Origin of the sequence: Morganella psychrotolerans (genome assembly GCF_965118875.1) — a bacterium.
Classification (GTDB): domain Bacteria; phylum Pseudomonadota; class Gammaproteobacteria; order Enterobacterales; family Enterobacteriaceae; genus Morganella; species Morganella psychrotolerans_C.
Genome location: NZ_CBCPJD010000006.1, coordinates 57672 through 115342, shown reverse-complemented (window position 1 = coordinate 115342; position 57671 = coordinate 57672). Strand labels below are relative to the sequence as shown.

Sequence of the window (57671 nt, the reverse complement as noted above, 5' to 3'; positions counted from 1 at the left end):
CCTGATATTTCAGTAACCGATTGATAGCGGAACACCATTATGCATTTGATTAAAAAGTTATTTTTTGTTTTTTCCCTGCCGGTCGCACTGAGTTTAAGCTTACTTCAGAGTGCGCAGGCAGCCACTTCTGCGACAACGGCCTTTACCGCCACCATTGTCGGCGGTGCCTGTGATATCAGCGCACCACCGACTGTGTCCGTTAACAGCGGTGCTGTCATTGCAGCAGAAGATATCGCCGCCGGTACCGGTCCTGAAGCCTCTTTCAATCTGACCCTGTCAGGCTGCAAAGGGTATGGTCTGGTGCCGTCAATCACACTGGAAGGTGATGTCAGTAATACATCAGGAAAACCATTATTTCTCAGTAATACCAGTACAACCAAAGGGTACGGTATTTTGCTGGCCACAAAGGGTAATACCAATTTCAAGATGAGTGACAACCTTGCTGCTGATATGAAAATCACCGCAGGAAATAAAACATGGGCCACCACAATGGCGTCATCACTGAACGGAACGATCCCGGTTACAGCCTCAGTCAGCTGCGGCGACTGTGCAGCTGATGCCGATATTCAGGGCGGCGAACTAAAAGCCTCTGTTGCCTTTAAATTTGAATATAACTGACCGCGGGCTACATACCCATGATGATGACACCTGAATTACGTATTTCCGCCCTGGCAACAATGCTGTTTTTATCCCTGTCCGCAGCCCGGGCGGGCAGCAGCTCGCAGGTGATTAACTTCAATGCCACGTTTTACGGCGGCAGTTGTGAAGTTACCGCTCCGGCAGAACTCCCGTTTGCTGACGGCGCACCGGTTGCCGATGATTCCATCCCGGGTGATAAACGTTTCCGGCAATTCAGTGTCACCCTTTCCGGCTGTCAGGGGTATTTTATGGCGCCAAAATTATCCGTCTCCGGAAAAACCATAACCGGCAGCGGTGGCACACCATTATTTGCGGATACCGCCAGTACCACAAAAGGGTATGGCATCCGGCTGGCTACCGACGGAAATACCATTTTTGCGGCAAACAGTAATACTGCCGACAACGGACTGATTAAGGCAAAAAACTGGCCGGCGGCCGGCAATAATGCTGTCACGGCACTTAACGGTCCGCTGGAATTCAAAGGCTATTTATCCTGCGGAACCTGTACGCCTGCCTCCGGTTTACAGGGCGGTGAGCTTAAAGCAACTGTCACTTTTGCCTTTTTATACGACTGATACCGGGGATGTTATGAAGACAATCCATTTTTTCCGCCACTTACCCGCAATACTGACATTAGCCCTGGTGTCGCTGACAACCGCTGCACACGCCGCAGAAGGCGGACTTCGTCTGGGTCAGACACGCGTGATATTTAACGGACAAAACAACAGCGCCAAAGCGGTCATTAAAAATAATGGTCAGCAGGTGTATCTGATTAAAGCAGAAGTGATGAACACGCCGGATGGCAATAATCCGCAGTTAATAACACCGCCTTTTATTGTCACCCCGCCGATGTTCCGGCTGGAAAAAGAGAGTATCAGTACCGGGTTGATTGTCCGCAACGGCACTGCACAGTTACCGGCAGATCGGGAATCTGTTTTTTATCTCAGCCTGCTGGCGATCCCCGCAGTCAGTAAAACCGGTACGCCCGGGGAAAATATGACCAGCGCACAGGTCTCTGTCGGGATCCGCAATGTGATTAAATTATTTTACCGCCCGGCAGGATTGAAACCCGGTTTTCAGGAAGCTGCGGGAAAACTGACCTTCCGCCAACACGGCGGGCAGATTCAGGTGAATAACCCGACGCCGTACTATCTGACTCTGGCGGAACTTTCAGTTAATCAGCAGCCGGTCAATGTGCGGGATGCCAATCCGATGATAGCGCCCTTCTCCGCTAATACTTACGCGATCAGTGGTACGTCATCACAGGCACAGTGGTCTGTTATCACTGATTTCGGTGATGCCGGTCAGACCTTTACAGCAGTGGTAACGGCGGGAGAGTTCACACATGCGTCTCCGTAATATTTACAGCATTGTCAGTCTGTTGTCTGTTCTGAGTGTCAGTGCGGCACCTTTTCCTGCCACCGCCGGAAACATCGCCTCCTCACAGGACGGGATCACGCTCAGTACAACGCGGGTCATTTATCCGGGTGACGCCCGCAACGGCATTACGTATACGCTGACGAATAATACTCTGCACCCGTTTTTATTGCAGTCACGGGTAATTTTACGCGATACGGAAAAACAGCAAAACAGTAATGATGCGGAACAAACACCCTTTATTGTGCTGCCGCCATTAACGCGTTTTGAACCGGATACCGCCCTGACCCTGCGGATCCGCCTGACAAAAAATACATTGCATCATGATCGCGAGTCTGTTTTCACACTGGCACTCAATGCGATTCCGGCACAACAAAATAGCGATGAGACACAAACCAGTCTGGTGATGAGCACACAAAATAATTTAAAACTGTTTTACCGCCCGTCCGGTTTGCCACCAGCGGATATTGAACAGATTGCAAAACAAATTGAATTCCGGCGCAGTAATAACGAGCTGACGGTTAAAAACCCGACGCCGTTTTACATCACGTTTAATACGCTTTTTATCGGAAACACAGAAATTGAATTAGGTAATAACCGGATGATGGCTCCTTTTTCTGAACAGAAATGGTCACTGCAACCGGGTGTTTCCGGCGACATCCGCTGGCAATTAATAACTGATGATGGCAGCGCGGGTAAGACAACCAGCCGCCCGCTGAATTCCGCCCGATAACACATAATAAGCATAAAAAATCAACCCGTTTCCGGTGCAACGGCGGGTTTCCTGTATCCGCAGGAGAGAGAGGAAGAGAATGAATGTATCCCGTAATATGATTAATACACCGCCCCGGCGCCCTTTTTTCCGTTACCGCCCGCTGGCATGGCTGTTATTTACCGCCGCCTCACCGGTAATGGCTGATGATTATTTCGACCCGGGCTTTTTAGGTGTTGCGGGTGAAAACAGTGATGTTGATTTGTCCGCATTCTCACAGGCGGGCGGCGTGGCTGAAGGGGAATATACTGTATCCGTTTTTATCAATCAGCAGGATGCAGGTCAGTACACGCTCAGTTTTGTCAAAAACACAAAAGGTCAGATAGCACCGGAACTGACACCGGCGCAGCTGGAAAAATTCGGTGTTAATGTTCCGCAGATCCCGGATTTAAAAAATCTTCCGTCCGATTTGCCGGTAACCGATTTAGGCACACTTATCCCGCAGGCAGACACCCGGCTGGATCTGGCACGTCTGCGTCTTGATATCAGTGTTCCGCAGGTTGCCATGCAATCTGTCATTAACCGTAACAGCGATCCTGCTTTATGGGATGACGGTATTCCGGCACTGATGGCAAACTATAACCTGAGCGCCGGGCGCACAACCAACAGTTATGACGGCGGGATGAAAACCCATAATAATAACCTGTTCGCCTCCGTCCGTGCAGGAGCCAATGCAGGTCCGTGGCGTCTGCGCAGCAACATTACCCATACCCGTTTTGAATACAGCGGTGGACGGGATCAATCCGCAGCCAGCGAAAACCGGACCTATTTTTCCAATACCTATGTAGCCCGGGATATCCGTCAGCTGCGCTCATCATTGCAAATTGGTGAAACCAGTACCGGCAACGATGTTTTCGACGGTGTTTCATTTAAAGGCATAAAACTGACTTCCAATGAGCAGATGCTGCCGGGTCAGTTACGCGGCTATGCCCCGGCGATAAGCGGAGTGGCAAACAGTAATGCCCGTATCACCGTGCGCCAGAACGGCAACATTGTTTATGAAACCTATGTCGCACCCGGCGCATTCTACATTAATGATATTCAGCAGGCCGGATTATCCGGAGACTATGATGTCACGGTGACCGAAGCAGACGGCACTGAGCGTCAGTTTGTGGTGCCCTATTCGTCACTGCCGGTGATGCTGCGCCCGGGTGGTTGGAAATATGAAATGGCTGCCGGTCGCTATGACGGTAACATCACCACCAGCTCACGCCGCTCCGATTTTATGATGGGAACCGTTATCTATGGTTTGCATAATGATGTGACATTATTCGGCGGCGCATTGCTGGCAAAAGATTATCAGGCGCTCAATGCGGGCAGCGGGATCTCGCTGGGGGATTTCGGTGCAATTTCTGCCGATGTGACACATTCAACTGTCCGCTTCGGCGGAGACAATAACCAGGATGATGCGCGTAAAACCGGTCAGTCATACCGGATCCGCTACTCAAAAAGTATGATGTCGACCGGAACTTCTGTCGATTTAACCGCTCTGCGTTACTCAACTGAGCATTTCTATAACTTCAGTGAATTTAACAGTCACGGCTATCGTCTTGAGGACGGAGTAAGCCCGTGGACATTACAGCGCCGCCGCAGCAGCTTTCAGACACAGCTGAGCCAGCAGTTGGGGGAATACGGTTCACTGCATTTTCGTGCCAACCGCGATGATTACTGGGGTAGTGACCGCAAACTGACCGGGATGTCCCTCGGGTACAGTACCAGTATCAAAGGCATCAGCTACGGCGTGAACTACAACATTGACCGCGTAAAAGACAGTAACAATAACTGGCCGGAAAACCGCCAGTTATCCCTGAATGTCAGTGTGCCATTCAGTTTGTTCGGCTACGGGCAGAATCTGCAATCCATATATGCCACCTATTCTGTGACTCATGACAATAACGGCAGAACACAAAATAATACCGGACTGAGCGGTAGCCTGATGGACGGCAAGCTCTCCTATGGGGCAACGCAGGGATGGGGTAATCAGGGACAGATTGCAAACACAAATCTGAATACCGGTTATCAGGGAAATAAAGGCAATATCAGTGCCGGTTACAGCTACAGTGACAATACTCAGGCAATCAATATGAGTGCATCAGGCGGTATGCTTATCCATTCAGAAGGTGTCACACTCGCCCGTTCAATGGGGGATTCAGTGGCATTAGTCAGCGCACCGGGCGCTGCAGGCGCCAGTGTTAACGGAGGAAGTGCTGTCACTGACAGCGGGGGTTATGCCGTCGCACCTTATCTTGCTGATTACAATAAAAACAGCATCGGGCTTGATCCATCCACACTGCCGGATGATGTCGATTTAACACAGTCAAATATTAATGTTTATCCGACAAAAGGGGCGGTTGTAAAAGCAAACTTTGCCACACGAATTGGGTATCAGGTGCTGATGACCCTCAGGTACGGCGCAAAAAGCGTCCCGTTCGGCGCAATTACCACGCTTATTGATGATAATGCAGGGGAAAGTATCAGCAGTATCGTCGGTGATGCGGGACAGGTCTATCTGACCGGTCTGCCGGAAACCGGGAAATTACAGGTGAAATGGGGAGAATCAGATGAACAACAATGTCAGGTCAGTTTCGATTTACGCCATCTGACCACAACTGACGATATGCCTGTCCGCCAGGTCACATATAAGTGCGCGGGCGGTGAGGCACAAGCGGAGGTGATAACAGAAACACAGGTATCGCCTGAAATTAAGCCGGTAGCGCTACGATTAACTGATATACCGGTTAAATCACGCTGGTTACAGATAAAATAATCCTGTGAAAATAAAGATTATTCGTAGCTCAACTTACGGTAACAATTATATGAAAACAAAAAAAATATTTCACTTTACTTCTCCTGTTAATAATAAAAACTTATCTGCTCTTGCCGGTATTTCATTATTACTAATATCAACTACCTGTTTTAGTGCTTATACCATCAGACCCGGAAGCCAGGTCCAAATACCGGTAAACGTCACACAACAAAATAGAAATTATCAGGGCGGTCTGGGAACCAGTGATGCCCCAATTTGGGGGGCTATAATACCAGCGGGTGAATCGATGAGATGTGAAAAACTGAATGGGTATTCATTTGGCTGGTCAAGTGATAATAAAATCTATGGTCTTGTTTTAGCTGATGATGTCATACTTGGCTTTACCGGAACCGGATATAATAGTCCATATGCATATCGAGGTAATGGCAGTACTGTATATGGAGCATGGTCTGTTAATGCATCTACCGGAAAAACGACATACAGTGATGCGGCAAAAGCATGCAACCAGAATGGCTGGGGAGGATATGCAGTCGATATAATGAATATTGATGGTTCAGGAACAGCCAGGGTCAATGGCAACCTTATTGCATACGCAGGACCTAAAGCCGGACCCGGAAGTTATCCTGTATCATTAATTTTGGTGACCGGTGATTTTCAGAATAAGAATACCCAAGTTTTTAATAATACTATTACCGTAGATAAACCTTTGCGTAATTGCACTGTCAGTACAGATAACACCATTACGTTCCCGCCGGTGGATGTAAGTGATGCACAAAATAGCCAGGCGCTGGCAAATAAAACTGGTAATTTAACTGTTAATTGTGATGATGCATCAAATACGCCGGTCACTGTTGAAATACAGGGACCCAAAGGTCGCTATACAGATGCTATGGCACTCACCATGAAAGACGGCAGTGATGCACCGGCTGAAATCCGTGGTTTTATCGGCAAAGATATTCCGCTGACCGGTCAATGTAACGGGCGGTTGGATGGCTATCCCGGTATTGTCTATTTTATTCCTAACGGCGGGCTGGAAAAAATGAAACTTACACCGGGAGCCAATAAATACAATTGGGTATTGTGCTCCAAAGGGCAAAATAAAACCGGTCAGGCAACCGGCTCTGCAAAGCTTATCCTGAACTGGGACTGAAATAATAACAAAAGATAAGTGTCTGTATACGCACTTATCTTTTCGCCATGTTATAACACTTAAAAAAACCAGACTATTATGAAAAAAATCTGTGCGGTCTTTTTTAATACACGCTTTATCCGTATAACAGCAACCCTGCTGTCTCTTTCTGTAATACCCTGTTCATTCAGTATTACCATTAATAAAAAACAAGATACCGTTGCGTTCGTTCATGATCTCGGTGTGCAATATATCAATGGTGATGGTGTTAGCGTATCCCCTGAAAAGGGGCGTTATTATATCCATCAGTCTGCCCTGCGGGGTTATCCGCCGGGGCAATTTCATCTTGGAATATTATTTTATACAGGTGTTGGTGGTGACAAGGATATTTCCTGTGCGCGCTGGTGGCTGGGAAAATCCGCGCTTTCCGGTGGCGAAACCGCTAACCGTGCTCAGTATATATTGCAGGAGATTAAAGACGATATTCTTGCGGACCCGGCACAGAAAGAAATCCTGATCAAACCAACCGATACCCGCCGGTGTATGCAATTACCGGAAAGCCCGTATTCTGCTGCCGCCATTCAGGGTATGAAATATATATTATCTGTTGCAGAATCCGCTCCGGTAACTCCGCCTTTTCTGGCACAAATTAATCGCGGAAAAAAACAGGCTGAACAGATAAAAATATATCTTAACAAGCCGCTTTCATTATTACAGAAAGAACTGATGACCCGCCGGACAGCGCCGGTCACTCCGGAAATACCGGAGGAAATAACTATTACCATTGTCCTTCCGCCACCGGTGACCATTTATCCGTCAGAAACCGTTTATCCGCCGGCGTTACCCGTACAGGTAAGCAGCACACCAGAAAATATACAAGAGAGTATAAAATCCCAATCTGCGCCGAAAACAAAATCGGTTTCTACCGGTAATTCAGGTAACAATCTGCGCACAGCCCCGGGCAGCTATTACACATTGCAGCTCAGCAGTGCCGCAACGCCGGAAGGGCTATATGATACCGCCCGTCACTATAAATTATCCAATTACGTAGTCTATGAAACTGTCCGTCACGGGCGTCAGTGGTATGTTCTGGTTTATGGCGATTATCCCGATTTAACATCAGCCCGGCGAGCACTCAAAACGCTACCGGCAGCTATCACAGCAAACAAACCCTGGGTGCGCAGCCTGAAACATGTTCAGGCTGAATTAATGAAATAATCCATATTTCGCTATGCATCAAAGTGTTTTTTATTCGTTTCCGTTATGCTCCTTCTCACCCCGTAAAAGGAGAATAAAATGTTTGCTGTTATTTTTGAAGTATCAATGCCGGAAGATAAACAACCCCGTTACCTGGAAATTGCGGCAACATTACGTCCGCTGCTCGAAAATGCAGAGGGCTTTATTTCGATTGAGCGTTTTCAGAGCCTGAGCACACCGGGCAAACTGCTGTCACTTTCTTTATGGGAAGATGAAGCCTCTTTACTGAAATGGAAACAAAATCAGCAACACCAACAGGCACAACAGGAAGGCAAAGCAGATATATTCTCATTTTATCGTATCCGCATTGCCGAAATCGGTCGTGAATACGCCTTTACACGTGAAGACCAATAACCGGGAAACCTATGATAAAGGAACCGCCTCCTGAATTAGAAAGTGCCCTTGCCACCGTCGCGGCGGCACTGGCTGATCCGTCACGCATAAAAATACTCTGTGCGCTGATGGACGGCAAATCCTGGACTGCCACTGAGCTGAGCATTGCCGCAGAAATCAGCGCGTCCACTGCCAGCGCTCACCTGACAAAACTGGTCGCCGGAAAACTTATCACCTGTCAGCCGCAGGGACGGCACCGCTATTACCATCTTGCGGGTCAGGACGTGGCTGAATTACTTGAAAAAATGATGGCACTAACCGGAATGCCGGTCACGGCTGTCACACGGAAATCATCCACTCCGGACAATCTGCGGCTGGCGCGGACATGTTATGACCATCTGGCAGGTGAAACCGCCGTTGCTGTCTATGCGGCTATGCAGGCAAAAAACTGGCTGACGCCGGAGGGTTACGGGCTGACCACCGAAGGTGAAACGGCGCTGACACAACTGGGATTATCACTTACCCCCGCCACAAAACGCGTTTTTTGCTGCGGCTGCCTGGACTGGAGTGAACGCCGTTTTCATCTGGGCGGTTATCTCGGTGCGGCATTTTTTACACACTGTGAGCAAAAAGGCTGGCTGACACGGACACCGGGCTACCGGGAAGTGACTATTACAGAAAAAGGGAAAATACAGTTCCGGCGTCTGTTTGGTATTTAATTATCACTAAAAATATCTAAGGCACTCATAAATGTTTTTTTATACTGTGTTTTTGCCTGTAACACACTGGTACAGGTTACCGGCTGTAATTGTCCATTTCTCACTATCTGACGTATATTTTCAGGTCGTAAATTGTCATTAAGCAAGCTGTTCAATGTGTGCTTATCGGCAATTACATAAATCGTATGGCGAACGAGCTGAGTTACACCCAGTCGGTCAAAATAATAATACTTATCTCCTTTTTTCCAGACTTCACCATAACAGTGATTAGTGACATCGCCTGTTTTTTCCCACACGTCTGGTGAACTTTCCTCAAAAAGGCAAATATGGGTACTGCGGGAAATAAGACCGGGCGATTTATTTGTTCCCCAACTCGCTGAACCCTGTAAATAATAGGTTTGATTATTACAATTGAAAACTATTGGCGCTATTTCCTGACAGCTATTATCCGGAAAAGGATTATCGCCCGCCCTGCTTATTTTTTCTTTTTTCCTGTCGTAGAAATAAACACCCTGCTCCGACAGAAACAAAGCATGATTAACATGCCCGCCATAGCGGCTGATAACCTTATACGGTGAAAATTCAGGAGGGAATACGATATTATTCATCGCAACCAGACCTGACTGCGGATCAAAAAGATACGTTTCCTGAAATAAATTACCAATGTAAAACCCATATAATGTCGCACTGCTTTTTAGCGGTAATTTCTCATGCTGATAATAGACATTGCGGTTATCACGGTATAAAACATGGCTCTTGCGTACAGACAGGTCGCTCTGCTGTACATCAATCGCCGTGAGTGTATTCGGGTCAGCATCCGGCATCTGTTTTCCGTTAAAGAACGCAGAGGTTCCGTTACCGGCAAGCCCGGTTTCAGGCAATAATTGGTAAGGTGTCACAGATGCAGGCAATACTTCTGTCGGGTAATAAAAAGCCTGTGGTTTTCCGACAAGATCCCAACCATAAAGCCAGGTTTCACGTAACTTTTTCCAGCCTGTAATTGCCTCATTTTGTTTAGTAAACGGAGCGCAATAAATAGTATTCCGGTTATCCGTAAAATAACCATTTCCGATTAATTTTGCAGCCCCGGGATTAAAGTCCGGAATAATCAGATTGCCACAATAGGCATGGTGTTTATCAACCGCAAACTGGCGTGCTTTATAATCATCAGATAATACCTTAAAGCTCCCGGGATCTGCCGCCGCAATAACATATTGACCATCAGACGGAACGCCGGCATACATTTTGCCGTCATAGAGGGTAAAAATACTGTGACCTACCTGCTGACCATCATCAATATCACTACCCGATATTTTGTTCATCGACAGGATAAAGCCTGACAATAATATCAGCAGACTCAGCAGGACACTGCCGCCGGCAATAAGACCTGCAACGTTATTCTTTTTCATATAACGATGATATTATCTAAAACTCACAACTCATGCTATCCGAAAACATTTGTGCACGGCGCATCCGCTTTTTTGCATTTAATCGGGATTCCGTGAGATTCAGATGCCTGCAATGCAAGTTACACCATGATTATATGGACAATTAATGAAAATAAATGCCAGTGTTATTGTCTTTTTGGGTGCGGTAAGCTACGGGATCCCTGCCTCTTTATTTAAGATGGCGTCAAACAATGGTGCATTACCGGCTAATTTATTACTTTCTCAGGTTTTTTGTGCAGCTCTCATCCTGATATGTCTTAATTTTGCCCGTAAAAACTCACGGCTATTTAAATTAAATAATATTCAGCGGGGAAAGCTACTGCTATCCGGGTTGGCGATGGCAAGTACAAATACATTATACTTTGCATCATTACAGTTTATATCAGTGACGGTTTCCGCTGTTCTCTTAATGCAATCAGTCTGGATAACAATGATTTTAGGGTTTATTTTCAAACGACATATTCCGTCTAAAAATCAAATAATTGCTGTTATTTTTATTATGATTGGTACTGTCCTGGCAACACAAATTTTTACGGCTGATATGACGTTATCCGTGATCGGGGTGATGTTAGCCTTTGGCTCCGCATGTGCTTACGCCTGTATGATGATGATAACAAATTCTGTTGTTAAAGATGCCGACCCTATACAGAGAGCAATGTATGTCTCTGTTGGTGCCGTCTTTTTTCTTATCCTGTTTCTGGGAAGCCAGATTGAATTTAATGATCAGCTGATTGTATTCAGATGGGCACCCGTTATCGCCATATTTTCAGTTGTTTTTCCTTTAATTTGTTTCAGCAAAGGCATGCCGCAGTTAAGCCCCGGATTAGGCGGAATACTCTCCTCGGTTGAATTACCTTCCGCTATTATCTTTGCTTATATTTTACTGAATGAAGAAATAACATCGGTACAAATTTCAGGCATTTTAATTATTCTGCTGTCAGTTATTTATCCAAACCTGGCCTATATAATACGAAAAAAACGGTAGTTTGATAAATAAAAAGGGGTCACTTAATATAAGTGACCCCTTTAGTTACTCTTTATACCCTTATTCATTCAAACTGCAGGTTCATTGGCGGTAAGCTTTGACCGCCTTCCTGCATCCTGAATGACGTTGGGTATATATCTTACCTGCTTTAATTAAATCTGCCGCTCTGCAGATTCAACCAAACCGATTAACCGGGTCCGCATTCCTGCATACTTTTCTTTTACAAGATCTTCGGCTGCTCTCTGGTCATCAATTTTAACTATTCTCGCAGCACAGTATTTTGTTTCCGGTGTTTTAGATACAGGGTCAAGATTATCCTGTGTTAATTCATTACAGGCACCAATCCACCACTGATATGTCATGTAAATAGCAGGTTTATTAATCGTATCGTTAATACTGCAACGGGACATCACTTTTCCCCTGCGTGACTCCACCCAGACAATATCCTGATCTTTTATGCCTAAATTTCCGGCCGCTTCCGGGTTAATCTGAACATAACCCGGTTCATCCGCCAGGGACGCTAATGCTTTACAGTTTCCGGTCATCGAGCGGCAGGAATAGTGTCCGACTTCACGCACGGTTGAGAGGATAAGCGGATATTCGTCATCAGGCAATTCAGCGGGCTTGCGCCATTCTGCGGCAAATAACTGCCCCTTGCCGGTCGGGGTATCAAACGCATTATTCTGATACAGGTAAGGTGTTCCCGGATGCTCTATTGTCGGACACGGCCATTGAATATGAGCAAGTCCCGCCAGTTTTTCATACGTTACACCATAAAACAGCGGGCAAAGTTTCCGGACTTCATCCCAGATAGCATTATTGTCCGCATAGGACATCGGGTAGCCCATTTCTGTTGCCAGCAAGCAGATAATTTCCCAGTCCCGTTTTACATTTCCCTGTGGCTCAATCGCTTTTTCAAACCGCTGAAATCCACGGTCAGCACATGTGAAGATACCGCCATGCTCACCCCAGCTTGTGGACGGCAAAATAACATCTGCCTGCTCTGCCGTTTTAGTCATAAAAATATCTTGTACAACAACAAACTCAAGGGCATCAAAGCCTTTACGGACGAGCTGTAAATCCGCCTCTGTCTGTAACGGATCTTCTCCCATGATGTAATACGCTTTTACCTTACCCTCTATCGCCAGATGAGGAACTTCCGTAATGCGATAGCCGACATCAGGATCCATATTTTCAAACGGGATACCCCATTCGCGGGCAAATTTCTGCCGGGCATCGGCATCAGTCACTTTTTGGTAGCCCGGGAAGGTATCAGGCAACACGCCCATATCACACGCGCCCTGGACATTATTTTGTCCCCGGACCGGAGCCACACCGACACCCGGTTTACCCAGATTTCCTGTCAGCAGAGCCAGACCGGACAGTCCTTTAACCGCATCCACCGCCTGCCCGAACTGCGTAACACCCATCCCCCACATAATGGTTGCTGTTTTTGCTTTTGCATAGGTTCTCATCGCCTGACGGATTTGTAATGCAGACAGACCGACAATCTCCTCAACCGCTTCCGGGCTGTAACCCTGAACCGCTTTTTTATACTCTTCAAATCCTTCAGTATGCTGATTTACATAATTTTTATCGTAAAGATTCTCGTCTATCAGAGTGTAAGCAAAGGCGTTGACCAGTGCCATATTCGACCCGTTTCGCAGGGGCAGATACTGTGTGGCTATTTTGGCTGTTTCTATTTTTCGCGGATCACAAACAATAATCTCCGCCCCTTTCTCTTTGGCTTTGATAACCCGGCGGGCAACAATCGGATGAGAATCCGCACAGTTATAACCAAATACCAATAAGCAATCTGAGTTTTCGATATCCGCAATGGAATTACTCATCGCACCATTACCTAATGTGACCTGCAACCCGGCAACGGAGGGCCCATGACAAACGCGGGCACAGCAATCCACATTATTATTACCCAATACGGCCCGGACGAATTTCTGCATCACAAAGTTGGTTTCATTACCGGTTCCGCGGGAAGACCCGGTACACATAATTGATTTTGCGCCATACTTTTCTTTTATTTCTTTCAGCTTATGCGCGGTATAATTAATCGCCTCTCTCCAGCTGACCACTTCAAACGGTCCGCCTTTTGTCCGGCGGATCATCGGTTGGTTTAATCTGGCTGTCAGTAATTTATTATCGTACAGAAAATCCCAGCCATATAACCCTTTCAGGCACAGTTGCCCCTGGTTAGTAACACCATCAGCACCTTCAGCTTTAATTATTTTGCCGTTTTCGACACAGAGATTTAATTTACAACCAGCACCGCAATATGGGCATACAGATATGACTTTGTTCATTTGACGTCCTTTCCCCTGACCAGGGAGTAAAAGAGTAAGAAAAGAAATGTCAGACATGCATATTATGTGCCAATGTGAAATTAGATGAAAATCAGTTGGATAAAATTTACAGCGGTTGTTTCATATGGGATTTCGACATTTTTGACGAACCGGAAATAACAAAATAATGTGCGGCTGATGAGCGGGGAATAACTGTTGGTTGTATTATGCGGATAAAGACAGGTGTGTGATTGAATCAATGTTTCAGCCCTGCTAAGGGTGACACAGTAGGTTACAGTCCACTACTGAAGGAAGGCTTTATGCCATGTCCCTAAAGGATTCAATAAGATGGGTGCTAAGGAGGAAATCTGGAGCGGGCGAAGGGAATCGAAGTATCGAAGTATCGAAGACAATCACTCACTAACCATTTGATTCAAAAGCACCAAAATATCCCTTTGGTTACATAGTAGGTTACATCCTATCTTTGGGACTGTCTACTTGTTCGATTCCCTACTTATGCCAATGCCTTTTCACAGTGCGTACAGAAAGCCCCAGATGATCAGCAGCCTGAGCCTGAGATAATCCCATAGCTTTACACTGTTGCACCCTCTCTGTGGTCTCTGTGGCTTCTGGTCGTCCTAATTTAACACCTTGAGCCTTTAGTCTATTCAATGATTCCTGAGTCCTCTCCCTGATTCTGTTCTTTTCAAATTCAGCAAAGACAGAGAACATCCCTAACATCATCTTTCCTTCTGGTTTACTCAGGTCAGGAACTGGTAAATCAAGACTGATTACTTTTACCCCCATACCCCCTAAAGACTCTACTGTAGACAAGACATCAATGGCATCACGTCCCAAGCGATCTATCTTGAGAACAATGAGTTCATCCCCTGCCTCCAGTTTATCGACTAGTTTACGGAACCCATCACGGCTGGCTGTAGGTATTCCCCCTGAGACGGTCTCACTGACTATACGATTAGCTGGTACGTTATAACCGCGTTGTCGGATAGCACTAAGTTGGTTCTCTATGGTCTGTTCGCTGGTGGACACACGGCAATATATAAATTGTCTGGTCATAGCTAATCCTGATAGTGACATTAAAGGTAGGGTCATAATAGACATGGTGACAATTAATATCAACATCTACTTTATGTCACCACTAAGTGACACGAAAAGATAGTGTCATCTAACGGATGTTTGTTGTCACCTAAAGGATAGCTACTACTGAGACTCAGAAATCATGAGGAATTTGTAAGGAAAGGTACGAGGGGGGGGGGGGCGATGGGGTATATTAGTTATTACAGTACAGGTAAAGACATTTCCGCCATTTTTTCATCATACATCTTCTTGTATTTGATAAATTCAGGAATAATGCGTTCATCCAAGTGTTGTTGAGGAATGCTCCCCCCATCTGCGACTTTCCGTGGTGTAGCTCTTGAATTGATAATAAATCTACCTTTATACCGTTCTGTTTCATAGTCTTTTCTGCCTGATTTTTTAAATTCACATACGCCTATAACACCCGATGATTTTATTAACCCAAACATCAAAAGGAATTTAGTAAATTCTTTAGATTTGAGTCTGACTTCTTTAGCAGCCTGAGAAAACGTTACTGACGTGACCATAATAGGTACCTCCTATGTAATGGAAAAACATTTCACATTTATCATAAAGATAAACAAGATAGTTACAATTAATAAACATGACTATTTGACAGGAAAGCCATAGAGTGTGGATACAATAAAATGAGTATAGGGAAAACCAACAGGGCTATAGCTGATGCCCAACATCGATACCCCCTACCTATTTACATACAAATACTATTAGCTAGCAGTTATATTAAAACCAATTAAGGACATAGAAATAATAGCTGATAAATTCAATATTAAATCACATAAAAGATATGAACGTTTGTATTTAGTAAGTTGATATAATCCAAATAAAAAAGCCAGAGTCATAACTACCAACAACACAGTAATAGCTCTGTTCATCATCAGGTGAGTCTGCCAACTCACTCGCTCACCATAGATATACCCTGCCGCATACCCAACTAAAACAAATAATATCAAGAATGCAAAAACGTTAAATATAGGCTTCATATTATCACCGTTTGGTTTTCAGTTTAATTTAATGTCAAGACTATTGGCGGAAATGAGGTGTGAGCATAGACCTATAACAGTTTTATCTTCACATATTTCATTAAAAGATTTTTTCAGACCTAAAAAATACTCTTCATTCATTACATAGAATGGGGAATCTGACTCAACTTCATTGCAAGTTATATACATACTAAGCGCATTAATGACATTATCCTCACCAAACACCACCGAAAATAAAAGTTGTTGCATTTCACTTGTATATACCATGTGATTAGCTTTAGTTTGAGAAATGGCATCAAGCATACCGACACAATAACCAACAATCCAAGGGGTAATATACTCAGCAGATAATAGAGGCGAACGTTTATTTCTTTCTTGTTGTTCCTTTTGAAAATGATAGAAATCAGTTTGCGTCTGTATCAAATTAGCAGTAAATGCAGTGACATCAAATTCTGCTTGTGTAACATCATAACGCCTAGGTTCCGACTTTTTCTTTTTGAATAACCCAAACATCCGTATTACCTCATGTAACTTAATATTCCTCACATCATACTTAGTTATTTGAAGGTAGTCTGATCGTTTGTTTCGATCGTTACCTGATTATTGATCGGTACTTGCTATCATCCGCTATGACAACTTCAAGTAATGGACAAGGCTTTTACTGGCAGAAATCAAGCAAGCTGTTACAGTCTGGGCGTATCTCACGGATACTTCACTTTCTCCAAATACTATCCGGCGACGACTTATAGACGTTCTAACAGTAGCTGCCGTGATCTCTGGAAGCGATTTTAAAAGCCTTAGCAGCACATAAGGGTTAATGGGTCTGGTATTTGCCTTGATGCTCTCAGATAAGCGCCCAGCACCTGTAAGGATATCATCAAGAAAAACCGGGAGTTGTTCCGAGCCTGTACCATCTAAATTATTATTCAACCAATTATAGAGTACTGTATTATCGTGAATACGTGGTGGACGTGCCATTGAGACCTCCTTTTGCAATGAGTGGGAATTAACGAGGTTATATATAAGAGACCAAAAGTTTAGATGCAGAGGATACAGGGAGACTACTTAGTTGATTGGTTGTATCTTGTTTGATATAACTTATGGTCATCATATCTTGTTCTATTCACTTATCGACTGACCATAGAGCACACAGGAAGCAGACATGAAGTATTCGCTTGGTGTCTATATAGTGGTCATCCCGCCCCTGAAAGGATGCGATAAGTTACGGTTAGAGTTAAGCCTGAAAGTAGGCAGTGAGTAATTCAATAAGTGGGTATGGTAAGAAAAACTTTTAGTCTCTCTCCCGTTAGTGAGTCGTATTGATTTTTGTTGACTTCAAAGTAGGTCTGTGAACTAAAACGGACAACTAAGGGCATAAGAACAGACTGTCTTTGGGTTTCTCAGAGGCCCTCTCTCATCAGTCAGTCCTATTACCTTAAGCGCTTTTTTTGTCCCGATTTTCGATGCCCTGCAGTGGTCCCTCAGGCATACTCTGGAACATCGCTTCGATTTCTTTTGGTCTCGTAATTCTGTCATCGACAATGATGTTTAACAGTTTAAAGAGACCATGAGTTAACTGTGGGTCATCCTCAAGGCTAATCTCTCCGGGGTGGACAGCCTGATTACCAACAATGCGGCAGATGTCTGCTGCTTGCTGGATGCGAGGAGGTAAACCTTTCTCAACGAGGGACTTAATGTCAGCGTTAATGTTGTTCCCCAGCTCACCCAAGTGGACCATCAGTTTCTGGAGACACAGACGAAGAAGCGCTGCGGCTCCTTTTGGTGACAGATTAATGATACTTCTGGCTTCCATGTAGTCAAGCAAACAGTCGTTAGGCATGTCTGGGTTAGGCATATCAACATTACCTGAAGCTGGGACCATCAAAGTCTGCTGATGCCAATATGCCAATTTATTACAATGTCGACATAGTGATGCTTCCATCACTGTTTCCTCAGTCTCACGCGAGTAATCATACAGCTTATAAATCAGAGGATAAAAATCCTGGTGAGCAAAAACACCACAATATGGACAATTAAACTCAGATTTTCCAAATGTTGCTGGATAATATTCAGCCATTTAATCCCGTCTCCTTATAGACATCCATAAGCACATTTTTTAACCTATCCGCCTCAACCTCTTTAGCGTAACGGTCGTAAGTTATAGACCCAGAGCTATGACCCATAATCGCCTGAGCATACGCTAATTCGACCCCATGTTGTTTTAACTGGGTCGCAACTGTATGCCTGAACGAATGGAAGGCCAGCCCGTCACGCACAGAAAGAACCTTAGGTAACAACGTACGGTTGAACCATTTGCTAACCTGTTCACCATAGCCGTTCTTCATGAGGCGAAGGCCATCAAACACCATAGCGGTATCACCATCAGCTCCTCTACGAGCCTCTACAAGTGCCATAAAATCAGCCAATGCAAAACCGTAGGCACTATCTATCAGAGGGACACCGCGATCACTATGGGCGTTCTTAATGCTCTTACCGGGTAGGCTACTGTCATCCTCATTGATATGGATATAACAGGTCCCAGCCTCGGTGGTCCTAACGTCTTTTACCTGAAGTTGAGCTACCTCATTGAGCCTTGCCCCCGTGATAGCAGCTAAAGCGGTAACGTAATAGTGGTAAGGTTTACCAGAGGTCTTCTGAGAGTATGACTTTGCGGCGACCAACAGTTGCCCTACCTGCTCCGTAGAGAAAGCATTACGGGCCGCTGAGGCTTTACGCTGGGGAACCTTAAGTTCCAGCCCCTCAGTCATATTTTTTTTTATCAGGTCATTACGGACAGCCCACTTGAAGACAGCCGCCATCTTAATGAGATATTTGTTATTGATAGTAACCACATCCAGACAATCAATCTTATCTTCACGGCTCAGCAGCTCAATCAACGGGACATCCTTGAAGCGCTGCTTACGGTTCTTCGGTAACTGCTGGAGCACTTCACGGACCCTGAGTATGTCTGCCCTATTTGCATCAGCATTGAGACCCAGATAGTCGAAGATTTCGATTAACGCAGTATGAGATGCTTTGTTTTCCCTTAAGGTAGTTGGCTTCCAGTGTTGGGAGTTCTCCGCTTCGTATTGCTCAAAAAGGCTCGCTACGGTGACACAGGGTTTAACTTCTGGAGCACTTACAGATAGGGACGCAGGAGCCTTACCATTCGACCGATCAATATCATCAAATCCATCAACGTAATCTATAAGATACTTACTGTCTCCCGCTTCGATGCGCTTCATACACGCTTTGATGACTCCCAGAGCCTCATTGATGAAGCGATGTTGGTCAATACTCAGCGGTTCACTCGCCAGCGCATCCGTAAGGTTCTCACCGAGTTCTCCGTACTGATCACGATAGATATCCTTCATGGCAGGCTCGAATAGGTCTGAACGCCCGGTAGACAATTCCCACTCAGCTATATCCTTCAGATGCGCTCTCATCTCTTCATAGATCAATTCAGGGTTGTCCGCATGGATAGCCTTCAGTGCAGCCTTGATATGTCTTGAGTGTGCCATTGCTGTTCTTCTGTCTCTGGTTCTGAGTGATAACGACGTGCTTCTCTCTGATAGCCATAGTCTATTACGAAACCGGAGTCTGAAATAGTAGATACCATTACGCTGATAGAGATAGGTGTGTGATTGAATCAATGTTTCAGCCCTGATAAGGGTGACACAGTAGGTTACATTCCGCTACTGAAGGAAGGCTTTATGCCATGTCCCTAAAGGATTCAATAAGATGGGTGCTGAAGAAGGAAATCTGGAGCGGGCGAAGGGAATCGAACCCTCGTATAGAGCTTGGGAAGCTCTCGTTCTACCATTGAACTACGCCCGCTTGGGATGGATGGGATTATACGCTTGTCATCTTGTATATCAAGAGGATAGTGAAAAAAAAGCCCCACAAATTTGTGAGGCTTGGTTTTATTTAAAATAAAATATTATTTACCCGGGCGCATTGCCGGGAACAGGATGACATCGCGAATAGTGTGACTGTTGGTAAACAGCATCACCATACGGTCGATCCCGATACCCAGACCCGCTGTCGGCGGCAGACCGTGCTCCAGCGCAACAACGTAGTCTTCGTCATAGAACATCGCTTCATCATCACCGGCGTCTTTCTGACGAACCTGTTCAGCAAAGCGCTCAGCCTGGTCTTCTGCATCATTAAGCTCAGAGAAACCATTACCGATTTCACGACCGCCGATAAAGAACTCAAAACGGTCAGTCACAAACGGATTATCGTCATTACGGCGCGCCAGCGGTGACACTTCTGCCGGATATTCAATAATGAAGGTCGGCTGGATCAGATGGCTTTCTGCCACTTCCTCAAAAATTTCACACTGTACGCGACCCAGACCCCATGATTTCTCTACTTTAATACGCAGAGACTCAGCAATCGCAACCGCTTTATCCATATCATCCAGGTCTGCCACATTCGTTTCCGGACGGTATTTGCAAATTGCTTCTTTCATGGTGAGCTTGGCGAACGGCTTACCGAAATCAAATTCCTGCTCGCCATATTTCACTACCGGGTTGCCGGTCACATCCAGTGCAATGATACGGAACAATTCTTCTGTCAGCACGATGAGGTCTTTATAATCGGCATACGCCATATAAAGTTCCATCATGGTGAATTCAGGATTATGACGCGGTGATACACCTTCATTACGGAAGTTACGGTTGATTTCAAACACGCGTTCAAAACCACCGACAACCAGACGTTTGAGATACAGTTCCGGCGCAACACGCAGGTACATATCGATATCCAGCGCATTGTGATGCGTGACAAACGGACGCGCCGTTGCCCCGCCCGGGATAACCTGCATCATGGGTGTTTCAACTTCCATGAAGCCTTTGTTCACCATAAACTTGCGGATTTCCGCCATAATGCGTGAACGAACAGCGAAAGTATGACGGGAGTCATCATTAGCGATGAGATCAAGATAACGCTGGCGATAGCGGGTTTCCTGGTCATTCAGACCGTGGAATTTATCCGGTAACGGGCGCAGTGCTTTGGTCAGCAGGCGCACTTCAGTACAGTGAACAGTCAGTTCACCGGTTTTGGTTTTAAACAGTTTACCGCGTGCGGCCAGGATATCGCCCAAATCCCATTTTTTAAAGGATTCGTTATAGATGCCTTCCGCCAGGTCATCACGGGAAACGTAGATCTGAATGCGACCCGCGGTGTCCTGTAATGTGGCAAAAGAGGCTTTACCCATGATGCGGCGGGTCATCATACGACCGGCAATCGCGACATCAATATTCAGTGCTTCCAGCTCTTCCGCTGTTTTCTCACCATATTTTTCATGCAGCTCACCAGAGACGGCATCACGGCGGAAATCGTTAGGAAACGCAACAGATTCTTTTTCACGCAACTGAGCTAATTTCTCACGGCGTGCTTTTAATTCGTTATTTAAATCAGGTGCCTGCTCGGCAGGTTGTTGGTCGTGTGACATTTTTAATCCTTATAAACCCGCTTTTAAGCTGGCCTCAATAAATTTATCCAGATCACCATCTAATACCGCCTGGGTATTACGGGTTTCAACGCCGGTGCGGAGATCTTTAATTCGTGCATCATCAAGAACGTAGGAGCGAATCTGACTGCCCCAGCCGATATCTGATTTATTATCTTCCATTTCTTGTTTATCAGCGTTTTTCTTCTGCATTTCATATTCATAAAGTTTTGCTTTCATTTGTTTGAAAGCCTGATCTTTATTTTTATGCTGCGAGCGGTCGTTCTGGCACTGAGTGACAAGTCCGGTCGGAATATGCGTGATGCGCACGGCGGATTCTGTTTTGTTTACGTGCTGACCACCGGCACCGGAGGCGCGGTAAACGTCGATACGGATATCAGCCGGATTGATTTCGATGTCGATTTCATCAGCCACATCAGGATAGATAAATGCAGAGCTGAATGAGGTATGACGACGGCCGCCTGAGTCAAACGGACTCTTGCGCACCAGACGGTGAACCCCGGTTTCAGTCCGCAGCCAGCCGTATGCGTATTCGCCGATAATCTTGACGGTTGCTGATTTCAGACCGGCGACATCACCGTCAGATTCTTCAATGATTTCGGTTTTGAAACCACGGCTTTCTGCCCAGCGCAGATACATACGCAGCAGCATGCTCGCCCAGTCCTGGGCTTCTGTGCCGCCGGAACCGGCCTGGAGGTCAAGGTAGCAGTCCGCACTGTCATATTCACCGGAAAACATCCGGCGGAATTCCAGCTTCGCCAGCTTCTCTTCCAGCCCGCGCAGCTCTTCAATAGTTTCGTTAAAGGTTTCTTCATCGTCAGCTTCAACAGCAAGTTCCAGCAATCCGCTGACATCTTCAAGCCCTTGATCTAACTCATCAATCGTCTCTACGATAGCTTCCAGTGAGGCGCGCTCTTTACCGAGTGCCTGCGCACGTTCCGGTTCGTTCCAGACATCGGGCTGTTCCAGCTCGGCGTTAACTTCTTCTAAGCGCTCTTTCTTGGTATCGTAGTCAAAGATACCCCCGAAGTACCGAGGTACGTTCAGTCAAATCCTGGATCTGATTTTTTACCGGGTTAATTTCAAACATGTCTTTTATCTTTTTGTTGATTATCGGGTAATAATGTGAGAGCTGGACATTGTAACGAATATCCGCCCATCATGACAGCACCGGGAGCCGCTTTCAGACTAAAATTAATCCGGCCAGATATGCTCAATTAATAACTGCGCGCTGCGCTGTCCGCGAAACTCATTTACATCCAGTTTATAAGCCAGTCTGACCCGTTGTACGCTGTTATCAGGCCAGTAATTCACATCAACGTTAAAGGCAATACCGTCCAGCAGCGGGCCACCACCTTCCGGCTCCACCATTACTTTCAGGTGTTTTTCACCGACTATGCGCTGTTGCAGCAGGCGAAAATGTCCGTCAAACAAAGGCTCAGGGAAGCCCTGGCCCCACGGACCACCTTCCCGCAGGAGACCGGCGGTTTCCAGTGTCATTTCCTGTGCATCCAGTGCGCCGTCACTCCAGATAACCCCCTGAAGCTGAGCCGGATCGACCATCTCGCTTACCAGTGCGGCAAATTTTTCCTGAAAATCAGGAAAACAGGTTTCCGGCAGTGATAAGCCGGCCGCCATCGCGTGTCCGCCGAACGCGGGGATCATTCCCGGATTCAGCGTGTCCAGCCGCTCCAGTGCATCACGCAGGTGCAAGCCTTGTACTGAGCGCCCGGAGCCTTTGAGCATCCCGTCACCGCAGGGCGCAAAAGCAATCACCGGGCGGTGATAACGCTCTTTGATGCGTGATGCCAGAATACCGACTACACCCTGGTGCCATTCCGGATGGTACAGCGCAATACCGGACGGCATCTGCGTTGTGCTGCGTTCGATTTTATCAAATAAAACAACCGCTTCCTGCTGCATTCCCTGCTCAATCTCACGCCGGGTCTGGTTCAGTGCATCGAGTTCATGCGCCACCATACGCGCCTGAGCCATATCGTCAGTCAGCAGTAATGCCACGCCGACAGACATATCATCCAGTCTTCCTGCTGCATTCAGGCGCGGTCCCAGCGCAAAGCCGAGATCACTTGCCACCAGCGCGGGGGCATTTCGTTTGGCTATCTCCAGCAGTGCGGTGATACCGGCGCAGCAGCGTCCGGCACGGATACGGTTCAGCCCCTGATGAACAAGGATGCGGTTGTTCTGATCCAATACCACCACATCCGCTACCGTACCCAGCGCCACAAGATCCAGCAACTCAGCCAGATTCGGCTCGGCAATTCCCTGCTCCGCAAACCAATTGTCGGTACGCAGTGACGCGCGCAGCGCAGACATCAGGTAAAACGCCACGCCGACACCCGCCAGCGATTTGGACGGAAACTCACAGTCAGCCAGGTTCGGGTTAATAATCGCTTCCGCCGGTGGCAGCATTTCGCCCGGCAGGTGATGATCAGTCACAATGACGCGAATTCCCGCAGCATGTGCGGCGCTGACACCATCATGGGAAGAAATGCCATTATCGACAGTCATAATGAGTTCCGCCCCTTTTTTACGGGCTTCCTCCACGACCTGCGGGCTCAGTCCGTAGCCGTCTTCAAACCGGTTCGGCACCAGAAAATCAATACGGCGAAATCCCATCAGGCGCAGGGCGCGGACAGAAAGCGCGGTGCTTGTCGCACCATCTGCATCAAAATCACCGACAATAACAATGTGCAGGTTCTGATGCAGCGCCTCTTTCAGCAGAGCGACGCCCTGTTCAATTCCGTTCAGTTGCCGGTAGTTCAGCAACCCGCGGGCGCCGCGATCTAACTGCTCAGGAGAGGATATTCCCCGCGCCGCATACAGGCGGCACAACAGCGGAGAACGTTCAGGCGCTGACAATGCAGAGCCGTCCGCCACATCGCGGCGGCGGAGTTCAGTTTTAATCATAACAACCTAATTATATTGATGATATTTTATTTACTTGCTACTACTTCAGCCAATTTATCCGCAGATAAATAGCCGGCAATAAGTGTACCATCTTCAAGCACAATGGCCGGCGTGCCGGTGATCCCAAACTTGAGACCCAGATTATAGTGTTTGCTGATATCAATATTACATTTTTCAATCGGCGCAATAGGCTCATTTTTAAAGGCACCGTTCAGCGCTTTGGTTTTAAAGCCGTTACACCAGACAGACTGCATCTCTTTTCCGACAGCCGAATCCGGCCCTTTGCGCGGGAACGCCAGATAGCGGACAGTAATGCCTTTATTATTTAGTTCATTGTTTTCATTATGCAATTTAAGGCAATACGGACAGGTCAGATCGGTAAATACTGTAATGACATGTTTTTCCCGGGGAGATTTATAAATGATCATCTCCTTTTCCAGGCTGTTCAGCTCACCCAGCAGCACCCGGTTTGTTATGTTTTCGGGTGTTTTTCCGCTCATATCAAACATCGGCCCCTGTAACAGATAGCGCCCGTCATCACTGATATAAAAAATGCCCTGTGACGTACTGACGACAGCAACACCGGCAACCGGCGAAGGTTGGATCTGCTGCACCGCTATGTTCATTTTGGCAAATGACGCTTTAATCTCACTTTCCCCGGCAAATGCGCTCTGATTTATCACCAGCAGAAAAGCCAGCGCAGATACTAATTTTTTCATCATAATACTGTTCCGTTATTCCTTATCAGCCCCGCGGGTGGTGCTGTTGATGCAGTGTGCGTAACCGTTCGGTTGCCACATGAGTATAAATTTGCGTGGTGGATAAATCACTGTGTCCCAGTAACATCTGTACCACGCGCAGATCCGCGCCATGATTAAGTAAATGCGTGGCAAATGCATGGCGCAGAACATGGGGGGATAATTTCTCAGTCGCGATCCCCGCGACAACCGCATAGCGTTTTATCCGGTGCCAGAATGTCTGGCGGGTCATCTGCCGCCCGAGTTTGCTCGGGAAAAGCACATCCTGTGTCTGTCCGTTTAATAACGCCGGACGCGCCTGTGCCAGATATACCTCGACCCAGTAAACCGCCTCTTCACCCATCGGCACCAGCCGCTCTTTATTACCTTTACCGATAACGCGGATAACGCCCTGACGCAGGCTGATATCCGGCAGCGAAAGCGATACCAGCTCCGTTACACGCAAACCGCATGCGTACAATACTTCCAGCATCGCTTTATCACGCAATTCAATCGGATCAGACAGATTCGGTGCGCTGAGCAGATCATCCACCTGGCTTTCACTTAAATCTTTCGGCAACCGCGCCGGTAATTTCGGGGCAGCAAGCTGAATCGTCGGGTCATCCGGGCGCTGTTTTTCCCGGTAGCAGTACTGGAAAAAGCGGCGCAGAGAACTCAGTAACCGGGCTGAACTGGTTGCTTTATAGCCGCCGTCCATCCGAACGGCGAGAAATGCCTGTAAATCCATCGTGGTCAGCGATAACCAGTCCAGGTTTTGTGGCACAAGCCAGTCCGCCAGTGCCTGAAGATCCAGGCGGTAAGCTGCCAGAGTATTTTCTGATAAATTCTGTTCGAGCCAGATAGTATCAAGAAACAACTCTGTCAGTGCATCACTTTCTCTGTGTTGTCCGGCGTCGTTCACGACCGCTCTCCCGTTTGAATTACTCATGTCAGAACTCACTTATCTTCTGTTACAATACCTTAATATTGCCGTGAAAGCAGCGCCGGTAACGGGCACGCTCTCATTCTCTGACCTGACATACAGCAGAATAAATAAATGAAAATTGGTCTTTTTTATGGCTCCAGTACTTGCTACACCGAAATGGCGGCAGAAAAAATCCGCGATATTTTAGGTGAAGATCTTGTTGAACTCCATGATGTGAAAGACGCCGTGCCCGGGTTGATGGAAACCTATCCGGTACTGATCTTAGGCATTCCGACATGGGATTTCGGGGAGATTCAGGAAGACTGGCTGGCTGTCTGGGAAAGCCTTCCACAGCTTAATCTTTCCGGTAAAATTGTTGCCTTGTACGGCATGGGTGATCAGGTGGATTATAGTGACTGGTTCCTGGATGCACTGGGTTATCTGCATCAGCAATTACTGGCAACGGGCGTTCAGTTTGTCGGTTACTGGCCGGTTGACGGCTATACCTTTACCAGCCCGAAGGCGCTCACGCCGGACGGAAAGCACTTTGTCGGTCTTGCGCTGGATGATGTCAATCAATATGACGAAAGCGAAGAGCGCATCACAACCTGGTGTATGCAGGTGCTGGAAGAAACAGAAGCCCTGTTGTAAACCATGACGGTTGTAAGCGGCATCAGTTTAAATGTCCGGGTATTGCGGGAGCAGTTGATTAAGGCTGTGCCATGCCTCTTTCGGCAGACTGTCAGAGGCAATCCAGAGGTATTTCTGCCGTTTTGATGTCAGTGAGCGCAGCAGCAGACGGATACCAAACCGGGTAATACAGGGAGGTTTAATTATCTCCCACTCATTTTTACGCCACAGGATCCGGTTTTGATTATACAGACTGACAGGTCCGGTCCGCTTACTGATTTTATGTTGTGTCCGTCCCCACCCGGCAATCATCAGCAGAATAACCGGCAGCCAGATAAAAGAGGTTTCAGCCGGCCACGGTGCAAATAAAAGCCCCATCGCAAGCGCACCATAAATCAGTGTAGAGTAAACCTGCGTATTAAATGAGACGCGTAATACTGATTTCCACAAAATCACCGGTCCGCCCCTTCCGTCATCATCAAAAAAACAGCAGCGCAGTACTCTGCACGGCTAATTATATACAGCGATATAATTACCTGGCCGCATGGGGTAAATATAAGCCATGCTGCGTATATACCCAACATCATTCAGGCAGGCAGCAAGGGAAGCCAGACGGGGAGCATAGATAAACTATGTGACCCGGCTGGCTGAGTACCGCCAACGAACCTACAGTTTGAATGAATAAGGGTATAAATACTAAATAATAACTGTGACCAGTTATTACCTTGCTGTTGCTATCCCGTGCAGCGACTGTGTACTGCTATCCGGATGCCCCCGGCTGTCAGTCGGGATAATACGCCGCTGTCTGTGCGGCCATCCGTGCCTTATTGCGTTCCTGAATCAGCCGGATCATGTCATAAAGCGCATCATCATCCGGGCGGCCTTTATTCATCAGCCAGTTGAACAGATCCGGATCCGGGCTGGTGAGTAGCTGTATAAAATTCTGTTTTTGTTCATCAGTCAGTGTGTCATATTCATGCTGAAAAAACGGCATAACCGCAATATCCAGTTCCCTCATGCCGCGACGGCAGGCCCAGTGGATGCGGGGTTTATTTTCAATATCGAGCACCGGCATATCCTTTTATTTTATGGAGAACGGTATATCCGTACAGACACAGCCTAGCAAGCCCTGAGTATAAAGAAAATCGTCTGCCGCACACACCGGCAAAAAATGCAGTATATCCGGAAAAATAATGTCATTTTCTCTGCCGGATTTCATATCCTCTCCGCACCGGTCGCAGCGCACAAAGGGGCAATATATTTCCTTGCAATGTCTGTTATCTCTTTTACCATATACTATTGTTCTCCGGACAGGTAACACACATGAATTCAGAAACGACTGTAATGCGCCCTCAGTTGAGTGATGCGCTTCCTCTGACACTGATGGCGCTGAATGACCTTGCACTGGTCACGATCACAGGCCCGGACAGTCAGAAATATCTTCAGGGTCAGGTCACGGCAGATATTGATGCCCTGACTGACAGTCAGCATGTGCTCTGCGCCCATTGTGATGCAAAAGGCAAAATGTGGAGTGACCTGCGTCTGTTTCATTACAAAGACGGGTATGCTTATCTTATCCGCCGGAGTGCGCTGGATACCCAGCTTGCCGAGCTGAAAAAATACGCGGTATTTTCCAAAGTGACGATTGCCGCTGATGAAACCGTTACTTTAACCGGGCTTGCCGGAGCCGGAGCGGCTGATGCGCTACGAGCGCATGTGGCGCAATTGCCGGATGCCGGTACGCAGGTGGTAAACAGCGCGGATTGCACCGTGCTTTATCTGCCACTGCCACAGGCGCGTTTTGTGCTGATCCACACACAAACACAGGCAGATGCACTCTCTGCTGCACTTTCCCTGCCACTGGTCACCGGTGAGCAGTGGGTGAGCCTGGATATTGAAGCCGGTTACGCGGTTATTGAACCTGCTAATATCAATCAGCTTATTCCGCAGGCAACTAATTTACAGTCCTTACCGGGCGGGATCTGCTTTAAAAAAGGGTGCTATACCGGACAGGAAATGGTTGCCCGCGCCAAATTCCGCGGAGCCAATAAACGCGCCATGTACACCCTGATTGGTGAAAGCCGCCATGTGCCGCAGGCAGGCGATGATGCTGAGTGGCAGTTAGGTGAAAACTGGCGGCGGACAGGAACAGTGCTGGCGGCTGTCCGTTTGCAGGATGCGCGCGTCCTGGTGCAGATTGTAATGAACAATGATATGGAAGCAGACAGTGTTTTCCGTATCAGGGAAGATGAAGAGAGCCGCCTGGCGCTTTTTCCGCTGCCCTACTCCTTTAACGAAGAAGCCTGATTTTTCGCTATCTGCGCATTAACGACGCCGTAAAACGCACTGTTAATGCGCCTATATTTTGTATGATTTACACCCAACGTCATTCAGGATGCAGCCAACGAGCCTGCGGTTTGAATGAATAAGGGTATATCTGAGGTTGTTATGTCATCAGCAGTTGCCGCACACGTCGCACAACAGGTTATTCCGTTCTCACAATTAATAACGTTTGTCATGGAGCTGGATAAGCTAAAAAGTATTTACCGCAAAACCAAGTTACTGAATAACGAGCGTCAGGAAAATTCTGCCGAACACAGCTGGCATTTCGCTATGATGGCGATGGCATTTGCTCCTTATGTGCAGGATGCTGATATGTTGCGGATACTGAAAATGGCGTTATTGCATGATGTGGTGGAAATTGATGCCGGTGATGTGCTGGTGTTTGATTTAGCAGCGCGCAAAGCAATTGCAGAGCAGGAAGTCGCGGCAGCGCATCGTATTTTCGGCTTACTGCCACAACCGCAGGCAGATGAATTTCTGGCGCTGTGGAATGAGTATGATGCCGGAGAAACCCGTGAATCACGCATTGCAAATATGCTGGATCGCGTGATGCCGGTACTGATGAATCTGCATAATGAAGGTCAGAGCTGGGTGGAACATAATATTTCTCTGCCGCAGGTGATTGACCGGACACAGTTTATCGCTGATGTGCATCCGCAATTCTGGAACTGGCTGCGCCCTGAGCTGAACGCGGCACAGGAGAAAGGCTGGCTGAAATAGTCCGGTGATACAGTACCCGGCGCTCAATCTGCCCGTCATACTTCAGAGTATAGCGCCGGATATTTATACAATGCAGGCAAAAACCTACCGCTTATTTCGTGCTGCGCGAGCTTTTGCCAGGTCAATTATATTGTCAGGAAGCGGCTTATCATGATGTTTATTATGGCTTTCTTCATAACTATCTTCATTGCTCAATGGCCGTCTGCGTAACGCATCAAAGCTACTGAGTATGACAGCTTCATCGCTGTTACCCCGCCCGCTGTAGCGCATAAACCACCGGGTAAACATGGTTTCATCAGGAAAAAAATAGTCTTTACTCCGTCTGACTGAACGAATTGTACTGTTTACCCATTCATCAAATGATGCTGCCTCCCCGTAATTATCCGGAAAGCACCCGACATCATTTACGGACTCTTCAAATTGCCATGCCACATCATTGATGTGATTTTGTACACTGCGATCTCCCCGCAGGCAAAAACAGACATCGCGGTGATATTCATTAAACCCGGCAAACATCTGCCTGAAATCAGCCTCATTGCATAATGCAAATTCCTCTGCGAAAAACAGCATATTATTAAACAGCCGCTCCGTGAACAGAGTGAGAAATCCGCTCTTATCCCCTTTTTTTAAATCGCAGAACACCATCGCATAACGGGTGTGAATATGCATCGCAATCAGGACATGTTTGCGCCTGACTTTAATCGCATGTACCAGCCACTGGCTGACCGGCTGAGTCTCAGTACCGCAGTCATCCAGCGTGTCTGTTTGCGGCGCCTGCAGCGGAGAATGCTTTTTTCCGTGCCGGGTTACCGTAAAAAATTCCGCAGCCGCTTTGGTGCAGTTGAAGACCAGCATGATAAATTCCTTTATTAACAGGCGGCTTTTAAACAAAAAATCCGGAAACAATGTTCATTTCCGGATTTTTTATTACAGCCTTGCAGCAATAACAGGAGAGTTTACACTATTTTGTGGCTCCCGCTGCCCTGCCTGTCACTCATAATCACTCATCGGTGCACAGGAGCACTGAAGATGGCGGTCACCGTATGTATCATCCAGGCGTTTAACTGTCGGCCAGTATTTATTTTCACGGGTTGCCTGAGTCGGGAACACGGCTGTTTCACGACTGTACGGATGCGCCCAAACCTCTGCCAGTTCTGTCTGAACATGCGGCGCATTGACCAGCGGGTTATCATCCGCTGTCCATTCACCACTGCCGACCCGCTCCATTTCACTGCGAATTCCCAGCATCGCATCAATAAAGCGATCCAGTTCAGACTGACTTTCTGATTCAGTCGGCTCTACCATCAGAGTGCCGGCAACGGGGAAGGACATGGTTGGTGCATGGAAACCATAGTCAATCAGTCGCTTGGCAATATCCATTTCCGTGATGCCGAACTTCGCTTTCAGCGGACGGATATCCAGGATGCATTCATGCGCCACATAACCATTACGCCCTGCATATAACACGTCATAAGCAGATTTCAGCCGTGCGGCGATATAGTTCGCATTGAGAATAGCGACCTGACTTGCCTGACGCAGACCCTGTGCGCCCATCATACGAATATACATCCAGCTTATCGGCAAAATTGAGGCGCTGCCGAATGGTGCAGCTGATACCGCACCTTGTGACGTCAGCAGTTCTGATGCCACAATCGTGTGTCCCGGCACAAACGGTGCAAGGTGTTTTTTCACCCCGATAGGTCCCATACCCGGACCACCACCGCCGTGCGGGATGCTGAAGGTTTTGTGCAGATTAAGGTGAGAAACATCCGCGCCGATAAAGCCCGGCGTGGTGATCCCGACCTGAGCATTCATGTTTGCGCCGTCAAGATAAACCTGTCCGCCGAATTCATGAATAATCTCGCACACCTCGCGCACACCCTCTTCGTACACGCCGTGAGTGGATGGATAAGTGATCATGACACAGGAGAGTTTTTCACTGTGCTGCTCTGCTTTTGCACGCAAGTCAGCCAGGTCAATGTTGCCGTCTTCATCGCAGCCCACAACAATCACGTCCATACCTGCCATATTGGCAGAGGCGGGGTTGGTGCCGTGCGCCGAGCTGGGTATCAGGCAGATAGTGCGGTGCCCTTCGCCTTTGCTCTCCTGGTAACGGCGGATAGTCACCAGACCCGCATATTCGCCCTGCGCGCCGGAGTTCGGCTGCATACACATGGCATCATATCCGGTCAGCAGCACCAGCCAGCGGGAGAGCTGTTCAATCATCACATAATAGCCCTGCGCCTGTTCCGGCGGGCAGAACGGGTGCATGTTACCGAATTCCGGCCAGGTGATCGGGATCATCTCCGCTGCCGCATTCAGTTTCATGGTACAGGAGCCGAGCGGGATCATCGCCTGATCCAGCGCCAGGTCTTTGCGCGCCAGACTGTGCAAATAGCGCATCATGTCTGTTTCGCTGTGATAGCGGTGGAAATTCGGATGAACCAGAATCTTACCTTCACGGCACATTGCCGCAGGAATAGAGTCAGTTGCGCCTGCAACCTGTGCATCCAGCACATCAATACCCAATACCGCTTCATGTCCGGTCAGTACCGCGTACAGGTTTTCCAGGCATTCGCGCTGTGTGGTTTCACTCAGCGTAACCCCCACCGCACCATGAAGATCGGTACGCAGGTTAATCCGTGCGGCTTTTGCCCGCGCCAGCACTGCCGGTTTATCTTTTACTTCAATGGTCAGGGTATCAAACCAGGTGGTATTGCGCAGATGCAGACCGGCGTCTGTCACGGCTTTCGCCAGAATGTCTGTCAGACGGTGGATGCGGGTGGCAATACGCTTCAGACCTTCCGGTCCGTGATACACCGCGTACATCCCGGCAATATTGGCGAGCAGAACCTGGGAAGTACAGATGTTGGAGTTGGCTTTTTCGCGGCGGATATGCTGCTCGCGGGTTTGCAACGCCAGACGCAGCGCCCGGTTTCCGGCGGCATCAATGGACACCCCGATAAGTCGTCCCGGCATTGCGCGTTTATATTCATCACGGCAGGCAAAGAAAGCCGCATGCGGACCACCGTAGCCCATTGGCACACCAAAGCGCTGGGCGGAGCCGAATACAATATCCGCACCCTGTTTACCCGGCGCTTCCAGCAACACCAGCGCCATAATATCGGCTGCCACACTGGTTATTACCTGACGCTGATGTAACTGCGCCAATAATTCACGGTAGTCATGGATTTGCCCAGTCGTGCCGGTCTGTTGCAGCAATACGCCAAAAACATCATCATAATCAAGCGCTTTTTTCGCACTGTCGATGATCAGTTCAAAACCAAAATAGGTGGCACGGGTGCGGATCACATCCAGTGTTTGCGGATGGACATCATCTGCAATAAAGAAGCGGTTGGCATTTTTCTTTTTGCTGATGCGTTTTGCCATTGCCATTGCTTCCGCAGCGGCAGTGGCTTCATCCAGCAACGAGGCGGAAGCCAGCGGCAGGCCGGCTAAGTCAATTGTTACCTGCTGAAAATTCAGCAGTGCTTCCAGGCGGCCCTGGGAAATTTCCGGCTGATACGGCGTGTATGCCGTGTACCAGCCCGGGTTTTCAAGCAGATTACGCTGAATAACAGCCGGCAAAATGGTCGGCGTATATCCCTGCCCGATATAAGAGGTAAACTGCTGATTCAGACCGGCAATGGTTTTCAGTTCAGTCAGCGCATCCTGCTCTGTCGAGCCTTCACCCACTGCGGGCGGGATATCCAGCTGAATATCGCGGGGCACAATTTTATGCATAAGGTCATCAAGTGACGCGGCACCGACAGTGGTCAGCATGTCATGTTGTTGTTCAGGGGATGCACCGATGTGACGGCGGATAAACTCCCCCTGGTTTTCAAGCTGGGCTAATGTTTGAGTCATTGTTCTCCGGTTCCTGAAGTTACTTAATCGATAAAATCCCGAAAAAAAACCCTGTTATGCAAGCAGAACAGGGTTTTGGTATTCGTTAGTCGTCTTCTTCTTCCAGCAGTTGTGCGTAACTTTCCGCATCCATCAGACCTTCAAACTCGTCCGGATCAGATGCTTTAACGCGGATTATCCACCCGCCTTCATAAGGCTCGCTGTTAACCTGCTCAGGTTGTTCTTCCAGCGTGTCATTGACCGCCAGAACGATACCGGAAATCGGTGCAAACAGGTCAGAAACCGCTTTTACTGACTCAACAGACCCGAATGCATCACCGAAGACTATCTCATCACCAACTGCCGGTAATTCAACATACACAACATCACCCAGTAATTCCTGAGCCTGGTCAGTGATCCCGACAACATATTCATCGCCACCCTCGTGACGAACCCACTCATGCTCTTCAGTATATTTCAGATTTTTAGGTACATTACTCATCACCAACCGCTCCTGTTATCTGGTTATACTCTTATTCATTCAAACTGCAGGTTCGTTGGCTACGCTACGCCTGCCTGCAACTTGAATGACGTTGAGTATATTCTTTATTAATCAATGAAATAAATTCAGCTTCAGACTAATTTTTTTCCGTTACGGACAAAACCCGGTTTCACAACCTCAACAGGCACTTCGCGATTACGCACCTGAACGACGGCAGTACTACCAATTCCCTGCGGGACACGCGCAAGGGCGATACTGAATCCTAATGTCGGCGAAAACGTTCCGCTGGTGATTATTCCGCTTTGCTGTTTACCAAGATCATCCGTAAAACGGACTTCCATCCCGCCACGCAATACGCCTTTTTCCCGCATCACCAGACCGACCAGTTTCTGCGTTCCGTCACGGCGGGCTTTTTCCAGCGCCTCACGACCAATAAACTTACGGTCTTCCGGCTGCCAGGCTATGGTCCAGCCCATATTTGCCGCCAGCGGATTAACCGTTTCGTCCATCTCCTGGCTGTAGAGGTTCATGCCGGCTTCCAGGCGTAATGTATCCCGCGCGCCTAATCCCGCCGGTTTCACGCCTGCTGCCAGCAGTTTTTGCCAGAGGCTGACAACCTGCTCTGCGGGCAGTGCAATTTCATACCCTTCTTCGCCGGTATAACCGGTGGTGGCAATAAAATAGTCGCCACTCTGCACGCCATAAAACGGTTTCATCCCGGCAACGGCGGCGTTTTGCTCTGCATTCAGTATGGTTGCCACTTTGGCTTTCGCCATGGGTCCCTGAACGGCAATCATCGCTAAATCATCGCGGACTGTCATCTCAAGAGCGAAATTTTTGCGATGCTCATCAATCCACGCCAGATCTTTTTCACGGGTGGCGGAGTTCACCACCAGCCGGTAAAAATCATCTGAAAAGTAATAAACGATAAGATCGTCAATAACCCCGCCGGAGGCATTGAGCATCCCGGTGTAGAGGGCTTTACCTTTTTCGGTGAGTTTTGCCACATCATTGGCGAGAAGATAACGGAGAAACGGCTGACATTCCGGACCATGAAAGTCAACGATTGTCATGTGGGAAACATCGAACATACCGGCGTCGCTGCGGACAATATGGTGTTCTTCTATCTGGGAGCCGTAGTGCAGCGGCATCATCCAGCCATGAAAATCCACCATTTTTGCCCCGCAGGCAACATGCTCACCGGACAGTGGAGTGTGTTGTGCCATTCTATCTCCTTTCAGTCAGACATAGTGCGCAGCCTGTACCGCGCAAACGATACCCTTTTCCTGACGTTATCACCGAATCACAAACGTAACCATAAGGAAAAATTGTGACCGTGTAATCGGGCGGAAAAATATGAGCGCTTAGTATGCAGTTTTTTCATCTGCCATTCTGAGGCTTAAAGCGCAAAACAGTATTAACGAAGGATAGTTTTGAATTACGCGATGGGATTGCACTAAAATACCGGACAGACCCACCGGTTAAATTTTAGTGCATTATGAATAAAACTAATGTGAAAAACAGCCTGAGATTAGATTTTTTCAACTGATACTGTGCCAGATTCGCGTAGCCAGTCAGGCATATCACTCAGACCCCGGGCGTGATGCAACAGCGCCGGTTTTACCCCGGGCAATGTGTCTGCCAGCACTAAACCGACATCGCGCACCAATTTTTTCAGCGGGTTATTACCCTCAAAAAGTTCACGAAAACCCTGCATGCCTGCCAGCATCAGCGCGGCACTCTGTTTGCGGCGGCGTTCAAAACGGCGCAGCCAGAAATAGTTGCCGATATCTTTGCCCTCTGCGGTCAGACGGCGGATTTCACCAATAAGTTCAGCGACATCCATAAAGCCGAGATTCACCCCCTGACCTGCCAGTGGATGAATAGTGTGTGCGGCATCGCCCAGCAGCGCCAGACGCGGTGCCGCAAACTGACGTGCATAACGCGCTGTCAGCGGGATAGCCTGCCGCTCACTGACAACCTCACATAACCCGAGCTGCACATCAAACGCCGCCGCCAGTTTGTGATTAAACTCAGCATCATTCAGATCCAGGCAGTGCTGCGCAGATAGCCCCGGTAATGACCAGACAATTGAACAATGATGTGCATCCGGCAGCGGCAAAAAGGCCAGAATGCCGTCGCCGTGAAACATCTGCCGCGCAATATTTTCATGCGGTAATTCTGTGCGGATAGTCGCGACCAGCGCGTGATGCTCATAATCCCAAAAAGAGATCGGAATATCCGCATGCTGACGCAACCACGAATTGGCACCATCGGCACCCACCACCAGCCGCGTACTGAGCATTTCATCATTTTCCAGCGTGATAAAGGCATCATTTTCGCCCCACGCCACCTGACGGATCTGCGTGCCGGTCAGCAAGGTCACATCCGGCAGTTTCTGTGCATGCTCCCAGAGCGTATTGCGGATAATATCATTTTCAATGATATGACCAAGATGCCCGCAGTGAGCCTCCTGCGCACTGAATGCAATACGCCCGAAGCTGTTATTGTCCCGTACTTCCATACCCTGATAAGGTGCGGTGCGTTTCGCCAGAATATCCTGCCAGACACCAAGCCGCGCCAGTAAGCGCTCACTGGCACTATTAATGGCCGAAACCCGGACAGAAAATGGAGACTGCGGGTCAAACCGGGTATCCGGTACCTGTTTTTCAATAACGGCTATCCGCAGCCCGCTGCCCTGCAATCCGCAGGCCAGTGCCAGACCAACCATGCCGCCACCGGCAATAACCACATCATACGACTGCATTGTTTATCCTTATTTTGTGGTGGGGTGAACGGAATATTGTGTCCGGCCGAGAGTCTGTTGTGCCAGCCGGTTGCGCAGAAACGGCAGCATTTCCATTGCCATCAGTCCGAGGTTTCGTCCGGCTGCCAGCGGAAAGCAACTGTTGGAAAACAGGCGGACAAGACCGTCGGTTAAGGTCATGGTCGTCTGACGATCGGCTTCACGCGCTGCCTGATATTGCATCAGCACGCGGTACTGACCAATATCTTCCTGTGATAAAAATGCCTGACTGATAACTTCAGCCAATGTCATCACATCACGCATGCCAAGGTTAAAACCCTGTCCGGCAATCGGGTGCAGTGTCTGGGAGGCATTTCCAACCAGCGCAAGCCGGTGTGAAATCTGTGATTGCGCCGCACTCAGTGTCAGCGGATAGCTGTGCCGGGTGCCGACAATCAGAATTTTACCAAGCTGCCAGCCGAATGCTTTCTGCAATTCACGGCGGAATGTTTCATCATCCCATCCGCGCACCGTATCCGCCATGTCTGCATGATGACACCAGACCAGCGAGCTGCGCCCTTGTGTCATCGGCAGCATCGCCAGTGGTCCCTGCGGGGTAAAGCGCTCAAATGCACGCCCGGCAGGATCCCGCTCTGTCATCACATTGGCGATCACCGCCACCTGCTCATACGGCGTATCTGTCCACTGTATGCCGCACTGCTGCGCCATCGCAGAGTGACTGCCGTCGGCAGCAATCAGAATTTGGCCTGTCAGTTCCCGGTCGTCATTCAACCGGACAGTAACCGCATCCGTTGTCCGCGTGATGCTTTTTACCGTATCCGGACAATATAATGTGACATTTTCCGCCTGTGCCAGACGGGCAAACAGCGCCTGTCCCGCATCATGCAATTCAATGACCTGACCCAGGGCATCAATATCATAATCTGCCGCCGCCATATTCACACAGCCGGTATGTCCCTGATCGGACACATGAACCCGGGTGATTGGTGCAGCATACGGTTTCAAATCAGACCACAGCCCTATTTTGTCCAGCCGCTGACAGGTGCCGTGAGCAAGCGCAATCGCCCGGGCATCAAAGCCCGGGTGATTGTCATCCGGCCGTTTTGCTTCCGCGATCGCGACCGGAAGCCTGCCGAGACTGAGGCGGGAAAGTGCCAGTGCCAGTGTCGCACCGGTCATTCCGCCTCCGGCGATAATAACGCTCATTAATTATTCAGCCTGTTTTGCTTTCACCATCAGGGCTTCTATCTCATCAGCCGTTTTCACTACTGTGGCGGTCAGGTTTTCATTACCCTGCTCTGTGATAACAATATCATCCTCAATACGGATGCCAATCCCGCGGTAGGCTTCCGGCACATCAGCATCCGGCGCGATATACAGCCCCGGTTCGATAGTCAGCACCATACCCGGTTCCAGAATACGATCACGGTCTGTGCCGTAATGCCCGACATCATGCACATCCAGCCCTAACCAGTGGCTCAGACTATGCATGAAAAACGCGCGGTACGCTTTGGTTTCGATCAAGTGCGGCACATCACCGGTTAATAACCCGAGTTTCACCAGCTCTTCGGTCATAATTTCAATCACCCGGTCTGTCACCGCCGCAATGGAGGTGCCCGGACGATAGAGTTCAAGAGACACATCCAGCGTTTTCAGAACGATATCGTAAATTTCGCGCTGCTCTTTCGAGAATTTTCCGCTGACCGGGAAGGTGCGGGTAATATCACCTGCATATCCTTCAATCTCACATCCGGCATCAATCAGAACCAGATCGCCGTCTTTCATCCGGCTCTCATTTTCGGTGTAATGCAGGATACAGCCGTTTTCACCGCTGCCGACAATGGTGTTATAAGACGGGAAACGCGCACCATTGCTGACAAATTCGTGTTCAATCTCACCCTGTAACTGATATTCAAACATGCCCGGGCGACAGATTTTCATTGCTCTGATGTGAGCAAGTGCGCTGACTTTTCCGGCGCGGCGCATAATATCCAGCTCCGCAGGAGATTTAAACAAACGCATATTGTGAACAACCGGACGCCAGTCAATCAGCGTGGCGGGTGCGCAGAGATTACGACGACTTCCCTGACGCAGCGTTTCCAGGGCATTAAAGACAATTGTATCCGCATATGCCATCTCACCCTGTGCAAAATAGAGCGTATCCAGACCATTGAGCAACTGATACAGCTGTTCATTGATATCATCGAACGGCAGCGCACGGTCAACACCCAGTTTCTCAGGGGCGGCATCCTGACCGAGACGACGCCCGAACCAGATTTCAGCAGTCAGATCACGTACACGGTTGAACAGGACACTGTGATTATGGGTTTCATCACTTTTAATCAGTACCAATACAGCTTCCGGCTCACTGAATCCGGTGAGATACAAAAAATCACTGTGCTGACGGTAGGGATATTCACTGTCTGCATTGCGCTGCGCCGGTGGTGCTGCAAAAAAAATAGCCGCACTCGCCGGTGCCATGTTTTCCAGCAATGCCTGACGACGTGAGATAAATTCTTGCCTATTCATACCCGCTCTCCTTGTACTATACCCTTATTCATTCAAACTGCAGGTTCGTTGGCTGCATCCTGAATGACGTTGGGTATACATGATATTCAGCCGTGTAATGTGAGTATTCAGACTGCCCCGGTTTTCCTGAAACCGGCAGATTATAATTTATCAGCGCAGTCAGACCGGAACCTCTGAGTATAAGCGACTTAGTGTAATGTGGGTTTCTGCTCCACTGCATCAGCCGTTTGTGCGCTGCGTGGTTTTGCCAGTGAAATATAGCAAAGTTGTACCACTACGCGAATATACTCGATAACCTCTTCCAGCGCCTCGGCCAATGCTTCCGCATCTTCTGCCTCATCATAGCCGAGCATACCGATTTCACGTAAATCTGTGACTATCTCCTGCACTTCTTTGCGCTCACTCAGTTTCGGATCTGCCACACCCAGACCTAATAAAAAGTGATTTACCCAGCCCGCCAGTTCATCCGCACGGGCAAATACACCGGCATCATCATCAGGTAGTAACAGGTTGAACTGACACTCTGTGTCATCCAGCAGTTCAAATGTGGTGTTAAAGAGCGCGCGTAACGGCTGTGATAAAATTTGAGAGAATGCCATTCCTTCATTCGTCAGGTCATGAACCAGTGCCTGCCAGGTATCATCAGTATTCCCGCCGCACAGTAAGCCCGTGATAAGGCCATGCATTTCCGACGCAGTCATTGCGACGGCCTGCTGGCGTAATAGTTCATCAAGTGTTTTAAAATCAGGCAGTGTTTTATCCGGGGTCATTATTTTGCTCACCAGTCGGGTTTTAGTTCGTGATATGCTACCATTAAGAGGCGCCGCTGTACCAGATTAGGGCTTCAGCCTGCTGGTATAACGTACACAATTCACGATACACAGGATAAAATATCCTGTAGCAGAACTAAAGGAAGATGTCATGTCTGCACAACCCGTTGATATCCAAATATTCGGGCGTTCCATGCGCGTTAATTGTCCACCGGAACAGAAAGAAGCACTGGTTGCTTCTGCTGCGGAGCTTGAACAACGGCTGCAGGACCTGAAAGTACGCAGTAAAGTGACTAACACTGAGCAGCTCGTTTTTATCGTGGCACTAAACATTTGTCACGAACTGACACAAGAAAAATTGAAAACGCGCGATTATGCCTATAACATGGAACAAAAGATAAAGCTGTTACAACAGACTATCGAGCAGGCGCTGCATGATCAAACACGAATCACTGAGCGTCAGGTAACAGCTATTGAATAAAATTGTTTAGAAATCAGTCACTAGACAAAAAAAATAATGAAATTAGGTTGCAATCTCAGCGCAGATTCATACAATGAACCTAAGAAAAGATTTAACGAAAGTTTCAAAAAATTCTCTGGAATGTTTGTCAGCGGGCGAGTCCCCTGAGCCGATATTGATACAGACAGAATGTGGTGATTTGTCACCGGTGAGCATACCTGACTCGTTCAGGCAGCCTAATGGAAGCAACACTGCGTTCACCTTGAACCAAGGGTTCAAGGGTAACAGCCTGCGACGGCATTCCGGAGATCTCCATCTCCACTCTTCGTTTACTCCGCTGACCTTACCATGACTAATGAAACGTTGTTACAGACGCGACATCATCTGCGCCAGTCAATCCGCCAAAAACGCCGTGAACTCAGCCCGGAACAGCAATCGGACGCCGCTCATGCGCTGGTTCAGCAAATCATTCATCATCCTGATATCGGTGATGCAAATAATATTGCCCTGTTTCTTTCTTTCGATGGCGAAATTGATACCGGCCCGCTGACAGAATGGTTATGGTCACAGGGAAAATACGTATTTTTACCTGTTTTGCACCCGTTCAGCCGCCACCACCTGTTATTTCTGGCTTATCGCCCTGATACTCCGCTGATTAAAAACAAATTTTCAATTTCAGAACCGGCATTGGATGTCACACAAGTGCTGCCGCCGGAGAAACTGGATCTGATGTTTATTCCGCTGGTCGCGTTTGATTCACAGGGAGAACGGCTGGGCATGGGCGGCGGTTTTTATGACCGTATGCTGGCAGACTGGAAAAATAAGGGATTTTACCCGGTGGGGCTGGCACATGACTGTCAGCAGGTCAGTGAATTACCTGCCGCACAGTGGGATATTCCGTTACCGGAAATAATCACACCTTCACGCCGCTGGTTGTGGCCTGAGCATAAATAAACAAGTATAAACAAAAAGTAACATCAGCTGATTGTACACCATATTCATTTACACCTGAGAAACTACCGGTAACGGGCAAAACGAAAAGTTGCTGTAAATACATTCGTGTAAGCTCAGCCGCGCCATCCATGCCGCGGATGCTTTTCGTTCTTCTGCCCGTTACCGTTCGTGTACTTTAACTATCAATAACAAAAACTACCAATATCAGAAAAGCTGGCGCGCGCGAACCGTTCCCGGCAAGGCTTTTAACTGAAGTAATACTTCATCAGCTTCCTGCGGGTTATTCGCCACCATATCAATAACCACATAGCCAAGCTCACCCGCCGTTTGTAAATACTGCGCCGCGATATTAATCCCGCGATCAGTAAATATCTGGTTGATGCTGGTCAGCATTCCCGGACGGTTTTCATGGATATGCAGCAGACGATTGGCATTTTGGGCATGACCCGGCAGTGAGACTTCCGGAAAATTGACCGCAGAGAGCGTCGAGCCGTTATCTGAGTATTTCGCCAGTTTGCCACCCACTTCAAAACCGATATTTTCCTGCGCTTCCTGCGTGGAGCCACCGATATGCGGCGTCAGAATGACATTATCGAAACCAATCAGCTGAGAAATAAACGGGTCGGCCGGGTCATTATTAGCCGCCGGTTCTGACGGGAACACATCCACCGCAGCACCGGAAAGGTGCTTCGAGGCCAGCGCCTGACTCAGTGCCGGAATATCAACAACCGTCCCGCGTGAGGCATTAATAAGAATAGCGCCCGGCTTCATCAGCTCAATCTCGTGTTTACTAATCATATTTTTAGTAGAATCTATTTCCGGCACATGCAGCGTCACCACATCGCTCATATTGAGCAGCTCAGAGAGATGGCGCACCTGGGTGGCATTTCCGAGAGGAAGCTTATTCTCTATGTCATAAAAATAGACATTCATCCCGATGGATTCCGCAAGGATACCCAGTTGTGTACCGATATGCCCGTAGCCGATAATCCCCAGCTTTTTACCCCGCGCCTCATAGCAACCTTTCGCCTGTTTATCCCAGATACCACGGTGGGCTTTGGCATTGGCTTCAGGAATACGACGCAGCAGCAGTAATAACTGTCCCAGTACCATCTCAGCCACGGAACGTGTGTTTGAGAAAGGTGCGTTAAAGACAGGAATACCGCGTTTTGCTGCCGCAGTCAGATCAACCTGATTGGTGCCGATGCAAAAACACCCGACAGCAACCAGTTTTTCGGCACAGGCAAAAATCTCTTCCGTCAGTTGAGTCCGGGAGCGGATACCGATAAAGCGGGCATCACGGATAGCTTGTTTTAATTCTTCCGTGGATAATGCACCTTTATGGTATTCAATGTTGCTGTAACCCGCTGCTTTAAGGCTGTCTACTGCACTCTGGTGTACGCCTTCCAATAGCAGAAATTTAATTTTCTCTTTTTCCAGTGATACTTTTACCATGACCCTGCCCTTTATTAGTTCCCGAATGTGTCTGTCCCTACACCCTTATTCATTCAAACTGCAGGTTCGTTGGCTGCATCCTGAATGACGTTGGGTATACACCAAAATAACAAAAAATGACGGCTCCGCAATACACGTCCCCGTAGGTGCTCAGCACAAATCGCAGGAAAAGAAGGGATTTACAGGAGAAAATGAAAAAATGCCGGAGAGTGATGATATTTTGGTCATATCAAAGACAAAATTGTGATATATATCACCGAAATTTATGCTTTAAAAAAAATAAAAAAAGGAGCGGTTATCCGCTCCTTTCTGTAATGCTGATATCAATATATATCACATTGATTTATTTGATGGTTTTCACGCCATCCTGCGTCCCCATCAGCACCACATCAGCGCCGCGGTTAGCAAATAAACCCACAGTCACAACACCTGCAATTGCGTTAATTTTATTTTCCATCTCAACCGGATTAAGAATTTCCAGGTTATGCACATCCAGAATCACGTTGCCGTTATCTGTCACCACATTCTGACGGTATTCCGGTTGTCCACCCAGTTTGACCAGTTCGCGGGCAACATACGAACGCGCCATCGGAATAACTTCAACCGGCAGCGGGAATTTACCCAGTAAATCCACATACTTGCTGTCATCGACGATACAAATAAAGGTTTTTGCAATTGCCGCAATGATTTTTTCGCGGGTGAGCGCTGCGCCACCGCCTTTGATCATATTCATGTGATGGTCGATTTCATCCGCGCCATCCACATACACATCCAGGCCGTCAACATCGTTGCAGTCAAATACCGGGATGCCGTAGCTTTTCAGTTTTGCAGTGGACGCCTCAGAGCTGGATACCGCGCCGTCAATCTGACCTTTCATAGTGGCAAGTGCATCAATAAAATGTGATGCGGTAGACCCCGTACCCACACCAACAATCGTTCCCGGCTTCACGTAGTCTAATGCCGCCCAGCCAACTGCTTTTTTTAATTCATCCTGATTCATTGTTTTGCCCTTTATTATTCATGATATGCCACCGGCACAGCCTGAGTTAATTATAGCAATTATTTCTCCGGCAGAATGCGAATTGTGGCATATTGTGACTTAGTGACAAATGAAATCATTTTTCATTACAGATTTTCAATCTGTTAGCTTACCAATGAAAAGAGGAGACGGCAGCAATGAGACGACCGGACTACCGGGCGCTTCAGGCGCTGGATGCAGTTATCCGTGAGCGTGGTTTTGAGCGGGCAGCACAGAAACTGTGTATTACCCAGTCAGCAGTGTCACAGCGGATCAAACAGCTGGAAAATTTGTTTGGTCAGCCGCTGCTGGTGCGCACCGTGCCGCCGCGCCCGACAGAAGAAGGGCAAAAATTACTGGGATTACTGCATCAGGTGGAGTTGCTGGAAGCCGAATGGCTGGGCGACGATGCCGGAAATATTGAACCGCCGCTTATTTCACTCGCCGTCAACGCAGACAGCCTGGCGACCTGGTTGCTTCCGGCACTGCGTCATGTGCTGGCGGATCTCGCTATCCGGCTGAATATTCAGGTGGAAGATGAATCACGTACCCATGAACGACTGCGGCGCGGAGAGGTAGTTGGTGCTGTCAGTATTCAGCCGCGCCCGTTACCGGGATGCCTTGCGGATCAACTGGGTGCGCTGGATTACCTGTTTGTCGGCTCGCCGGAATTTGCCGCGCGTTATTTTCCTGACGGCGTAAGTCGCAGTGCGCTTCTGAAAGCGCCGGCGGTGGCTTTTGACTATCTTGATGATATGCACATGGCATTCTTACAGACCAATTTTGACCTGGCGCCGGGCAGTGTGCCAAGCCACGTTCTTAACTCATCGGAAGCCTTTGTGCAGTTGGCAAAGCAGAGTTCGGCCTGTTGTATGATCCCGCATTTACAGATTGCGCGTGAGCTGGAGCGCGGAGAATTGGTGGATCTGACACCGGGTCTGTTCCAGCGCCGGATGCTGTACTGGCACCGTTTTTCACCGGAAAGCGCCACCATGCGCCGGGTGACTGACGCCCTGATCAAACACGGACGTCAGACATTGCGGCAGGCGCCGCCCGAAACAGATTAACGTTTCAGTTCAAACACAACATCCACCTGATCACGGAAATCAACTGTCTGCTGCTCGTAGGTTTCATCGGCCGTAGCGCCCGCAGGTGCTGCGTCCATGTTCATCATCATTTTACCGCGTGCCATAACCGGAACCGGCTGTGGTGCGTTATAACCAATGCTGTACACGGCACCCAGTTCAGAGCCGAAACCTTTTGCGACGGCTTTGGCCTGTGATACAGCATCATCAATGGCTTTCTGACGTGCATCCGCGCGATATTTTTCCGGGTTATTCACTCCGAATTCCACAGAGCGGATATCATCCAGACCACTTTTTAGCGCGCCGTCCAGCAGTGTATTTAACTTATTGAGATCATATACTTTTACTGTCACTGAGCGGGACGCATTGTAACCGCGGATCACCGACTCTTCTTTTTCTTTATCATAGACATAGTCAGGGCTGGTATTAATATTTGCCGCATTAATATCTTTTTTCTCAATTCCCTGCGCTTTCAGGAAATCAAAATACTGTGCAACGCGTTTATCTGCCTGTGCTTTGGCACCCGCAGCCCCGCTATCCTTCACTGTCACATTGATAGACAGTGTCGCCATATCAGGTTCAGCCTGAATAACCGCACTGCCGGAAGTTGAGATATGCGGACCGGCCGGGGTTTCCGCCGCCTGCGCAGCAACCGAATAACTCCCTAAAGCAACCATAGCCGCAAGGGCAAGAGATTTAAGTTTCACATATCCTCCTTCTGTTAAGATCCGGTCACATAACAGAACGTTATGCCGGAATTATTAACACTAACATAGATTAACAAAAGAATATTTCGGATTAATAAGAAATATCCAACCCTTTTAAGACTACGCTCTGAATAATTCAGGATGTCTGGTTGTTGACTGCGTTCAACCAGGCATCCTGAAGTATGACGAGGCTAATTGTATTGCGATATACCACATCACTGAACCGACAAACAGATTAATGATCCGCTGCGATACAGGCTTTTGTAATACCGGAGAGAACCAGGCTGATAACAGCGCCAGCCCGAAAAACCACAGAACAGAGGCGCACACGGCTCCGGCGGTAAACCAGATACGTAGGTCAGCACTCAGTTGCCCGCCGATACTGCCCAACACCACAAAGGTATCAAGATAGACATGCGGATTGAGCCAGGTCACTGCCACCAGCGTCATAATAACCCGCCAGCGGCTGCGGACAACCTGCTCCTGTATTGTCAGTGCAGCATCATCTGTAAAGACTGAGCGTAATGCCCCGAATCCATACCATAACAGAAACGCCACCCCGCCCCAGGTCACCAGCGCCATCAGCCAGACAGACTGACTCAGAAGCGCACTACCGCCGAAGACGCCGGCGGCGATCAGTAACACATCACTTAATGTGCATAAAAATGCACTCATCAGGTGATACTGCTTCCGGCAGCCCTGTTGCAGAACAAATACGTTTTGTGGCCCCAGCGGCAATATCATTGCCGCGCCGAGCAGTAACCCCTGAAAATATGTTTGTAACATGCAAAAAATCCCGATAAATATTCATTTCTCTTCAGATGGAATGAATATTACCGGGATTTTATTATTAGTGAAATTAATACAATTAATGGGTCATTAACATGCCTAATATCCTATACCCAACGTCATTCCAGATGCAGGCAGGTGGCAAGGGAAGATAGACGGGGAGCATACATTAGTATGTGACCCGGCTATCTGAGTGCGGCCAACGAACCTGCAGCTTGAATGAATAAGGGTATATACCAAACGTCAGATCCACTCCCAGACCAGACGTACCGGTGTACCGGTGTACCCAGATACCGGCTCACACGGCTGATGATTTCATCCCGCCCGTTATTCATGCAAACAACGAAACTGTTGTTATAGCGGACTGTCAGCCCGTAACAGGCAAAACCGGCAGTTTCATCATAATCCATATCCGGGATCACGACCGGTGCGCCACAACAGGGCGTCTGGCGGGGTGATAATGCAGCAGAAATACGCGCCTGTCCGCCATGCCTGACAATATCATTCACCTGTGCGCTCCACCATAAACCGGAAACGGCACAACGGCAGGCAGGACAAAGAGGATAACGGAAATTTTCGCTGCCGGACCAGAGGATCAAATCAGTCTGTGCCTGATGTATGATATCGTCTGCGGCCATCCATTCACTCAGATACTGCTCTGCTGCCTGCTGCTGCTCAGCATCCGGAATATAGGTCAGTGACTCAGGAATAAAATGGAGCAAATGTTCGCTCACCAGATTACCGCCGGTACGGTCAAAAAAAGCGGCACCTGCGAATTGGTGCCGCTTATAATATAATACCATTATGCGTTTTCTTGTTTGCCGTTTGGATTGATATGAACATCAAGCTGCGGGAACGGAATACCGATATTGTGTTTATCCAGTGCGCGTTTGAAATTTTCCAGTAAATCCCAGTTCACACTCAGAAAATCCCCGTTAACCGTCCAGTAACGGACAATAAAATTCAGGGAAGACGGTGCCATTTCATTAAGGCGGACCACGATACCTTTATCCTGCTGCACGCGCGGGTCGGCTTCTACAATATCGGTCAGGATCTTCTTCACCAGGTCAATATCCGCGTTATACGCAACACCCACAATAATATCGCGGCGGCGGTTTGGCTCACGGGTCACATTGATAATATCACCGGAAATAACTTTACCATTCGGGATAACAATGATTTTATCGTCAGCACTGCGCAGTGTTGTGGAGAAAATTTGTACCGTCTGAACAGTCCCTTCCGCAGCACCAATCACCACATATTCACCGGCACGGATCGGGCGGAAAACAACCAGCAATACACCCGCCGCCAGGTTTGAAAGTGAGCCCTGCAAGGCCAGACCAATAGCTAAACCTGCCGCACCCATTACCGCAATCACCGATGTCGTTTGCACACCAAGGCGACCCAGTACAGCAATCAGCGTAAAAGCAATCATCGCATAACGGACGATAGCCGAGAGAAAATCAGAAACGGTGATATCAACGCCGCGTATAGCCAGCAGGCGTGATACCGCTTTACCTGCCATTTTTGCGACAAACAGACCAATAATCAGGATCAGAACTGCGGCAACAAGATTCACGGCATATTCCAGTAACAATGTCTGGTTATTTGCCAGCCAGCCGGTAGCCTGGTTCAGGCCATCCGTCAGGAGTTGTTCATTCATTCTTCCACCTCAATGTGTTATCAAAAAAAAGCAAAATACTATTCACAACAATAATCATGGCAATAATCGGCCAGATTATGCCTGATGATTAAATTACTGATTTATATTACCGTAAAAAATGAAAAATTCAGAATAAAAGGTGCCACCCTCACCGGTCAGTCGTAACAAATTTACGGTAATTTTCCAGTAAAATCATAAAGTCATCGATTCCGCAAAAGGCAATACTTTCATTATCGTAATAGCTCATGCCATCTTCCGGTTCGTCAGTTTCAAACGCGATTTGATTCGCGTTAATCATCACTTCCTCATCATCCAGCAACAGCGTGTATTCATGCCCCACCCGCTGCCATTGCTGCTCCCGCCCTCTGACAACCTCACGGGCGCTGACTATCTCATCAAGAACAGAGAGATCCCCTTTTACCTCTTCATTCAGCCAGTGACCAACGGCTTCGTGATCCATTGACAGCTTAACTACCACATTTCCGTCAATTCCCCGTAAAAATTCATACTCCATCGCTGTGTACCTCTTATTGATGCTTTAGCGCAATACTATCTGTCACAGACTTCTATTTTAGCGGGTTATCACGCTTTCCGGTACATTAACCCTGTAATTAACCGGATAGCAGACGTAAAAAAACGGGAGACAGCCATCAGGCCATCTCCCGTTATATGCTACCGATATATACTCTTATTCATTCAAACCGCAGGTTCGTTGGCGGCATGAATGACGTTGGGTATAATCAGATATCCAACATCACACTACAGTCTGGAAAATCACGCCGTCAGCCACTTTTGTATACTGATCCAGCTTATCAAAGTTCAGATAACGGTAGGTATCTTCTGCTGTTTCATCCACTTTATTCATATAGGTCTGATACTCAGCCGGTGTCGGCAGACGTCCCAGTAATGATGCTACCGCAGCCAGCTCAGCTGATGCCAGATAAACATTGGCTCCGGTGCCGAGACGGTTCGGGAAGTTACGCGTGGATGTGGACACTACTGTTGAGTTATCCGCAACACGTGCCTGGTTGCCCATGCAGAGTGAACAGCCCGGGATTTCCACCCGCGCACCACTCTTGCCGAAGATGCTGTAATAGCCCTCTTCCGTCAGCTGAGCCGCATCCATCTTAGTCGGCGGAGCAACCCACAGCCGTGTCGGCAACTGGCCTTTGTGGCTGTCGAGCAGTTTACCCGCTGCACGGAAGTGCCCGATGTTGGTCATACAGGAACCGATGAAAACTTCATCGATTTTGCTGCCCGCCACATCAGATAACAGACGGGCATCATCCGGGTCATTCGGCGCACACAGAATCGGCTCTTTAATCGCATCAAGGTCAATATCAATCACTGCTGCGTAATCTGCATCCGCATCACCTTCCAGCAATTGCGGATCTGCCAGCCATTTTTCCATACTTTGAATGCGGCGCTCGATAGTCCGGCGATCGCCGTAACCTTCCGCGATCATCCATTTGAGCAGCACAATATTGGAATTAAGGTATTCGGTGACCGGCGCTTTATCCAGTTTAATGGTACAGCCCGCCGCAGAGCGCTCAGCAGAAGCATCAGCCAGTTCAAACGCCTGTTCAACTTTCAGTTCCGGCAGCCCTTCAATTTCAAGAATACGACCTGAAAAAATATTTACCTTACCTTTTTTCTCAACCGTCAGCAGCCCGTCCTGTATCGCATAATACGGAATAGCATGAACCAGGTCGCGCAGAGTGATACCCGGTTGCATTTTACCTTTAAAGCGCACCAGCACAGATTCCGGCATATCCAGCGGCATCACCCCGGTAGCTGCGGCAAATGCCACCAGCCCGGAGCCTGCCGGGAATGAAATACCAATAGGGAAACGGGTGTGGGAATCGCCGCCTGTACCGACAGTGTCCGGCAGCAGCATGCGGTTGAGCCAGGAGTGAATAATACCGTCACCCGGACGCAGCGAAACACCTCCGCGATTCATAATAAAATCAGGCAGTGTGTGGTGAGTATTCACATCCACCGGTTTCGGGTACGCTGCTGTGTGGCAGAAAGACTGCATCACGAGGTCAGCGGAGAAACCCAGACAGGCGAGGTCTTTCAGCTCGTCGCGGGTCATCGGACCGGTGGTGTCCTGAGAGCCGACAGAAGCCATTTTCGGTTCGCAGTACTCGCCCGGACGGATACCGGCAACACCGCAGGCGCGCCCGACCATTTTTTGTGCCAGCGAGAAGCCACGGCTGCTTTTTTCAACCGGTTTCGCCTGACGGAAAATATCTGCCGGCGGCAGACCAAGAGACTCACGTGCTTTTGCCGTCAGCCCGCGTCCGATAATCAGCGGAATTCGCCCGCCTGCGCGGACTTCATCGAGCAGTACATCAGTTTTCAGTTCAAATGTTGCCAGCAGTTCATTGGTTTCATGATTGCGTACCTCGCCTTTATACGGATAAACATCAATGATATCCCCCATATTCAGGTTATTAACATCCACTTCTACCGGCAACGCGCCCGCGTCTTCCATGGTATTGAAGAAAATCGGGGCGATTTTGCTGCCCAGCACAATACCGCCGCCGCGTTTATTCGGTACATACGGGATATCATCGCCCATAAACCACAGGACAGAGTTGGTTGCCGATTTACGGGAAGACCCCGTACCGACCACATCCCCGACATACGCCAGAGGAAAACCTTTTTTGCTGAGCAAATCAATTTGATTGACAGGCCCGATGTTGCCCGGCTCATCCGGATCAATACCCTCACGCGGGTTTTTCAGCATCGCAAGTGCATGTAACGGGATATCAGGACGCGACCAGGCGTCAGGCGCAGGAGACAAATCATCCGTATTGGTTTCGCCGGAGACTTTAAAAACCGTCACTGTTAGTTTTTCAGCTAATTTCGGACGTTCCAGGAACCATTTGGCGTCTGCCCATGACTGAATAATCGCTTTAGCGTGAGGATTACCGGCTTTGGCTTTCTCTTCCACGTCATAAAAATTATCAAACATCAGCAGTGTATGAGACAGCGCTTTCGCCGCAACCGGCGCAAGTTTTTCGTTATCAAGGGCGTCAATCAGGGCATGAATATTATATCCCCCCTGCATTGTTCCCAGTAATTCAATTGCTTTTTCCGCTGAAATGAGCGGTGAACGGGCATCACCTTTTGCCAGCGCAGCCAGAAAACCGGCTTTAACATACGCCGCTTCATCAACACCCGGCGGAACGCGGTTGGTAATCAGATCAACAAGAAATGCTTCTTCGCCTTGCGGCGGGGATTTCAGCAGTTCGACCAGGCCTGAGACCTGAGCCGCATTCAGTGGTACAGGGGCGATCCCTTGTGCTGCACGCTCGGCAACATGCTTACGATAATTTTCCAGCACGACATACTCCTTGCTTTCATTGTTTTTTATGAGTGCCCGGCAACGGGGTTTCAGCATATCAAAATTTAAACACATTGTTAATTCATTCACATTAAAGCAACATAAACAATTTGTGAGCTGAATAACATTAGTGAATTAAACTTGCGACTAACCCGTTACCCGGCGTTGCGCTGCTTTAAGCAGGAATTTGCCCGATAATTCATTATGCCTGCATGAAGAAAAACGTCTGATCCGCCATCAGGATGCACATAATTTATTAATATCTGAATAATATCAATTTGTCTATGCAAGCCGGTGTATACCCAACGTCATTCAGGATGCAGGCAGAGATTGCCGTAACGCGGACAATAAACAAAAAAAATCCGGCGCCATAACAGCAGCCGGATTTTTTGTTTTGATGATGTCAGGACATCATCATAATTAACTGATTATTTTTTCTTTTTCGCTTTGGCATTAGGAAGGTCAGTAATGCTGCCTTCGTAAATCTCCGCCGCCATACCGATTGACTCGTACAGTGTCGGGTGAGCGTGAATGGTCAGTGCAATATCTTCTGCATCACAGCCCATTTCGATTGCCAGACCGATTTCACCTAACAGCTCGCCGCCGTTAGTCCCGACAATAGCACCACCGATAACACGGTGAGATTCTTTGTCGAAAATCAGTTTGGTCATGCCTTCAGCACAGTCAGACGCGATAGCACGGCCGGAAGCCGCCCATGGGAACGTAGCTGTTTCGTAGCTGATCCCTTTCTCTTTCGCTTCTTTCTCGGTCAGACCAACCCATGCGACTTCCGGTTCGGTATACGCGATAGAAGGAATGACTTTCGGATCGAAATAGTGCTTCAGACCGGAAATAACTTCTGCGGCAACGTGACCTTCGTGAACACCTTTGTGTGCCAGCATCGGCTGACCGACGATATCGCCGATAGCAAAGATGTGCGGCACATTGGTACGCATTTGTTTATCAACGTGGATGAAACCGCGGTCGTCAACTTCAACACCCGCTTTATCCGCAGCAAGCGTTTTACCGTTCGGCGTACGGCCGATAGCCACCAGAACCGCATCATAACGCTGTGGCTGTGCAGGCGCTTTCTTTCCTTCCATCGTGACATAAATACCGTCTTCTTTTGCTTCAACGGCGGTCACTTTGGTTTCCAGCATCAGATTAAACTTGCCACTGATACGTTTGGTAAACAGTTTAACAATATCTTTATCTGCCGCAGGAATGACCTGGTCGAACATTTCAACCACATCAATCTCTGAACCCAGCGCGTGATAAACGGTCCCCATTTCCAGACCGATAATACCACCGCCCATGACCAGCAGACGGCCAGGGACAGTTTTCAGTTGCAGTGCATCGGTTGAATCCCACACACGCGGGTCTTCATGCGGGATGAACGGCAGCTGAATCGGACGTGAGCCCGCAGCAATAATTGCGTTGTCGAATGTGATTGTGGTTTTACCCTTCTCACCTTCAACATCGATAGTATTCGCACCGGTGAACTGGCCGAGACCATTCACAACAGTTACTTTACGGCCTTTCGCCATACCGGCCAGACCGCCGGTTAACTGAGAAATAACTTTCTCTTTCCACAGACGGACTTTATCAATATCAGTCTTAGGTTCGCCGAAAACGATACCGTGAGAAGCCAGCGCTTTTGCTTCTTCGATCACTTTCGCAACATGCAGTAATGCTTTGGACGGGATACAACCCACGTTCAGACACACACCGCCTAAAGTTGAATAACGCTCAATCAGAACTGTTTCCAGACCTAAGTCAGCACAGCGGAAAGCCGCTGAATACCCTGCAGGGCCCGCACCAAGTACAACTACCTGGGCTTTAATTTCAGTACTCATCGTGACCTCTTATTTGTTTGTCCGGCGGGTCAGACGAAATAATGTTCCACCGGGACGTACACACTGAGAGTAGTTTACAGAATTGTTAATAACCTGAAAAGACACAGTTCCGTGACCTGACTCCCGTTCTCCGGGATGGTCTCGTTTCAGCCTGCATCAGCGGGACCGGCGCAACGCCGATCCCGCTGAGGTTACTTACAAATTACATCGTCAGACGGCGTAAATCACTCATGTACTGATTAATCAGCGTGATAAAGCGGGCGCCGTCAGCACCATCGATCACACGGTGGTCGAAGGAAAGTGACATTGGCAGAATGAGACGCGGAACAAATTGTTTGCCATCCCAGACCGGTTTCATGGATGAACGTGACAGACCCATGATAGCAACTTCCGGTGCGTTAACAATCGGTGCAAAACCGGTCGTTCCGATACCACCGAGGCTGGAAATAGTGAAACACCCGCCCTGCATATCAGACGATGTCAGCTTACCGGTACGCGCTTTTTTGGAGATTTCAGCCAGCTCGTAGGACAGCTCCAGAATGCCTTTTTTGTTCACATCTTTAATGACAGGAACAACCAGGCCATTCGGGGTATCAACCGCGATACCGATATTGACATATTTCTTCAGAATCAGGCGCTGACCATCTTCTGTGATCGAACTGTTTACGCGCGGCATATCAACCAGCGCTTTGGCAGCGGCTTTCATCACAAAGACCAGCGGGGTGATTTTTACGCCCAGCTGTTTTTTCTCAGCTTCTTTATTCTGCTGCTTACGGAATTCTTCAACATCCGTAATATCCGCTTCATCCATCAGTGTAACGTGCGGGATAACCACCCAGTTACGGCTCAGGTTAGCACCGGACAGCTTCTGAATACGGCTCAGTTCCAGTTCTTCCACTTCACCGAACTTGCTGAAATCAACTTTCGGCCATGGCAGCATACCAGGTAAACCACCGCCGGTTGCAGCTGGTGCTGCTTCAGCGCGTTTAACCGCATCTTTCACATAAGCCTGAACGTCTTCGCGCAGGATACGACCTTTACGGCCTGTACCTTTGACTTTCGCCAGATTAACACCAAATTCACGTGCCAGACGGCGGATAACCGGGCTTGCATGAATATACGCGTCATTCTCAACAAAATCATTGCCGGTCGCAGGTGCCGGAGCAGCTTTCGCTGCCGGTGCTGCAACAGGTGCTGCCGCCGCTGGTGCTGCTGCCTGAGCAACAGGAGCCGGAGCGGTGCCTGCAACTTCAAAGACCATAATCAGCGAGCCGGTTTTCACTTTATCACCGACCGCGACTTTGATTTCTTTGATTTTGCCTGCCATCGGAGACGGGACTTCCATTGAAGCTTTGTCGCCTTCAACAGTGATCAGAGACTGTTCTTCAGTCACTGTATCGCCGACGCTGACCATAATTTCAGTCACATCAACTTCATCCGCGCCGATATCCGGAACATGAATTTCTTTAGCTGCTGCAACCGCAGGAGCTGCTGCCGGAGCCGGAGCTGCGGCGGCTGGCTGTGCCGCTGATGCGCCACCTGCCACTTCAAAGATCATGATGAGAGAACCGGTGCTGACTTTATCGCCGACAGTCACTTTAATTTCTTTCACAACACCTGCCATCGGAGACGGGACTTCCATTGAGGCTTTATCGCCTTCAACAGTAATCAGAGACTGTTCTTCAGTCACTGTATCGCCGACGCTGACCATAATTTCAGTCACATCAACTTCGTCACCGCCGATATCCGGCACATGAACTTCCTGTAATGCAGATGCAGCAGCCGGTGCTGCCGGAGCAGCCGCCTGTGCCGCAGGAGCCGGAGCTGCTGCCCCTGCTTCTGCTTCAAAGACCATAATGAAAGAACCGGTGCTGACTTTATCGCCCACGGCGATTTTAATTTCTTTAACAATCCCTGCCTGCGGCGACGGAACTTCCATCGACGCCTTGTCACCTTCAACAGTGATGAGTGATTGTTCTGCTTCTACTTTATCGCCGACACTGACCATAATTTCAGTCACATCAACTTCATCTGAACCAATATCAGGCACATTGATTTCAATAGACATTAATAATTACCTCTTATGCCACGCGCGGGTTAACTTTTTCCGGATTGATGCTGAATTTCTTAATGGCTTCTTCAACCACTTTCACTTCAACTTCGCCACGTTTAGCCAGTTCACCCAGTGCAGCAACAACAACATAACCGGCATCAATTTCAAAGTGATGACGCAGATTATCGCGGCTGTCTGAACGACCATAACCATCAGTACCCAGAACGCGGTAGTCGCTTGCAGGCACATAAGAACGAACCTGTTCAGCGTACAGTTTCATCCAGTCAGTAGATGCAACCGCTGGTGCGTTATTCATCACCTGAGCAATGTAAGGCACGCGTGGTGTTTCTGACGGATGCAGCATATTCCAGCGATCACAATCCTGACCTTCGCGTGCCAGCTCGGTGAACGAGGTAACACTGTAGATATCAGAGCTGATGCCGTACTCAGAAGACAGGATCTGACCTGCTTCACGCACGTGACGCAGAATCGCACCTGAACCCAGTAACTGAACTTTACCTTTGTCGCCTGTCAGTGTTTCGAGTTTATAGATACCTTTACGGATACCTTCCTCGACACCTTCCGGCATAGCAGGCATGTGATAGTTTTCGTTCAGTGTGGTGATGTAGTAATAGATGTTTTCCTGAGCTTCACCATACATGCGCTCTAAACCATTCTGCATGATAACCGCAACTTCATAGGCGAAAGACGGGTCATAAGAGAGGCAGTTAGGAATAGTCAGCGACTGAATGTGGCTGTGACCATCTTCATGCTGTAAGCCTTCACCATTCAGAGTGGTACGACCGGAAGTACCGCCGATCAGGAAGCCGCGCGCCTGCTGGTCGCCTGCCATCCACATCAGGTCACCGATACGCTGGAAACCGAACATTGAATAGTAAATGTAGAACGGGATCATCGGCAGGTTATTGGTGCTGTAAGATGTCGCAGCCGCTAACCAGGATGCGCCGGCACCCAGTTCGTTGATACCTTCCTGCAGAATCTGACCTTTCACATCTTCACGGTAATAGGCAACCTGCTCACGGTCCTGCGGGGTGTACAGCTGACCTTTCGAGTTGTAAATACCGATCTGACGGAACAGACCTTCCATACCAAAGGTACGTGCTTCATCCGCAACAATCGGAACGATACGCTCTTTGATGGATTTGTTTTTCAGCATTACGTTCAGTGCGCGCACGAATGCAATGGTGGTGGAGATGTCTTTATTCTGCTCTTCCAATAACTGGCTGAAATCGCTCAGTGCAGGAATATCCAGTTTTTCATCAAAGTGCGAACGACGTGAAGGAACTGAACCATGCAGCGCTTCACGATGTGACATCATGTATTTCTGCTCTTCAGAGTTTTCGTCAAACTTGATGAACGGCAGTTTTTCCAGTTGGTCATCAGCAACATTGATGTCGAAACGATCACGGAGATGGCGGACGCCTTCCATGTTCATTTTCTTCACCTGGTGCGCGATGTTTTTACCTTCAGCAGTGTCACCCATACCATAACCTTTAACGGTCTGGGCCAGGATCAGTGTTGGTTTGCCTTTGGTGTCATGCGCTTTTTTCAGTGCTGCGAACATTTTCTTAGGATCGTGACCACCGCGGTTCAGTGCGAAGATCTGCTCATCAGTCCAGTCTTTGACTAATGCAGCTGTTTCCGGATAACGATTGAAGAAGTTTTCGCGAACGTAAGCACCGTTTTTTGATTTGAAGGTCTGGTAGTCACCATCAACGGTTTCGTTCATCAGCTGGATAAGTTTACCGCTGGTATCTTTCTTCAGCAGTTCATCCCAGCGACCGCCCCACATGACTTTAATGACCTGCCAGCCCGCGCCGGAGAACATACCTTCCATTTCGTTAACAATTTTACCGTTACCGTTTACAGGGCCGTCAAGGCGCTGCAGGTTACAGTTGATAACAAAAATCAGGTTATCCAGGCTTTCACGGACTGCGATGTTAATCGCACCTTTAGATTCCGGCTCATCCATCTCACCGTCGCCCAGGAAGGCATAAACGGTTTGTTCTGAGGTGTCTTTCAGACCACGGTTATCAAGGTATTTCAGGAATTTAGCCTGATAAATTGCAGACAGCGGCCCCAGACCCATAGAAACAGTCGGGAACTGCCAGAAGTTTGGCATCAGTTTAGGGTGCGGATATGAAGGCAGACCTTTACCGTCAATTTCCTGACGGAAGTTGTTCAGTTGCTCTTCAGTCAGACGACCTTCCATAAATGCGCGTGCGTAGTAACCCGGGCTTAAATGGCCCTGGAAGAAAATAAC

The 57671-nt window shown here is 48.4% G+C and carries 52 protein-coding genes, 1 tRNA gene and 1 other RNA gene (2 of these 54 cut by a window edge); 18 read left to right on the top strand and 36 right to left on the bottom strand.

Annotation, left to right across the window (positions count from 1 at the left end):
• From ACMHKJ_RS07720 to ACMHKJ_RS07675, 10 genes are all read left to right on the top strand, one after another.
• Positions 1-16 carry the 3' portion of a fimbrial protein gene (locus ACMHKJ_RS07720; protein WP_413492873.1) on the top strand. Its footprint begins 536 nt before the window's first position, so 16 of the gene's 552 nt are visible here — the last part of the coding sequence; its start codon lies off the left edge, out of view; its stop codon occupies positions 14-16.
• Positions 17-39: 23 nt separating this feature from the next.
• Positions 40-618 (top strand): fimbrial protein, encoded by a 579-nt coding sequence (locus ACMHKJ_RS07715; RefSeq protein ID WP_413492872.1) that lies wholly within the window; start codon positions 40-42, stop codon positions 616-618.
• Positions 619-635: 17 nt separating this feature from the next.
• Positions 636-1214, top strand: coding sequence for a fimbrial protein (locus ACMHKJ_RS07710; RefSeq protein ID WP_413492871.1), 579 nt, complete (start codon positions 636-638; stop codon positions 1212-1214).
• Between the two features lie 13 nt (positions 1215-1227).
• Positions 1228-1998 (top strand): fimbrial biogenesis chaperone, encoded by a 771-nt coding sequence (locus tag ACMHKJ_RS07705; protein ID WP_413492870.1) that lies wholly within the window; start codon positions 1228-1230, stop codon positions 1996-1998.
• Positions 1985-2749, top strand: coding sequence for a fimbrial biogenesis chaperone (locus ACMHKJ_RS07700; RefSeq protein WP_413492869.1), 765 nt, complete (start codon positions 1985-1987; stop codon positions 2747-2749). The genes ACMHKJ_RS07705 and ACMHKJ_RS07700 overlap by 14 nt, the downstream gene beginning before the upstream one ends.
• 79 nt (positions 2750-2828) lie before the next feature.
• A complete protein-coding gene (locus tag ACMHKJ_RS07695; RefSeq protein WP_413492868.1) occupies positions 2829-5555 on the top strand; it encodes a fimbria/pilus outer membrane usher protein in 2727 nt (908 codons plus the stop codon).
• A gap of 286 nt (positions 5556-5841) precedes the next feature.
• A complete protein-coding gene (locus ACMHKJ_RS07690) occupies positions 5842-6705 on the top strand; it encodes a hypothetical protein (protein ID WP_413492867.1) in 864 nt (287 codons plus the stop codon).
• Between the two features lie 78 nt (positions 6706-6783).
• The gene (locus ACMHKJ_RS07685) at positions 6784-7902 is read left to right on the top strand and encodes an SPOR domain-containing protein (RefSeq protein WP_413492866.1); all 1119 of its coding nucleotides are present in this window, start codon (positions 6784-6786) and stop codon (positions 7900-7902) included.
• A 78-nt stretch (positions 7903-7980) separates the two neighbouring features.
• Entirely contained in the window at positions 7981-8295 is a 315-nt protein-coding gene (locus ACMHKJ_RS07680; RefSeq protein ID WP_413492865.1) for an antibiotic biosynthesis monooxygenase family protein, read from the top strand.
• An 11-nt stretch (positions 8296-8306) separates the two neighbouring features.
• A complete protein-coding gene (locus tag ACMHKJ_RS07675; protein ID WP_413492864.1) occupies positions 8307-8993 on the top strand; it encodes an ArsR/SmtB family transcription factor in 687 nt (228 codons plus the stop codon).
• On the opposite strand, the gene ACMHKJ_RS07670 is transcribed toward ACMHKJ_RS07675, so the two are convergent.
• Positions 8990-10402, bottom strand: a complete 1413-nt coding sequence (locus ACMHKJ_RS07670; RefSeq protein ID WP_413492863.1) for a DKNYY domain-containing protein — start codon at positions 10400-10402, stop codon at positions 8990-8992. The two genes, ACMHKJ_RS07675 and ACMHKJ_RS07670, sit on opposite strands and share 4 nt — an antisense overlap.
• Positions 10403-10547: 145 nt before the next feature.
• Here ACMHKJ_RS07670 and ACMHKJ_RS07665 point away from each other — a divergent pair, with 145 nt between their 5' ends.
• Entirely contained in the window at positions 10548-11426 is an 879-nt protein-coding gene (locus ACMHKJ_RS07665) for an EamA family transporter (protein WP_413492862.1), read from the top strand.
• Between the two features lie 152 nt (positions 11427-11578).
• Here ACMHKJ_RS07665 and fdhF read toward each other — a convergent pair whose 3' ends face one another.
• From fdhF to xerD, 14 genes are all read right to left on the bottom strand, one after another.
• Positions 11579-13744 carry a formate dehydrogenase subunit alpha gene (fdhF, locus tag ACMHKJ_RS07660; RefSeq protein WP_413492861.1) on the bottom strand — a complete coding sequence of 722 codons (2166 nt, stop codon included), beginning with the start codon at positions 13742-13744 and terminating at the stop codon, positions 11579-11581.
• Positions 13745-14233: 489 nt separating this feature from the next.
• The gene (locus ACMHKJ_RS07655; RefSeq protein WP_413492860.1) at positions 14234-14800 is read right to left on the bottom strand and encodes a recombinase family protein; all 567 of its coding nucleotides are present in this window, start codon (positions 14798-14800) and stop codon (positions 14234-14236) included.
• A 221-nt stretch (positions 14801-15021) separates the two neighbouring features.
• Entirely contained in the window at positions 15022-15348 is a 327-nt protein-coding gene (locus ACMHKJ_RS07650; RefSeq protein ID WP_413492859.1) for a hypothetical protein, read from the bottom strand.
• 198 nt (positions 15349-15546) lie between these two features.
• Positions 15547-15822 carry a hypothetical protein gene (locus ACMHKJ_RS07645; protein ID WP_413492858.1) on the bottom strand — a complete coding sequence of 92 codons (276 nt, stop codon included), beginning with the start codon at positions 15820-15822 and terminating at the stop codon, positions 15547-15549.
• An 18-nt stretch (positions 15823-15840) separates the two neighbouring features.
• Positions 15841-16335, bottom strand: coding sequence for a hypothetical protein (locus ACMHKJ_RS07640; RefSeq protein ID WP_413492857.1), 495 nt, complete (start codon positions 16333-16335; stop codon positions 15841-15843).
• Between the two features lie 114 nt (positions 16336-16449).
• Positions 16450-16800: a hypothetical protein gene (locus tag ACMHKJ_RS07635; protein ID WP_413492856.1), complete on the bottom strand. Its 351-nt coding sequence runs from the start codon at positions 16798-16800 to the stop codon at positions 16450-16452.
• A gap of 457 nt (positions 16801-17257) precedes the next feature.
• Complete coding sequence (locus ACMHKJ_RS07630; protein WP_413492855.1) at positions 17258-17899, bottom strand: DUF4145 domain-containing protein; 642 nt, start codon at positions 17897-17899, stop codon at positions 17258-17260.
• Positions 17892-19475, bottom strand: coding sequence for a tyrosine-type recombinase/integrase (locus ACMHKJ_RS07625; RefSeq protein WP_413492854.1), 1584 nt, complete (start codon positions 19473-19475; stop codon positions 17892-17894). The genes ACMHKJ_RS07630 and ACMHKJ_RS07625 overlap by 8 nt, the downstream gene beginning before the upstream one ends.
• Positions 19476-19585: 110 nt before the next feature.
• A tRNA-Gly gene (locus tag ACMHKJ_RS07620) sits at positions 19586-19659 on the bottom strand.
• Between the two features lie 103 nt (positions 19660-19762).
• Positions 19763-21280 (bottom strand): lysine--tRNA ligase, encoded by a 1518-nt coding sequence (gene lysS, locus ACMHKJ_RS07615; protein WP_413492853.1) that lies wholly within the window; start codon positions 21278-21280, stop codon positions 19763-19765.
• 9 nt (positions 21281-21289) lie between these two features.
• Positions 21290-22388 (bottom strand): peptide chain release factor 2 gene (prfB, locus tag ACMHKJ_RS07610; RefSeq protein ID WP_413492852.1). Its coding sequence is split into 2 segments (ribosomal slippage): positions 21290-22312 and positions 22314-22388, totalling 1098 coding nucleotides; the frame shifts between segments, so codons are not numbered across the junction.
• Between the two features lie 104 nt (positions 22389-22492).
• Entirely contained in the window at positions 22493-24226 is a 1734-nt protein-coding gene (gene recJ / locus ACMHKJ_RS07605) for a single-stranded-DNA-specific exonuclease RecJ (protein WP_413492851.1), read from the bottom strand.
• A gap of 26 nt (positions 24227-24252) precedes the next feature.
• On the bottom strand, positions 24253-24948 hold the full coding sequence (gene dsbC / locus ACMHKJ_RS07600) for a bifunctional protein-disulfide isomerase/oxidoreductase DsbC (RefSeq protein ID WP_413492850.1): 696 nt from the start codon (positions 24946-24948) through the stop codon (positions 24253-24255).
• A gap of 22 nt (positions 24949-24970) precedes the next feature.
• Positions 24971-25912 (bottom strand): site-specific tyrosine recombinase XerD, encoded by a 942-nt coding sequence (gene xerD, locus ACMHKJ_RS07595; protein ID WP_413492849.1) that lies wholly within the window; start codon positions 25910-25912, stop codon positions 24971-24973.
• Positions 25913-26020: 108 nt separating this feature from the next.
• Here xerD and fldB point away from each other — a divergent pair, with 108 nt between their 5' ends.
• Positions 26021-26539 carry a flavodoxin FldB gene (fldB, locus tag ACMHKJ_RS07590; RefSeq protein WP_413492848.1) on the top strand — a complete coding sequence of 173 codons (519 nt, stop codon included), beginning with the start codon at positions 26021-26023 and terminating at the stop codon, positions 26537-26539.
• A 27-nt stretch (positions 26540-26566) separates the two neighbouring features.
• Here fldB and ACMHKJ_RS07585 read toward each other — a convergent pair whose 3' ends face one another.
• Together ACMHKJ_RS07585 and sdhE are read right to left on the bottom strand one after the other, a co-directional pair.
• Positions 26567-26974 carry a protein YgfX gene (locus ACMHKJ_RS07585; RefSeq protein WP_413492847.1) on the bottom strand — a complete coding sequence of 136 codons (408 nt, stop codon included), beginning with the start codon at positions 26972-26974 and terminating at the stop codon, positions 26567-26569.
• A gap of 325 nt (positions 26975-27299) precedes the next feature.
• Positions 27300-27593 carry an FAD assembly factor SdhE gene (gene sdhE, locus ACMHKJ_RS07580; protein WP_413492846.1) on the bottom strand — a complete coding sequence of 98 codons (294 nt, stop codon included), beginning with the start codon at positions 27591-27593 and terminating at the stop codon, positions 27300-27302.
• A gap of 248 nt (positions 27594-27841) precedes the next feature.
• Between sdhE and ygfZ the strand changes: the two genes are divergently transcribed.
• Together ygfZ and ACMHKJ_RS07570 are read left to right on the top strand one after the other, a co-directional pair.
• Positions 27842-28825 (top strand): tRNA-modifying protein YgfZ, encoded by a 984-nt coding sequence (gene ygfZ / locus ACMHKJ_RS07575; RefSeq protein ID WP_413492845.1) that lies wholly within the window; start codon positions 27842-27844, stop codon positions 28823-28825.
• Positions 28826-28966: 141 nt separating this feature from the next.
• The gene (locus tag ACMHKJ_RS07570) at positions 28967-29581 is read left to right on the top strand and encodes an HD domain-containing protein (RefSeq protein ID WP_413492844.1); all 615 of its coding nucleotides are present in this window, start codon (positions 28967-28969) and stop codon (positions 29579-29581) included.
• A gap of 84 nt (positions 29582-29665) precedes the next feature.
• Here ACMHKJ_RS07570 and ACMHKJ_RS07565 read toward each other — a convergent pair whose 3' ends face one another.
• From ACMHKJ_RS07565 to ACMHKJ_RS07530, 8 genes are all read right to left on the bottom strand, one after another.
• Positions 29666-30436: a DUF6933 domain-containing protein gene (locus tag ACMHKJ_RS07565; RefSeq protein ID WP_413492843.1), complete on the bottom strand. Its 771-nt coding sequence runs from the start codon at positions 30434-30436 to the stop codon at positions 29666-29668.
• A gap of 135 nt (positions 30437-30571) precedes the next feature.
• On the bottom strand, positions 30572-33448 hold the full coding sequence (gene gcvP / locus ACMHKJ_RS07560; protein WP_413492842.1) for an aminomethyl-transferring glycine dehydrogenase: 2877 nt from the start codon (positions 33446-33448) through the stop codon (positions 30572-30574).
• 85 nt (positions 33449-33533) lie between these two features.
• Positions 33534-33929: a glycine cleavage system protein GcvH gene (gene gcvH / locus ACMHKJ_RS07555; RefSeq protein ID WP_413492841.1), complete on the bottom strand. Its 396-nt coding sequence runs from the start codon at positions 33927-33929 to the stop codon at positions 33534-33536.
• 131 nt (positions 33930-34060) lie between these two features.
• The gene (gene gcvT, locus ACMHKJ_RS07550) at positions 34061-35155 is read right to left on the bottom strand and encodes a glycine cleavage system aminomethyltransferase GcvT (protein WP_413492840.1); all 1095 of its coding nucleotides are present in this window, start codon (positions 35153-35155) and stop codon (positions 34061-34063) included.
• A 305-nt stretch (positions 35156-35460) separates the two neighbouring features.
• Positions 35461-36696: an FAD-dependent 2-octaprenylphenol hydroxylase gene (gene ubiI, locus ACMHKJ_RS07545; protein WP_413492839.1), complete on the bottom strand. Its 1236-nt coding sequence runs from the start codon at positions 36694-36696 to the stop codon at positions 35461-35463.
• A 9-nt stretch (positions 36697-36705) separates the two neighbouring features.
• The gene (gene ubiH, locus ACMHKJ_RS07540) at positions 36706-37902 is read right to left on the bottom strand and encodes a 2-octaprenyl-6-methoxyphenyl hydroxylase (protein ID WP_413492838.1); all 1197 of its coding nucleotides are present in this window, start codon (positions 37900-37902) and stop codon (positions 36706-36708) included.
• 3 nt (positions 37903-37905) lie between these two features.
• Positions 37906-39225 carry a Xaa-Pro aminopeptidase gene (pepP, locus tag ACMHKJ_RS07535; protein WP_413492837.1) on the bottom strand — a complete coding sequence of 440 codons (1320 nt, stop codon included), beginning with the start codon at positions 39223-39225 and terminating at the stop codon, positions 37906-37908.
• Positions 39226-39413: 188 nt separating this feature from the next.
• Entirely contained in the window at positions 39414-39995 is a 582-nt protein-coding gene (locus ACMHKJ_RS07530; protein WP_413492836.1) for a YecA/YgfB family protein, read from the bottom strand.
• A gap of 151 nt (positions 39996-40146) precedes the next feature.
• Between ACMHKJ_RS07530 and zapA the strand changes: the two genes are divergently transcribed.
• The 3 genes from zapA to ACMHKJ_RS07515 all read left to right on the top strand — a co-directional run bounded on the left by zapA (position 40147) and on the right by ACMHKJ_RS07515 (position 41409).
• On the top strand, positions 40147-40476 hold the full coding sequence (gene zapA / locus ACMHKJ_RS07525; RefSeq protein ID WP_413492835.1) for a cell division protein ZapA: 330 nt from the start codon (positions 40147-40149) through the stop codon (positions 40474-40476).
• Positions 40477-40585: 109 nt separating this feature from the next.
• Positions 40586-40768: non-coding RNA, 6S RNA (ssrS, locus tag ACMHKJ_RS07520), on the top strand.
• Between the two features lie 35 nt (positions 40769-40803).
• Complete coding sequence (locus ACMHKJ_RS07515) at positions 40804-41409, top strand: 5-formyltetrahydrofolate cyclo-ligase (protein WP_413492834.1); 606 nt, start codon at positions 40804-40806, stop codon at positions 41407-41409.
• 204 nt (positions 41410-41613) lie between these two features.
• Here ACMHKJ_RS07515 and serA read toward each other — a convergent pair whose 3' ends face one another.
• Both serA and rpiA read right to left on the bottom strand, forming a co-directional pair.
• Positions 41614-42864, bottom strand: a complete 1251-nt coding sequence (gene serA, locus ACMHKJ_RS07510) for a phosphoglycerate dehydrogenase (RefSeq protein ID WP_413492833.1) — start codon at positions 42862-42864, stop codon at positions 41614-41616.
• Positions 42865-43207: 343 nt separating this feature from the next.
• Entirely contained in the window at positions 43208-43864 is a 657-nt protein-coding gene (gene rpiA, locus ACMHKJ_RS07505) for a ribose-5-phosphate isomerase RpiA (RefSeq protein ID WP_413492832.1), read from the bottom strand.
• 176 nt (positions 43865-44040) lie between these two features.
• On the opposite strand from rpiA, the gene ACMHKJ_RS07500 reads away from it, so the two are divergent.
• Entirely contained in the window at positions 44041-44949 is a 909-nt protein-coding gene (locus tag ACMHKJ_RS07500; protein WP_413492831.1) for a LysR family transcriptional regulator ArgP, read from the top strand.
• Here the strand turns inward: ACMHKJ_RS07500 and ACMHKJ_RS07495 are convergent.
• The 9 genes from ACMHKJ_RS07495 to aceE form a co-directional block, all read right to left on the bottom strand.
• Positions 44946-45674 carry an oxidative stress defense protein gene (locus ACMHKJ_RS07495; protein WP_413492830.1) on the bottom strand — a complete coding sequence of 243 codons (729 nt, stop codon included), beginning with the start codon at positions 45672-45674 and terminating at the stop codon, positions 44946-44948. The two genes, ACMHKJ_RS07500 and ACMHKJ_RS07495, sit on opposite strands and share 4 nt — an antisense overlap.
• Before the next feature lie 162 nt (positions 45675-45836).
• A complete protein-coding gene (gene argO / locus ACMHKJ_RS07490; protein WP_413492829.1) occupies positions 45837-46460 on the bottom strand; it encodes an arginine exporter ArgO in 624 nt (207 codons plus the stop codon).
• A gap of 188 nt (positions 46461-46648) precedes the next feature.
• A complete protein-coding gene (locus tag ACMHKJ_RS07485; RefSeq protein WP_413492828.1) occupies positions 46649-47197 on the bottom strand; it encodes a hypothetical protein in 549 nt (182 codons plus the stop codon).
• A 68-nt stretch (positions 47198-47265) separates the two neighbouring features.
• A complete protein-coding gene (mscS, locus tag ACMHKJ_RS07480; RefSeq protein ID WP_067360579.1) occupies positions 47266-48126 on the bottom strand; it encodes a small-conductance mechanosensitive channel MscS in 861 nt (286 codons plus the stop codon).
• A gap of 148 nt (positions 48127-48274) precedes the next feature.
• Positions 48275-48640 (bottom strand): YacL family protein, encoded by a 366-nt coding sequence (locus ACMHKJ_RS07475; RefSeq protein ID WP_413492827.1) that lies wholly within the window; start codon positions 48638-48640, stop codon positions 48275-48277.
• 240 nt (positions 48641-48880) lie between these two features.
• Positions 48881-51478, bottom strand: a complete 2598-nt coding sequence (acnB, locus tag ACMHKJ_RS07470; protein ID WP_413492826.1) for a bifunctional aconitate hydratase 2/2-methylisocitrate dehydratase — start codon at positions 51476-51478, stop codon at positions 48881-48883.
• Between the two features lie 428 nt (positions 51479-51906).
• A complete protein-coding gene (gene lpdA, locus ACMHKJ_RS07465) occupies positions 51907-53334 on the bottom strand; it encodes a dihydrolipoyl dehydrogenase (RefSeq protein WP_067404662.1) in 1428 nt (475 codons plus the stop codon).
• Positions 53335-53536: 202 nt separating this feature from the next.
• Positions 53537-55402 carry a pyruvate dehydrogenase complex dihydrolipoyllysine-residue acetyltransferase gene (aceF, locus tag ACMHKJ_RS07460; protein WP_413492825.1) on the bottom strand — a complete coding sequence of 622 codons (1866 nt, stop codon included), beginning with the start codon at positions 55400-55402 and terminating at the stop codon, positions 53537-53539.
• A 13-nt stretch (positions 55403-55415) separates the two neighbouring features.
• Positions 55416-57671 carry the 3' portion of a pyruvate dehydrogenase (acetyl-transferring), homodimeric type gene (aceE, locus tag ACMHKJ_RS07455; protein ID WP_413492824.1) on the bottom strand. The gene runs 408 nt beyond the window's last position, so the window shows 2256 of its 2664 coding nt (coding positions 409-2664); its start codon lies beyond the right edge, outside the window; the stop codon is at positions 55416-55418.

Bases quoted from the DNA above. Each gene is read 5' to 3' on its own strand.
- ACMHKJ_RS07715 (WP_413492872.1), top strand. From the start codon at position 40: ATGCATTTGATTAAAAAGTTATTTTTTGTTTTTTCCCTGCCGGTCGCA.
- ACMHKJ_RS07710 (WP_413492871.1), top strand. From the start codon at position 636: ATGATGATGACACCTGAATTACGTATTTCCGCCCTGGCAACAATGCTG.
- ACMHKJ_RS07705 (WP_413492870.1), top strand. From the start codon at position 1,228: ATGAAGACAATCCATTTTTTCCGCCACTTACCCGCAATACTGACATTA.
- ACMHKJ_RS07700 (WP_413492869.1), top strand. From the start codon at position 1,985: ATGCGTCTCCGTAATATTTACAGCATTGTCAGTCTGTTGTCTGTTCTG.
- ACMHKJ_RS07695 (WP_413492868.1), top strand. From the start codon at position 2,829: ATGAATGTATCCCGTAATATGATTAATACACCGCCCCGGCGCCCTTTT.
- ACMHKJ_RS07690 (WP_413492867.1), top strand. From the start codon at position 5,842: ATGAGATGTGAAAAACTGAATGGGTATTCATTTGGCTGGTCAAGTGAT.
- ACMHKJ_RS07685 (WP_413492866.1), top strand. From the start codon at position 6,784: ATGAAAAAAATCTGTGCGGTCTTTTTTAATACACGCTTTATCCGTATA.
- ACMHKJ_RS07680 (WP_413492865.1), top strand. From the start codon at position 7,981: ATGTTTGCTGTTATTTTTGAAGTATCAATGCCGGAAGATAAACAACCC.
- ACMHKJ_RS07675 (WP_413492864.1), top strand. From the start codon at position 8,307: ATGATAAAGGAACCGCCTCCTGAATTAGAAAGTGCCCTTGCCACCGTC.
- ACMHKJ_RS07670 (WP_413492863.1), bottom strand. From the start codon at position 10,402: ATGAAAAAGAATAACGTTGCAGGTCTTATTGCCGGCGGCAGTGTCCTG.
- ACMHKJ_RS07665 (WP_413492862.1), top strand. From the start codon at position 10,548: ATGAAAATAAATGCCAGTGTTATTGTCTTTTTGGGTGCGGTAAGCTAC.
- fdhF (WP_413492861.1), bottom strand. From the start codon at position 13,744: ATGAACAAAGTCATATCTGTATGCCCATATTGCGGTGCTGGTTGTAAA.
- ACMHKJ_RS07655 (WP_413492860.1), bottom strand. From the start codon at position 14,800: ATGACCAGACAATTTATATATTGCCGTGTGTCCACCAGCGAACAGACC.
- ACMHKJ_RS07650 (WP_413492859.1), bottom strand. From the start codon at position 15,348: ATGGTCACGTCAGTAACGTTTTCTCAGGCTGCTAAAGAAGTCAGACTC.
- ACMHKJ_RS07645 (WP_413492858.1), bottom strand. From the start codon at position 15,822: ATGAAGCCTATATTTAACGTTTTTGCATTCTTGATATTATTTGTTTTA.
- ACMHKJ_RS07640 (WP_413492857.1), bottom strand. From the start codon at position 16,335: ATGTTTGGGTTATTCAAAAAGAAAAAGTCGGAACCTAGGCGTTATGAT.
- ACMHKJ_RS07635 (WP_413492856.1), bottom strand. From the start codon at position 16,800: ATGGCACGTCCACCACGTATTCACGATAATACAGTACTCTATAATTGG.
- ACMHKJ_RS07630 (WP_413492855.1), bottom strand. From the start codon at position 17,899: ATGGCTGAATATTATCCAGCAACATTTGGAAAATCTGAGTTTAATTGT.
- lysS (WP_413492853.1), bottom strand. From the start codon at position 21,280: ATGTCACACGACCAACAACCTGCCGAGCAGGCACCTGATTTAAATAAC.
- recJ (WP_413492851.1), bottom strand. From the start codon at position 24,226: ATGATTAAAACTGAACTCCGCCGCCGCGATGTGGCGGACGGCTCTGCA.
- dsbC (WP_413492850.1), bottom strand. From the start codon at position 24,948: ATGATGAAAAAATTAGTATCTGCGCTGGCTTTTCTGCTGGTGATAAAT.
- xerD (WP_413492849.1), bottom strand. From the start codon at position 25,912: ATGAGTAATTCAAACGGGAGAGCGGTCGTGAACGACGCCGGACAACAC.
- fldB (WP_413492848.1), top strand. From the start codon at position 26,021: ATGAAAATTGGTCTTTTTTATGGCTCCAGTACTTGCTACACCGAAATG.
- sdhE (WP_413492846.1), bottom strand. From the start codon at position 27,593: ATGCCGGTGCTCGATATTGAAAATAAACCCCGCATCCACTGGGCCTGC.
- ygfZ (WP_413492845.1), top strand. From the start codon at position 27,842: ATGAATTCAGAAACGACTGTAATGCGCCCTCAGTTGAGTGATGCGCTT.
- ACMHKJ_RS07570 (WP_413492844.1), top strand. From the start codon at position 28,967: ATGTCATCAGCAGTTGCCGCACACGTCGCACAACAGGTTATTCCGTTC.
- ACMHKJ_RS07565 (WP_413492843.1), bottom strand. From the start codon at position 30,436: ATGCTGGTCTTCAACTGCACCAAAGCGGCTGCGGAATTTTTTACGGTA.
- gcvP (WP_413492842.1), bottom strand. From the start codon at position 33,448: ATGACTCAAACATTAGCCCAGCTTGAAAACCAGGGGGAGTTTATCCGC.
- gcvH (WP_413492841.1), bottom strand. From the start codon at position 33,929: ATGAGTAATGTACCTAAAAATCTGAAATATACTGAAGAGCATGAGTGG.
- gcvT (WP_413492840.1), bottom strand. From the start codon at position 35,155: ATGGCACAACACACTCCACTGTCCGGTGAGCATGTTGCCTGCGGGGCA.
- ubiI (WP_413492839.1), bottom strand. From the start codon at position 36,696: ATGCAGTCGTATGATGTGGTTATTGCCGGTGGCGGCATGGTTGGTCTG.
- ubiH (WP_413492838.1), bottom strand. From the start codon at position 37,902: ATGAGCGTTATTATCGCCGGAGGCGGAATGACCGGTGCGACACTGGCA.
- pepP (WP_413492837.1), bottom strand. From the start codon at position 39,225: ATGAATAGGCAAGAATTTATCTCACGTCGTCAGGCATTGCTGGAAAAC.
- ACMHKJ_RS07530 (WP_413492836.1), bottom strand. From the start codon at position 39,995: ATGACCCCGGATAAAACACTGCCTGATTTTAAAACACTTGATGAACTA.
- zapA (WP_413492835.1), top strand. From the start codon at position 40,147: ATGTCTGCACAACCCGTTGATATCCAAATATTCGGGCGTTCCATGCGC.
- ACMHKJ_RS07515 (WP_413492834.1), top strand. From the start codon at position 40,804: ATGACTAATGAAACGTTGTTACAGACGCGACATCATCTGCGCCAGTCA.
- serA (WP_413492833.1), bottom strand. From the start codon at position 42,864: ATGGTAAAAGTATCACTGGAAAAAGAGAAAATTAAATTTCTGCTATTG.
- rpiA (WP_413492832.1), bottom strand. From the start codon at position 43,864: ATGAATCAGGATGAATTAAAAAAAGCAGTTGGCTGGGCGGCATTAGAC.
- ACMHKJ_RS07500 (WP_413492831.1), top strand. From the start codon at position 44,041: ATGAGACGACCGGACTACCGGGCGCTTCAGGCGCTGGATGCAGTTATC.
- argO (WP_413492829.1), bottom strand. From the start codon at position 46,460: ATGTTACAAACATATTTTCAGGGGTTACTGCTCGGCGCGGCAATGATA.
- mscS (WP_067360579.1), bottom strand. From the start codon at position 48,126: ATGAATGAACAACTCCTGACGGATGGCCTGAACCAGGCTACCGGCTGG.
- ACMHKJ_RS07475 (WP_413492827.1), bottom strand. From the start codon at position 48,640: ATGGAGTATGAATTTTTACGGGGAATTGACGGAAATGTGGTAGTTAAG.
- lpdA (WP_067404662.1), bottom strand. From the start codon at position 53,334: ATGAGTACTGAAATTAAAGCCCAGGTAGTTGTACTTGGTGCGGGCCCT.
- aceF (WP_413492825.1), bottom strand. From the start codon at position 55,402: ATGTCTATTGAAATCAATGTGCCTGATATTGGTTCAGATGAAGTTGAT.